The following is a 55,186-nucleotide window of genomic DNA, read 5'->3' as shown; positions in this document are numbered from 1 at the left end:
CCCAAATTCAACCATGCCCCCACCCATCAAATTTTTATTAGACTGACTTTTACGAAAGGGCAACGCTGATCACCTTTTTCCCCTGGCGATGTAATTGTTGTAACCGCTTTGACAACTGCTCAAAAGGGACAACAATTTCAGTAATGCTTTGTCGAACTGTGGGAGCGTTGGCAGAAGCCGCCTGCGTTAGACGAATGCGGTAGGTTTTGCCCCCCTGCCGCCCGGTCGAAACCCCAGTTAAGGAACCTGTCGCCGCTGGAGAAATGGGAGACACCAGATTCCTTGCTAAGTTCCAGGTTAGTTGCCCTGCGGGCTTGCTTTGAGCACGATCGCTATTGGCATACCCTCGATATAACTGAAAAAAGCGGGGAAACCCAGACGTTCTTTGCCCAATTGTGGTCTGAAAGCCGCGGTAATAGGGCACGATCGCGTCGCCAAAATTCTGTTGATATTCTAGAGAATCAAGGTAAGAATCAATCTCCGCCTCGTATCCCTGAGATGTATAGAGATCAACGTGGTAAGCGATTTCTGCCTCATCGTTAGGAGCACGACCTAAAAGGTGTTTATAGTTCAGCTCAATGAAGCGAACCTGAGCATTGGTATAGAAAAACTTTTGTCGATAAAGCTCAGATTGAGCGATCGCCCGGACAAAATCCCGCACAGTGATCTGCTCCTGGTGCAAGAGCGATTCAGCGCTGGAAAGGCGATCGATCTCAAACAGATGCTCATTCCCCAACACCTGGCGATACGCCGCCCAGATCACTGCTTTGACATCAGCATCAGTTTTGCTAGAACGCAACTCAACCCTAGCGGTATCTGCAAACGGACGGACCCCCAATCGACTTGCTTCTCTCAGCGCTGCCATCATTCCATCTCCTAACGTGAGAATATAATTGCGAATCTTTCGATCGCCTTTTTTACAAAAAGTAGAAATAGCAGAAACCTACAGTCGTTTTTAGCAGGCACTGCGGATTGACTGACAAAAGTCTTGCAAGGCTGCTCAATCCGTTGCTCCCCCGCCGGTGCTTAAAAGCCGGGCTAACGGTGCGAAACCCGTTAAAACGGGTTGCCAGACGCTTGCAGTCCTCTACCCTTCGGGAAGGCAACGCCTACAGAGGACTTCTTTCTGTTAGCCTGCACTTTTAGTGCAGAGTAGGGTAGACGATCTTGAGGCTTCTTGATCTGAAACTGTCGTAAACCATTAGGAAAGCGTTTGCGTAGCCAGTGAAATGTCGTTTCTACCACAGCATCGGTCACTGAACCAATAAAATTGACAGGCACCTGTGCACGTCGTAGCATGTAACCCTTCAAGTTGACTACGCAAAGGCTTGACGCATTTGCAACGTTTCACGGCTGCAAGCTCAACTCAAGTTTTTGCGAGGCACGATGAACTTCTGACGAAAAATCTGGCAGTGCCATACACTGGCTGACGCAGGACCAAATGATTCCCCAAGCAGCATCGCAAAAACTGAAAAATCTGTGGTAGCAATCCTACCTGATTGATCGGCTTCAGCTTAAAACAGGTGATATTCGTTCTCCATAGCGACCCGAATGGCTGCCTTGATCTGCTTCCACAAGCATTTAGGATTGCTACAAAGTAAAGAGAAATGAGTGGAGTCACGCCACAAACCAACTATTTTTGCTGGCTTGACGGATGATGACTAGCTGAGAGCATTGATAATGTAATCGATGTACGAATTTGCCTCAACGGCTGCATCACCGCTCAAACCATGATTCGCCTTGATATACTTCAGCGCTTCAAGATACCAGCTGGGAGATAGCTCAAACGTGCGGTTAATTTCAGCCAGTCCTCCAATCAGATAATCATCGATCGGGCCTGTTCCCCCTACCACCAAAGCATAGGTCACAATCCGCAGATAATAGCCGATGTCCCGCACGCACTTCGCTTTGCCGGTGGAGCTAGACGCATAGTTAGGCCCGTCTAACTGAGTGGTGTAGGGAAACTTTTGATACACCGCATTAGCGGCAGCTTCTGCCAGACTGAGTGCTTTCTTAGAGAGTGCCTTTGCAGCTTCGAGGCTAACGGCAGCCTGCCGAAAACGACCGAACGCGACCTGAATTTCGGTGCTACCCAGGTAGCGACCTTGAGAATCAGCAGCGACAAGCGCTTCGGTTAATGGAGTCTTACTCATTGACTTTTTGTCTCCTAATTCTTGTACAAAAGACTGGTTAAATAGACTGCTGGCAAGTACAGAATCAAGCTTGAAGCCTGATTGTTTGTTGTTGCAAGCATCCTGGCAACACCCACAGAGAGAAATTAAGCAACCGCTGCGGCTGCGCGATCGAAATAGGATGCGACTTCTGCAACCAGGGCACTGCAATCGCCTTTGGTGATCCCATTGGTATCGTTCGCGATCGCGATCGAGGCTTCTTTCAGTTTTTGAATACCAACCGCAACCGAAGCTCCCGGCGTTCCTAAGGCCAGATAGGTTTCCCGTAAACCATTCAAAGCACGGTCTTCTAGAATGCTGGCATCGCCCGCAAAAATGGCATAGGTCACATAGCGGAGGATGATATCCAAATCTCGCACGCAGGCAGCAGCACGACGGCTTGTATAAGCATTGCCGCCCGGCGCGATTAGTTGCGGTTGCTCAGCAAACAAAGAGCGCGCGGCGTTAGCAACAATGGCAGAGGCATTGCCAGAGATACGGTTGACAACATCAACCCGCTTGTTGCCGTCTTTGACTAAACCGAGTAGAGCATCTAACTGGGAGTCAGTCAGATATTCTCCTCTTGCATCAAACTGGGCAACAACTTTAGAAAAAGCATCTTGCACCATGTGTTTCAATCTCCTACATGTTGATTAATTGAACTTGCTCAAGAGTCCATACGAGAAGGTGAAGAAGACTGCCTTGCCTTTTTCTGGTCACACAATCATGCATCCAAACGCTTTTTTAGACCAAAAATATCTAAATTAAAGCTTTGCGAAAGCACAAATTGTACAGGAAGAAAAAACGTTCCCTCACCAACTTGAGTCGTAACATGATGTTGAGGAAAAAGGTTATCAAAGCGACCTCTAATCGAACTTAAAGCTCGTCTTTATCTCTTGGAACCCTTACAAGAATTTTTATACAATAGCTAACCAGGCTTTTTTATTACGAAATATTTAGGAGGCGCTAAATCTTATGGGATCGTCTATTGAGCTGTTTTTTGGCACTGTTTACTAATCATTGAAGGCTGAAATAAAGCTAAAGTTTTTCCACTTATGATGTGTTAATCGCTTTCGTATAAAGGCTTCAGCGCTTTTATCTTGTTTGCAAAACTCTACCCTGCGATCGATTGCTTTAACCGCTTTCCCTTGATAGAGCTGGCCGAGTTTTAATAATTGAATGTAAGGAAAGTTATCTCAATGAGAGAATTGTGATGATCGATACAAGAGCTTTGTCGTCAGAATTACTTCTTTGCTGATGATGTTTGCAAAACTTAATAATATGCTCCGACTAGAAAAAGCGTTATGTGAATGATCACTTTCAATCAACCATCATTATTAAGCAAGTTTTGTATAAACTGTACTTGACAACAGTTCGCTGCATTGATTGTGCGATTCTAGTCAACATTGGCATAAGGCTAGCAACCATTGTTGGGGCTGTGTAAGTCCAAAGTGACCGAATGGCTACTGTTCATGCTGCGTACTCCATTGCGACTCGACCGCTAAAACGACCGTGACGATGTACAACCTGATCTCCGGCCTCCCTCGCGCAGGCATTACATTTGCTGAGGGCTTAAAAAGAATTGTTTACTTGGTGGTGGAATCTGAGAAAATAGGACAGAAGCGTTTAGCAAAATGAACATAACAAAGGCACTTATATGGCAGACACTCAAGAACTGACCGCGATCGACCAGGCAACCTCTGAGGAGCTGACCGAAGTGATTGCAGAGTTGGAACAATATCGGGAACGTTTGGTGAACGACACTCTGTCAATGGCACAGAGAGCCAAGATCATGAAGGCGCAAGCGATGTCTAGCCTGGAGCCACAACTTGCTCAAATTGACGCCCAACTTCAGGCACTCCGCCAGCGGCAAGCCACGCTAACCACTGGTAGCTAAATGACTAAATAGCAGTAAACAGAGAATGAGTATTTAGTTACTCTCGTAACTCCGAACCTTTAGCAGTGGATGATTTAAGGTTGCAAGTGAAGGCAAAGCAAGTTCAAGCTGAGAATGATGTCCTCATCCAGAGGGTAAGTGAACAGATTACGCTGGGTACCTTTGAGGCGACCGATCCAATTCTGAAACAACTAGTAGAGGGTTTAGGCGATCCTCGCGGACTGGTACGGTTGCAGTTTGCGGAAACGCTGGGAGAAATTGGTGAGCCTGCGACTCCGTTTCTAATCGATGCACTGGCAAGCCATGCTGATGTGACTGTGCGGCGGGCAGCGGCGAAGACCCTGACGCTTATCGCTGACCCGGAAGCTGTTCCACCCTTACTCCATGCGTTTCTCAATGATGAGGACACGGTTGTAAGAAGTTCCTCGGCAGGCGCACTCGCAAGAACTGGGGAAGCCGCTGTACCCGATTTGTTGGCTATCCTGGCATCGACCGAGCAACCGGAGGATATCAAAGGTCATGCAGCGTGGGCGCTGGCCTTTGTTGGGTCTGAAGCCGCAGATTATTTATACAAGGCATTGAATAGTGCCTCTCTGGATGTCCGGTGTGCGGTGATCGGGGCGCTGGGGCATGTAGCCCAAGAGCAGGCCGATGAAAAGCCTTGCAGCCTTTTAGTAGCCGCTTTAACCGATCCAGAAGCCCTCATCCGTACAGAAGCGGCGGCGGCGTTAGGGCAGGTGAACTACCCTGTTGCAGTGCCGCATTTAATCTTGGCGGTTCAAGATGCAGATTTAGATGTGCGCAAAGCCGCCATTAATGCTCTGGGCAAGATTGGGGATCGCTCGGCTTTAGAGCCATTACGGTCATTGCTTACGGATGAACAAGAGGTTGTGCGAGTGCTAGCGAAACTGGCGATCGCCCAAATTGAACGTCAGTCTGAAGACGATTGGTAGAGCGATTGCGATGGCGTTAACAGGATGATTTGTTGCTGTTGCAACGATCGCACCTCTGCCAAACTGGCTTCTACCGATCGCACAATCTCCGCAACCGTTTTCTGCTCAGCCGGATTACCGTCACAGCCCAGCAAGAATTGCCACTCAGACTCTTTGAGATGAACAATCTGATAGTCATAATTAAAAAATTGTTGACTATCTCGCCATCCTTGAATGCAAGGACTTGGCTCAGGTACAGCCGCTAAAAGATCGGTATCCGATGCCCAGTCTTGCTTGGGGAGAGGGCTACGTCCTAGAAAGAACTCGTAGTGGGTAATGGCTTGCGGATCGAGTAATTCAACCAACCGATACCGCTGACGATCGCTCAACTGCTTTGCACGCTCCATTAACTCTGGTGCCTGACCCATCAATCGATCCAACCCCCAAACCTGCGGATTGGAAAAACCGATAAATTCCAACCCTGACGCATCAATGAGTTCAAAGACGGTATGAATGTTGTAATCAATCTCTTGTGGATGCACATACATATCCGCAAAGTAGCCATCGCGTTGATTTTCCCACGACCAACGCTCCTCTTCCCGTTTGCGCAGGCGGTTGTCCTCTGGCAGGGCAGCAAACAATTGTCGTCCAACGGAGACTCCATCCACATAATCGCCCCGATTCTCTGCTTGTAAGAGGGCGATCGCTTCCTGCATTAACTTAATTTCCCAGCGGCCCAGCTCACCGTACACAAAAATATGGAATATTCCCCCTGGTGCCAGCTTTTTCGCCAATGCTTGAATGCCGCGCACCGGGTCGGGCGTGTGATGCAACACTCCCACACAGTTAATGAGATCAAACTCTCCGGGCAGTTGTTCAACATCAAATAAGCTGAGGTGATGAAATTCCACTCGCGTTGCTCCCGACTTCTGACAGCGCTCTTTTGCCACTGACAGCGCCCCAGCACTCAGATCAATACCCACAACCGTCGCCTCTGGATTGAGATGCACCAGGTATTCCGTACCCACACCTGTGCCACAGCCAGAATCCAAAATTCGCACAGGCTGCTGAGCAGGCTTTTGTCCTGTGCAGAAGTTGTAGGCGGTCAGCCAATTCCAGCGCCAGTTGTAGCCCGGAGGTGGTTCATCCAGTAACGGTTCGGGCGGAAAGGGGTAGGTGTTATAGAGCTTGGCAACGGCAGCACTAATGGCTTGAGAATCGGACATGATGGGTTTTTGTTAATGGCTGAATGAATTGGTCAATCCAGTTACCATTGTCCCAAACTCTGTGCTGATGGTGGTAGTGATGTCAGAGAAATGATGAGAGTGCCGAGCGGCGATCTCGCTAATGATGAGAGCAACGATCGCGAACGATCGCGCTACTGCTTAGAACAAACACCGCCAAAGCTGAGCTTAAATATCTAAAAACGGTGCTCAGCATTCGCCGCGAGCAGCCTTACAAGCTCAATGAAGAAACTCAACACAGCTGGATACAAGCGGATCGTTAACCTGCGATTATCCAACCAGGACTTATAAGTCACCCTTGCTTATTAGGAGCTTCAGCATGGTTTAGCTCATGGACATGCTTCTCCGCCCAGACGTAAAGCATCGCCAAAGGATCGACCAGGGTTTCTCCTAAAGAGGTAAGTGAGTAATCGACTTGAGGAGGTACAACTGGATGAACGACTCGTTGCACTAATCCACAGATTTCTAATTTTCGCAGGTTTTGAATCAACATTTTGGGCGATATCCCTTCAATTAGTTGCTGAAGTTGGCTATATCGCTTTGTTCCCTGAGAAAGGGCATAGATGATCAAAATTGCCCACTTGCTGCCAATCTGATCGAGAACTTGCGGCACTGAACAGGTTGAACTAAATTCCGACTTCTGAGTAAGGCAAGCTCTTGCCTGTTGTATCACTGCCGCATCCATCCTGAGAAACCTCTACTGTCGGCTATTTTTACCATCAGGTAAGTATAGCACTTTTCGGTAAATACCTCCTAATTGGAAGTGTGTTGTGCTTTGATTTAGAGACACTCAATCAAGCCAAGGATTAGGAGAAAGTTTAATGAAACTCGGTGGAAAAGTTGCGCTGGTGACAGGCGGGAACAGTGGAATTGGATTAGCAACGGCTAAATTGTTTAGTCAAGAAGGCGCAAAGGTGGTTATTGCTGGACGCGATCAAACTGCCCTGCGTGAAGCAGTTTCAGCCATTGATGGTGATGTTTTGGCACTGCAAGCAGACGTTGCACGGTTAGAGCAAATTGATCAGTTTTACCAAGCGATCTCAGAAAAATTTGGTAGGATTGATATTCTGTTCGCAAATGCTGGGATAGGCAGGTTCACATCACTTGAAGATACGACTGAAGCAATTTATGATGAGGTATTTTCAATCAATTTGAAAGGGCTATATTTTACAGTTCAAAAGGCTCTCAATTATCTGAATGATGATGCTGTGATCGTTCTCAACACATCATTTATTGGAATGCTCGGTCGTCCAAATACCAGCGTCTTATCAGCCAGCAAAGCTGCGGTACGATCGCTGACTAGGACATTTGCAGCAGAATTGATTGAACGAGGAATCCGTGTAAATGCTGTAAGTCCGGGAGCGATCGCAACTCCATTTCATCGTAGAACAGGACTCTCTCAAGAAGCAGTCGAAGCAAATGCACAGAAGTTTATCGCTCAAATTCCGATGAAGCGCTTTGGAACTCCTGAAGAGATTGCAGAGACCGTCTTGTTCCTTAGCACCTCAGATTCTGCTTACATTTTGGGTGCCGAAATCGCTGTTGATGGCGGAATCAGTCAACTCTAAATCTACCGATAACCTCAATTCTCTGTTGCATAGCAAACCTTTGAACAGCTTAACCTTGGCAGCTAGCAGATCATTTTACATCTACCGCCACAAACTGAAATGAGAACAGTCCAACAAGTGTTGTATAGAATTCTTCCGTGTATCCCAATCTAAGTGATTAGGTTGAATGCTTCTGCTTATGATTCTCGCCGCTGAAACTTTGTTGTCATCTCCAGGCGAGAGAGGGCGCTAGTGGCAGACTCTCGTACATAGGAGTCGGTTGATTCATCCTGAATCAGTGCCGTGAGTACGTCTACCCCTCGTTCATCACCAATGGAAACCAGAGCATTGACGATCGAAATCGCCAGGGCTGGATTATCTGTCGTTTGCAATGCCTCAATCAACGCATCGACAACAGGAGCGCCAATTTCACCCATTGCCATCACGGCGGCAATATGCACGACTGGATTTGCATCGTGGAGTGCTGTCGTTAACCCCTGCACCCCTTCGGCGGGAAACGGATCATCGGGATAGTTAATGGCAACCTGTGCCAGTGCTTTGGCAGCACTCCCCCGCACTGTGGCATTATCGCTCTTGAGCAATGCCTCGACCAGCGGCGGCACCGCATCAGCTCCGATTGCCCCTAACGCTTTAACCGCTGCCCGCCGATAGGTCGTATCTTCCTCATCCAAAATACTCATCAGTCGCGGGATGGTGGTTTCATCTGGATTTTCTGCCAGTTCCCACATGGCCTCATCGCGTAAATGGGGATTGGGATGCTTGAGTTGTTGAAACAGTTCTTCGGTGGTTGACATGATCAAAGAAGGAAAGGGAGACAGCAAGGGGAGGGAGCGATATTTCGTCCACCCGTCATTACCTTAACGAGCGATCGCAAGTTTTGAGTCGGCTTTTGCTCGAATGAGCCAGTCATCATCATCAGTAACTGCTGTATAGCCAGTAGTGTCACCCAATTGCTCTAAAGCGATTAAGGTTGCGTACTTCAAGTCCCAAATTTTAGTCTCCAGACAGGTTCTTAAGGCTGGGATGGCCCGTGAATCGCCGAGTTCCGCCAGGGCGATCGCCGCTGCCGCCCGTGATTTTTGAAATTGGGGCTGTTTGTTCTGTAACGCTTCCATGAGTAAGTCGTAGGCGGGGGCGTGCTTTAGCCAACCAAACAATTTCACCACATGAAAGTGGGCACCGTAGTCGTTAGTTGCCTCTTGAGCGTAAGTGTCAAATAGCGCCGCTGGTGCCGCCTCGGAGTAATGTTCCAGAATGGTTTGGGTGGCTAAATAGCAACGCCCAAAGTCAGTTTCATATAATTCCTGGATCAGAAATGGGAGCGCTGGAGGTTGATCATAGGCATGAACCAAGTCCAGATCGCTAGGATGGTCGCGGAGAGATTGCTCTAAGTAGGGTCGAATAGTGTCAAAGGTAAGCGCCCCTGTCGAAAGTCCCTCTTCTGCCAACATCCGAATCCCGCGTAGTCGAAACACTAGCGATACGGGACATCTGGCAATGTTGGGGATCGCGTCGTAATACCGAGCATCGATCAAGTCTTGAATAGATAACCGCCGTGCTAGCACATTCGTGTGTTGCAGCATTTCTACCACTTGTCCCATCTGAGCATAATCCCCAGTAAACCGACAAATGGCTGTAATGGCAGCACTTGCGGTTGGCAGATCAGCGTCATGGGTAAAGCGGCGAATCCGTTCTACTGCGGGTTCATAGTTCAACTTGGTCAACGTATGAATAATGACCCGATAGGTTTGTCCTGGTTTGTCTAGTAACTGAGCCACGGTTTCTAGAATTGCAGCATTCTGGGTGCCAATTTCGCCGATCGCCCAAACCGCGTTTTCCACCATGTAGCAGTCATCATCACTCAGGCAGGTATGGATGACTGGCAGTGCCTGCACCGCTTCCAAACGACCCAACGTTTCCACAGACTTGCGCCGCACAATGCGGTTTTCCATGACCGGATCGGTTTGCTGAATTGCTCGGATAAGCGCAGCAATTGATCGTTCAGTGGGAAAGTTTACCAAATGGGATGCTGCAATGTAGCGTGAATCATCTTCACTGATCTGGTCTTGAGGGGTATCTAACAGGGCGATCGCCTGATCCTCGGTGAGATTAAAAAAATTAAAAAACCGCTTATCCATAGAGAGTCAATCACTAGCTCATAGTCATTGTGATTAGCTTAGAACAAAACAAGCCCAGAGATTCTGTGCCATTACTTGACCTTAACAGGCAAAGCAAAGAGCCAAGAACCTCCAGGCTTGTAGAGAGGAATTTACCCTGTTACGCAATTACACGTCTGGTAATTGACTAGGATAGCGAGTTGATTGCATAGTCAAGCAGTGCGTTGTACTCAGTCAACGCTTGGGAAGACATATCGCGAGGAGCGCAACCACGGGTGCGTGCAAAGCTCAATGCTTCAACGTAAGGAGCGGTAGGCAGACCCAAAGCGCGATACACTTCACGCTGACCGGCAATACCCCACTCATCCAAGGGACCTGTACCACCCACAACGAGGGAGTATTGCACCAAGCGCAGGTAGTGCTTGATGTCACGCGCGCACTTAGACTTGAACGTATCGGTAGAATTTGCTTCACCCTGGTTGTTCAAGTAGGGGTACTTCTTGATGCAAGCATTGTAAGCTTCGGTAGCTACTGCATCCAGGTTGCCAGCTAGCTTTTCAGCCGCTTCCAAACGAGCAGCAGCCCGTTGGATGGAACCTTGAATGGACTCTAGATCAGACGTGCTGGGGAAACGACCGGCTGCATCAGCCGAGGCGATTACGGTGGTAACGACGGATTTCATTGCTTAAATCTCCAAAGTTGCTTTTGTACTGTGAGCTTAGTTTCAATTTTCCTGAGCGAATTGCGCTTAGCAATTGACTAGCTCAGAGCCGAAATCACACGATCGAAGTAGCTGGATGCTTCAGCAACCAGGCTAGCGCAACGATCTTCGGTAACGGGGGAACCCATTTTACGCAGCTTAGCGCCAGCAAACTTCTCGCTGGGTTCGTCTTTGATGTGAGCAGCCGCTTGAGCCTTCATGATTTGAACGGCACGCACGGTGGAGGTGGTGGGTACGCCCAGTGCAGCATAGGTTTCTTTCAAACCGTTGAGGCAGCGATCATCCAGCACAGACGCATCACCAGCCAGTAGAGCGTAGGTCACATAGCGCAAGATGATTTCAGCATCGCGCAAACAAGCAGCCATGCGACGGTTAGGGTAGCAGTTACCACCAGCTTGGATCAAACCTTGGTTTTCACAAATCATGCCTGCAACAGCATCAGATACCATACAGCTTGCGTTGCTGGCGATCGCATTTACCGCATCCAACCGACGATTCCCGCTAGCAACAAACGACTTGAGGGCACCAATGTCGGAGACTGTAGCGGTGCTGGCATCGGCTGAAACTACAGCTCTAGAAAAAGCGTCAAGCATTTCGCTCTCCTTAAAATTAATAAATCTGTAAAATCTTTTTGCTTGTCAGTGACGACAAAACAATCAAGACACTCAAAAACATAAAAGATGAGGGTGACTATCGTCTCAGTTATGAGAAACAAAGTAACAATCCGTAATATGACGCACAAAACCCCCCGTTAGGCTGTGCTAACTGGGGGATTAAGGCAGTGATGCTTAATAACGAGTGGATGGCAGCAAGAAGCAAATGCGGAGGTCTAAGCGCGTTTCTGACTCAACCGTCTAAGTTTCAACTAATTCCGTTTGAGAAAGTGCTTGATCATGTTGTCCTTTACCATGAGCTGGCGCAGCACCTCTAAAAGAAATTCTTGAGATTCTTCTGGGCTTAAACCCTTAATCTGCTCTCGATATAGCTTGAGGTTAAATTCTTGCTCCAGGCTCAACTCCAGTGGGATATTCATACGTTCTACTCTCCGATATGACACGACATCGATTTTGCTGACCACCATCACTCTAAGATTAACAAACATTACACTCACTTGACAAGTGTGACGTTTTAGACGTTTTCGAATAAAGCCGCGCCACACTACTCTTTATTTGGGGAATTCAGCTTGACCCTGCTCACTCGTGGGGAATATCGCTAGCAGGTTTAACATAGAGTCTATAAGGTTACCCAGCTTGGCGAATCTTCCTCTTAGAGGGTATTGGCGTAACGTGCTGAAGTTGTTGTTCGGAGTTAGATAGCAATCTATGGATGTCATGGAATTTTTTCAGCTGAGTACGGGGGTTTGGCGATCGCAACGAACGACGCACCACCTTGCATTCAAGCGAGTCGAAGCAGGCGAATCTGAGATTCAGGTCGAGGCACTTGGGGCCGATCATCCTAAAGTTGTTGAGATCTGCCAACTCCATCAAGTTGACCCTCAAGGGGCGATCGGGGGCGCATTTGTCTCCTGGAAAGGTGAAATGCAATGGGATAGAGACGATGACAACCATAAAGGGTCTACGGTCTTTGCTCTCATTCCAGATGCCGACCATCCTCGCCAGGGAACCCTGTTGCGAGAACGGGGGTATGCAGAAATTGTCCCAGTGGCGGGGCAGTATCACATGGATGATGAAGATGGGTTAGTTTTGACAACCGAGTATGAAACCATGAGTTCGATCGAACGCTTTTGGTTCGCTGGTCCTAGCCTGAGAATGCGCACCAGCACCGTAAAACGCTTTGGTGGTTTCAGCACCGCCACCTTCTGTACAGAATTTCGCACCCCTGATGCGTCAGAGAATGCCCCTGGCTTGAATGGGGCTGACCGCTCAAAGCTCACCCCTGACCCGATTGAAAACGCAGTTGAACCCACAAAACACTTCTCTTTCTTTGGTTGGTAGATCTTGACCGATAACTTGATCATGACAACTTCTACCGATCCATTTACTCGTGGGTTGGACTATCTGTATGGAGTTCGCAGTCTGGCTTTAGCGCCTGAAATGGTTTGTCTGGTCTATGACCTGACTCACCGCGTCTCTATCTGTACCTGGATTGGCAACCATATTGAAGCTGTAAACATGCAACTCAATGCCTATCTCCAGGCTTGCCACGACTGTTTTCACCCTTGGGAACAACCTGAGATCCAAATCTTTGCGGCTCCTCTAGCTCAATCGTTTGGGCTTGATGCGCTCTGTAATTTTCAGACCCAGCCACTGACCATCTTGATCGATGTGGGTCGAGTAGAACCGGAAGATTGGCTGCTACTAGTTGCTCATGAATACGCCCATGCCCATGCAGGTTCTCCTGGGCACCATCACCAGTTTGGGCAATCCCTGGATCACGTATGTCTGGGTTTAGAGATTGCGCCACCCACGTATGAACCTGGAATGGAAAGCTGTCTGCGGTTTTATCCTGGTTGTCTACCAACCCCAGATCCGCTGATGTTTTGGCGAGGGGAAAGGGCGATCGGCGATCGAGGGTAACCAACGTCTGCTTTTCACCTCAACCAATAAGCTAAGCGACTCATTCGGCAACCATCTGAATGAGTCGCTCAACCATCGCAACGCATTGCTGACCTGAAGAAACGGTTCCGTTTTAACGAGGCTACCAATTGTAAGTTATGTAATTTTTATCAAACTCAAGCGAATAATGCTGACCTCATGCTTATATGATTAAGAGTGTCTTTGATAGGATTTCGTGAGAAAAGGGAGATTTATAGGCGTGACAATTCCTCTTTTAGAATATTCCCCCGCTAGCCAAAATCAGCGGGTGTCAGGGTATGAGGTTCCTGGAGACGAGCAGCCCAGGATCTACTCTACAGAGAACTTGCTTTCCCCCGCAGATACAGATGCTCTGATTGAAGCGGCTTATCGTCAGATTTTCTTCCATGCCTTTGCCGCCGATCGAGAACGATTCCTGGAATCCCAACTTCGCAGTGGACAGATCACCGTCCGCGATTTCGTTCGCGGCTTACTGCTCTCTAACACTTACAAGCGCAGTTTCTATGACCTCAACAGCAACTACCGTTTTGTTGAGCAGACTGTGCAGCGAGTATTGGGGCGTGATGTTTACAGCGAGCGAGAAAAAATTGCCTGGTCAATTGTGGTAGCTACGAAAGGCACCGTAGGTTTTGTGGATGAGCTCCTCAATAGTGAAGAATATCTTGAAGCCTTTGGGTATGATACGCTCCCCTATCAGCGTCGTCGGGTACTACCCAGTCAAGCAGAGGGCGAACGTCCTTTCAATATCAAGTCTCCCCGCTACGATGCATACTATCGAGCTAAGCTTGGTTTCCCACAATTTGTATGGCAAACGTCTGTTCGTGGCTATAAGCCCCAAGAGAAAAAGCTTACAGCAGGCAACCCGGCCCTCTTCCTCGATATGGCACGGAGTATTGATGCTCGGGGTAACGCGCCTCAGCGGATTTCAGCCGTCAATATTGATATCGAAAAATCAGTTCCCTACCGCCGCAAGTAAGCGAGTTCTCAAATAAGGAGAGCGATCGCCACAGCATTGTCAACCTAATAGCGAAAATTCAAAGTTAGGCACAGCTAAGCCTCTCTCGCCAAGCATTGATTGTTTAGCGAGAGAGGCTTTGTGGTAATGATGAGCGGTGAGTTGATGTTGTTTCGGATGGAAATGGTCTCGCATCGATTCAAACGCAGCGAGAAAACGTTGGGCTTACCCCAGTGACTTAACCTTTCCGCTTATGGCGCTCTCGCGTTCGTATGGGTTGATGCGAGTCCTCCGTTCGATTGTTTAAAGCTTTGTGCTGTCGATGCTCGACACTCTTGAGCATCTCGTTTTTAGCAGCTTCGTAGCTTTTCAGCTTGTCCGTCACGATTACGCGAGGTGCAAAGCCCTGTGGCTTGAGGCGTTTGTGGAAAAACTGCTTGGTTGCCTCGGTACCCCATGCTGTTGCGGTTAACTGTCCAGTATGTTGCCCTCAGCCCCCAACGTTTGCCACAAATAAGAGTGCTGCCCCAGGCTGGTGCTCTCAACTTTGGCAAGAGGCCAATGATCTGTTAAATAGGGGCGCGGATGGGGCACTGAATTCGCGTATGGCTGTAAACTGATGACACCATGCTCGAATGGATGCGTCGGTCACTTCACTCCACGCTAGAGCAGCATTTTCTCAATAGCCCGATCGCTGCTCGGAAAGGTGTCATCGAGCTAGATGCCGTAGCCAATAGTTTTGGTGGAGAAGCGATGATGAGAATCGATGGGCATAACTAGACAATCAAGGCATGATGCTGTATTCTACCGCCTCCCTCAAGTTAAGTTGACGATACCTTACAATCGGAGTAATAGTTTATGATTTATCCAGCTTCGAGAGTCCTCACCTCAAGCTAGTAATTAGTTTCTCGATCGCAAACCAATGCCAGCAAGGTTGCAAATAAAAGCTGAAGACTGTTCTCCTCTAGGACAATTCATCCTGCAATACCTGGAAGAACAGGGAATAAGCATGAATCGTCTGGCTGAATTGGCTGGAGTTCCTCAGCCAAGGCTAAGAGGAGCTTGCTTTAAGGGCACTTGTCCGACACCTGAAACCTTTAGAAAACTGTCCAGAGTGATGGGGAAGCATCACCTGGAGCTGTATACACTAGCTTACGAAGGAAGAATGGAATACTTCCCAGAAGATACCGATGCTATCTCCCTGGATCTGTTAATGCGGGAGCTGTTTGAAAATGCCAGAGAACTGGGCTTAACCTGCCCGAAGGTTCGTCCCTCGAAAGCCAAGATTCACAAAGCTCTCTTAGAACTAGGCTTTCGTGCAGAGAATGAGGAACGCGTCAGAAATCAGTTTGAGGTGAGTTAGATCAAATCATAAAGAGAGCGAGTGCCGAATTTCCCACCCGCAAGACGCACTCGCCCAAGCGGCTAGGCGTGCTGATACGTTAAGTCAACTGTACAAAGCACCATAACCTGCTCAATGTGGGCAGGATTGGGCGGCCTGCTGCTGCAGGCGGTGACAGTGCTATCACTACCGCGCCACCTCGTGCAATCATGCCGCAAAGCGGTGGGTTTTCCTTTGTGAGCGCACCGCGACCCCGTAGCTTACTTCCCGAAGGGTACCCCCTTGAGGCGGTTGCGTCCTTCTTTGCGTCCCTTTTTCTGACCGCTTCAGGCTATCCTTTGTGTCCATCAATAACATAGACCTCATCGCATCCCACCTCGCCCGCTAAGCCCATCACTCATTTTCTCACCGCAATGCCCTGACGCAGTTGAGTAGTCATCGCGTGCACCAACGTCTTGATCAAGGTCTAGCTCTTGGGCCATGCTGCGGTTGCAGTCATATAGCCCGTTCAGCAGGTGCAAGTTTCCGGGTTCACAACTTCCCGTACACACGGTTAAATGACCGCTCAATTGCGCTTCGCCTCCCGCAGCAAAAGCGGCAACTTCCTCGTGGCGGACGTGCACTCACTCGATCGCGCGATGACGAGGGACTTCATCAGCGATAGTTCTCGTTGCTCAACTGTAGAAAGAGGCTATTTTGCAGGAGTTTCTGGCTCCAATTTGGGTCGATGGTAGTGGTGGAAGGTTTCTTCCTTCAGCCATTCGGTGGTTGCCTTAAAGTCATGTATTGGAGTGGGCAGCATTTCCAAATACGTTGCATTGCGAATTAAATCGCCGGGTTTGCCAGTTACCTGCACTTTGTCAAACAGGTTTGCTACTCCGTTGTTCAAACCCAACTTCATTAGCGTGCCGCGAAGATTTACATGCGCTGGGTTAGGAGTTGCCCCTTTGGCAAGTGCAATTAAATTATGGGCAATGGTTGCGCCTTGTTGATAGGCCACCTGTGCTAAAGCTGGTAGTGGCTGTGCCTGCATGCCTGCACAATCGCCTGCGGCAAACACCTCTGGAAAATCCAGCAGTTGCAGAGTTGGAGTCACGAGCGGTAATCCATGCTTATCCAGATGGTCTGCGAGAATTTGAGACTTGAGGCTTTGGATAAGGGGATTCAAGGCAGTACCCGCTGTCCAAATCGTGGTTTGCGTCAGTAGTTTTTGGGTCTCTGTGCTGTCAACAGGTTGATACTCCAGGTAGTTTGCACTAACAGACTTTACGCCTGCACCTAATATCAACTCAACGGGAACTGTACGAGTTCTGAACGCGTGGAGAGCATCCTCCTGCAAACCTGCATTGACATCTCCTGCAAGAATCGTCTTACCATGATTGATCAAAATAATGCGAATCTCACGCATATCGCCACCAAGTTGAGCGTACCAATAAGGCAACAAATCCGCTAACGTTGCCGCCATTTCTACCCCAGTTGGACCTGCCCCAACCACAGCAAAGGCCAACAGCGATCGCCGTTCTGCTTCATTAGCCATTTGACTGGCACGCTGCAAACAATCCCGTAATTGATGTTCCAGTGCAATCGCATTCTCTCGTGACCGAAAGGCAAAAGCATTTTCTTGTGCGCCTTCTGTTCCCAAATAGCCTTGAACGCTACCAACCGCTAGAACCAAATGAGCATAGGTATAGTCTGCATCAGAAGCTAACATGAGGCGCTTTTCTTGCAGATCGATCGTCACTACTTTGTCCTGCACAAAGCTGATATTGCTGCCTTTCAGCAACTCCTTATAAGTCGGACAAACAGTGTCTTCTGGCAATTCACCTGTCAGCAATTCATATAGCATCGGCTTGAAAACAAAGCGCTCTTGTGGGTCAATCAAAATAATCGAACGCAGATCATGTTGATGACGCAAATGCAGAGCTGTAAAAAGCCCCGTGAAGCCTGCTCCAACAATTACTGTAGGGTGAGAAGAATTCATGTCAGGAAAGGGAAGATAAACAGTGGTAATCTAAATTAATTCACTTGCCAAAACGCCTGATGGCAAAGAATTGTGGAATCAGGAATTGTTGCCTCATACATCACATTTGCCTCTTGCTAAACCATTAATATTTGCGATCGCCAACTAGCTTCCACCAAAATGTATGGACAAGAAATTATCGTGACCAAGATTACTCTTCTGTGTAGAAATCTATCTTCAGGTCATTAGACCCGAATTGCATCAGATGCCAAACATAATTAGTAATTGAATCAACTTACGCTCGAATTTCAGTGTCGCTTATGATCTCAGACTCAGCCAGCAAAGTTTGATAAGTTAGGCAGGAAGTTAACAAGCACTAACCCAGCGTAGTTTAGTGGCTTCCCGAACAGGCGACTGGTTGATACAACGAATTCTGCACGGTTGAGTGAGATGCGTTGGCAACTAGAAAGATCTCGCCAGTAGGAGTCACCTGCATTGCGTTTGCTTCAACAATTGGGGTGTAGGGTAATTTTGAATTTTGAATTTTGAATTCTCCCGACTCTCGACTCCCGACTCCCGCTCTAGCTCCTGCCTGGGCCACTGTGAGGATTTTGCGATCGCTCCACTCCGCATCATCGTCTAACTGCTGCTCTGGGTTAGGCGGCAAGCCGCCGCGACCTGTGATGACGAAGGAGTTGCCTTTGTCAGCAGGACAACCCTGGGCAATCAACCCAGGTTCTACTGGGTCAGTGGGTAATTGGACTAAGCCAGAGGTCGGGTCAATGCCTGCGGTGATGACATCGATGGTGCCGCTCAAGGCCGAGGTCGCACCTGTGGCGGTGATGTCGCTCAAGGGAGTGGAGACTGGACTGGGTTGAATGCCGAAGAGAGAAAAGGCATGGATGCGAACGTTGCCACCGCGAAAGTCCTCAGAGTTGGCGCTGATATTGCTGTCTTCACTCAGCACGGCGATTAAGAAGCGCGTATCAATGCCAATGTTGCCACCCGGAATGTTGGCTCCAGTTGCGTTGGTCGTGATGTTGCTGCCGTTGCGGAGGAGGATGAAAGGCGATCGCACATTGATATCACCTCCACCTCCCGTCGTGTCTGCCCGAATGCTGCCCTGGTTGTTGAGATAGAGGCGATCGGCATCAACAAACAAAATACCTGCCCGACCACTACTCAAACTGCTCACTGTCACGTTGGCGCGGTCTTGAATGCCAATGGTGTCAGCCTCGATTGTGATGTTGCCCGCATTTCCTTGTCCAGCCGTGCTGACAGACAATTGAGCACCATTCGTTGCTAAGAACGATCGCGCCGTGATGGCGATATTGCCTCCGTTGCCCACTGCCCCCGACTCCAGTGTGCTGATGGCATCTCCCCGGTCAAATGAAACCGCATCGTTCGCCTGAATTTGGATATTCCCTGCCCTGCCCCGTCCCTGTGCATTGGTGTTGATTCTCCCCTGATCGGCAACCGAGAGTGTCCCGCTGTTGATGCTGACATCTCCTGCATTTCCCGTTGATCTGGGTGCCGCCGAGGTATACACCCCACTGCGGTAGTAGATACGAGCGCCAGGTATTACCGAGGTAAGCACTTCACTGTTGTAGTCGGTAAACGTAGGGGCTGTGCCACGGATCTGTACGTCACGCGCATTGATAAGGACGCGGCCGGCATCTCCCTGCCCCGCAGTAGAGGTATTCACAACACCCCCATTGGTCAAAAACAGTGAGCCAGTTGAGATTGACACCTCTCCTCCCTGACCCTTAGAACTTGGAGCTACTTGTGTGAAGATACCGCTGGTTTTATATCTAACGATGCGTCCACCATTCGTGTATTCTATAAAATCACCCTCTATGGAGACGCGATCGCGGGCATTAATATTGACGCTGCCTGCATTGCCCTGCCCAATCAGGGTGGAAAACAGTTGAGCGCCATGAGCGAGAGAAAATGCTCCGGTTGTGATGTTGATACCACCAACGCTACCAGTGCCACCAAAGATGAAATTGATGATATTACTGTTATCTAAAGAAACCGTATTGTAAGCACTCACACTGATACTGCCTGCCCTGCCCGACCCACTTACGTAGGAAGCTAATCCAGAGTTCTGTGTGAAAGAAACGGTATCACGAGCAGTGATATTAATGCTGCCTGCATTGGTCCCCGGTTTGATCTGAAAGGAAGTCAGTTGAGCGTTATTGGTGAGAGAAAGCGATCCAGTTGCAATGTTAATATCGCCCGCGTTACCTAAGCCTGTTCGGCTGACATTGTACACAGAGCCGTTATCAAAAGAGGTGATGTTGCGGACATTAAGATTAATACTGCCTGCATTGCCCTGTCCCTGTGTGTAGGCCTGCACACTAGCACGATTGTTGAAAGCAAGCGATCCAGTTGAGATGTTGATGTTACCTGCGTTACCAACACCCGTTGGTTCCACACCACTATAGATAGCCGCGCGATCTAAAAAGACTCGATCGCTCGCCGTGAGATTGATGCTACCGAGCGTTCCCTGTCCAAACAAACTGTTTTCCAGAGCGCTCATACTCAGTGCGATCGAGCCAGTTGCATTGAGATCTAGATCTCCGGTTTGGCTATTGGGTAATCTTGAATCTTTGAGAATCCCAGTCTGAAGTACGCTTTTGGAGATGTCAATGTTTTGGGCAAGCATTCTAATACTGCCACTGGCTCCTGTGACATAAATGCCACTCCCGTTGCTTAAGGAGATATTGGCTCTTGGTACTGCATTCGAGATCGTGAGTTGCCAATCAGCGTTGACCGTCGATAAACCAACAGTTCCTATCCCACCCACAGCCCCTAGCTCGACGTAGCTTCCTGGACTCATTAACCATCCACCATCGGGTTGCACGTCTTGTATGCTAGAGGTGAAAAACACCAGCAAAGGTCGTCCAGGAGGATTGGTGGCAATAAACGGTTCTCCACTCTCTAGTTGAATCGATCCGCCGACGAGCAATAGGTTTTTCCCAGGGGGAACGTGCAAACCCGTGGCGTTAAAACTAGAGATCGTGAAAACCCTTTCGTCAAACCGAGATTGAACGATGATGGGTTGGGGTGTCAGTTGGTTAAAGAAAAAGGCATTGGGATTCACCGTGAGCAATTGACTCGGTAATGGTTGCGCCGCATCGCTGCTGAATACTTCACCATTTTGGAAGCCGATCGCATTAGCAGTCGTCGCTACAAAGGAACCGCCAATATTGAGGGATGCATTCGGACCAAACAAAATCCCATTGGAGTTGAGAAAAAACAAATTTGCGGTGCCATTTGCCCGAAGCAAACCATCAATATTTGAGATTGAGCCACCTGTGACACGACTAAAAATGTTTTGCACAGCAACCGCATTATTGAAATAAGCAGAACCGCCCGTTGGCACTGCAAATTGACTGAAGCTGTGGAAGAGATTGCCCCCACGTCTGGCTCCGCCATCAATTTGCACATTGGGACTGCCTGAGATTTGCGATCGCTCCCCCACTGACAACGTAGTATCGGGCACAACTTGAGCAGCGATCGGTTGGGCACAAAGCAGCACACTGATGAGACTGCCTGTTAAAATCTGTGCCCTTAAGTGCGATCGGTTCATGTTGTGACCTCTGTTCTGATTATGATGCCTGGGGCATAAACGTTCAACAGATCTAAAACGTTACTCTACTGAGCATAGGTTGGCAGAGTCTGGCTCATTCGGTTCAGATTACTGGCGATCGCTTTCATCGTTATAAAGGTGGAACTGAACGCGATTAATTGTTCAAGGGGATAGCTGCGACTTTCAACTCGCTGGCTCAAAAGCTGCTGTGCAATCGACTCAATTTCCTGAGCTAAGGAGGAGACCTGAGAAGATTGTAGGAGCATTGGAGCGGTAATCATTGCCGATAGTTGATTAAATGCATCGACCGTTTGCTGAGCGATCGCCTGGAGTTCTGATAAATACTGTTGTCGAATCGCATCGGGCATCGGTTGTTGCAATTCATCTACTAATGTTTCAAGTTGGGCAAAAAGCATTTGTTCGTAACCCAGCAAGAAATTCCAAAGATTTTTATGCTTGGTTGCCAGTCCACTCGAACCTTCCTCAAGACCCGCAATCTTTAAACCCATTGGATGTTGAGCAATCGTCTTTGCCAGGGTTGCTTTCAGTTGAGTGCTTTCTAGGGATGGAGTTGCACCCTGAAGATATGTTGTTAACAGGGATTGATAGAGTTGTCCAAATTGCTTAAAGGTTTGAGCAAAACTCTTTTCTAATTCATTTGCAGCAGAGCCACCCATGAATACGGTTGTAATCAATAAAGCAATCAACACGCCACAGGGAATAGCAATTGCCACCGCTGCCAGTCCCTGATAAAAGAACGGGAAAAGGTCTTTTGCGAGCCAATTGGCTGCAATAATGGCACCCACACGAGCAATCGGGGTAAATCCCAGTAAGGTACAGCAGACATAAATGAAAAAATAAACTACACAGCAGGTGATGGGATTATAGCCAAAGGAAATAGAGAAGAGATAGATCAAGAAGAGACTGAGCCAGAGACAAATGACGGCTGCCAGACTGAGCGCGATCGCCTTTCCCCGTGTCGGTTGAACGAGCATTGTAATGAGGGCAACAATAATCACTTCAGCCGCTTGCTCATAGGCAGAAGGATAGGGAAAATCGATATGGTGAACAATGGCGATGACCATTCCGATCGCCATACCCATACCCACAATTTCGATCGCCCGCTTCATCGATATAGACCTGTGCTTCGGAAAGGTCAAAAGCCTCCTGCGTTGATGGGTTGCAGCAACATTCGCTTTATAGAGCAGTCGATTTTGCAGCGATCGCAACTCTTGGGTAAATTGGTTCAGAAGCTGGAGCAATTGAAAGAATCGCAATGTTTCTGAAATGTTGTATTCGCCAATTTTTCCAGTGGAGCGCAGGTAATTCAGTTTATCATTGATAATGACTAAGTCTTGCTCTAGTTCAGAATCAGGATTAAAAGGATAGGATGGATGGGCGATCTGCGCTTCTCTGCGAGACGCTGCGCGAACGTAGCAGCGCTTCGCTATCGTGCTTAACTGATCACAGCTTTTTTCTAAATGTTGAGTAAACTGATTGAGTTCAACTCTAAACTGACGAGCTAACGTTTGCTCATTTTGATCAGCCAGAACTAACATATCCGCCAATTGTCGAGACAACTGGTTTTGACTGGTTAAAATTGCACTCCAATTCTCCTCTGTGAGTGTCTGACTCTGAAATTCAGTTGCAGCTTTTGTCAAAGTTGTCAGGCTGGCTTGTGTGGTTTTTGTCAGCCGATCGAGTAGCGAAGCTGGCGGCACGAAGGTGGAAAGAAGGGGAGTATGATTATTTTCGGCCTCCAACTGGGAAGACGTGGCATACTGATTAACGATTCCTTGAAACAAATGAGGTACACCCTGCAAAAACTGTTTCAAGTTTTTGGTTAACTCGGTGCGAGTATCCTGTCGCCAAAACAGCAGGGTTACGACAATTCCCACCGCAATGCCAATCCAGTTATCAATCAGACGCGATCTAAGATACAGCCATATATCTTGCTGACTTGATGTCCCAACTGCTCGCATTGCAATCAGCGTTCCCAGCAATGTTGCTTGTGAATAGGCTGCCTGCCAGCGATAGGTTTCACAAATGAAGGCAGATAGAATGTAAGTAATCGGCGGGATGATAAATAAGCCTGAGCCATAGAGGCCAAATGAACTCACCAAAAGAGCCGCAATAAATCCACCTAGAGCACTGCCGCCAACCCGCCCCAACCCCGCGACGATTGCGCCCCCTACGGCGGGTTCAATCAGGACAGAAACATAGCCAAAAATCGGGTAAACAGAGTTATCTAATACGTCTGCCCGATGCCAGAAGAAGTTACCCAACAGGGCGGCACCCAGGGAAAATTTCAATCCCTGTTTGATGATTGTTAAGTATTGAGTGTTCAAAGAAGTTGCACCTCAATTTAACCGTTAATGGCGCGTTCAACGGAATAGAGAAGCAGCGCAAAAAATGAGACCAACCAGAACCAAAGCTGGGGTGGCTCACTAAAGACCATTAAGATAAATACGATCGCAGCTGCAATGTCCCACCACTTCAGCCACCAACCCCACCACTTTGTTCGTCTTTTAGAATGTTGCATGGTATCCAACTCCAGTAAGGTTTCACTTAAAATTAGCGTCCATATACTCCCGTAATCCAACGAAAAGCGGGAGTCAAGTAGCTGAACAGCGATCGCTCTTCGATCACAGCTTTGACATCAGCCGTTGTCCCGTCGGTAATTGCTCTGGGCGCTCCTTTGCCTTCAGTCCACTTAAAGCCGCTGGGCGTATGAGGATCAGTTTGGAGTTCCAGGATGACCTTCGTCACGCTGGCGTTTAACGGTTGAGGCTTATCGCGATCGTCCTTATCGCGTCCTAATAGCAGCTTCTCTGCCAGATCCTGGCTGCCGACCAAACTGGATAATTCAGACGCGGTGACTGGCTGTTGAGCGATCTCAATGACTTTTGCAACGATGCCACCATAGCGTTCGCGATCGTACAGATCAGGAATGACTTCGACTGCCATTCCTGGTGCTAACTGTTTCGCATCACCCACTTTGAACAGTGCCACTACGTTGACTTTGGTACTGGAGTTATCAACTGCCAACCTGCCGATGCGACCACTCGGAGGCACGACTTCACCTGAATTAACCGAGATTTCCTCAACTTTACCGTCGTAAAGACTCACGACCTGGCTGTTGGCACGAATTTCGGCTTGTAAGGTATTAATGTCTCGTTGTTGATCAGAGATCGCATTGTATCGAGTGACATCACTGACGGTATCTTGCAAGTCGATGCTGCGCTTCTCGGTCGTCAGTGCCTCGTTCGCTGCTGTCAGGCTTTGCATCTGTGCTCTTAGACTCTCATCTTCTCCCTTGAGGCGATCGAGGGCGACTTGCGTCTGATTCACAGAATTGGCAACTTCTTGTTGACTGAACTGAAAGAAATAGGGTTGGAAGCCAATCCGAGGAACAGCCCCCTCTTTTGCCAGATTATCGTAAGCAGAGAGTCTCTCATCCGTAGATGCTTTAAAGTTATGCAGGTACTTGAGATGGTCGAGGTACGCTTCTCGCTGACTCTGGTTGCTTGCTAATTGCACCCGCAGCGATTCAACTTGACCCAAATTTGCCCGACGCTTCTGTTCCACTGTACCTGCATTGAGCTGACTACGACTCGTTTGAACAGAGCCAATTTGATGATCCTGTACCTTGAGGTCTGCAAGGCGATCGCGCTTATCTTGTAATTCTGTCTCCAGTTCAGGAAACTCCAGTGTGGCTAATACCCGCCCTTTCTTGACAGAATCACCCGGTCGAATATTCAGCGCCAATACCCGCCCTCCTTCGCGCGGTTGAATCGCAATGCTGGAACGAGGAATCAAAATCCCTGCACGTCCCTCAGCCCGATTGGGAATCTTCCCAAACACTCCCCACAGGGCAAACGCGATCAACAGCACCTCAACGGGAAGTAACCGCCGCCGAACCTCCCCGCTCTTTTCAACCGCGCTTGGCTCTTGAAGTCCCAACTCAGGCTGATTAGGTTTAATCTCAGGTTTGTTCTTTTCCAGAACTCCCATTGATGATTCTGGGTCTTGTCCACCCTGTTGAACAGGCCTCTGTACGTTGCTTAATGTGTCAGGTGATTCCATTGTTAGCTCCCTTCGCGGGAAACGGCTATGTTGCAAAAGCTTTGAAGAGAGTAAGAGAGACTTCTAGCTTGTTCGGGCAAGATGCTCAAATTACAAATCAATCAAAACTGCTATGTATTAGATTGTGTAACCACCCCACATTTCTGACCATGCAAATTTGCGTAGTTAAGCAAGAATTCCATTACGTCCTTAACATTGAGCGGTTCCAAGAACCGTAGAAATTTTTATAGACAAACCAGGCATCGTTAACCAACTCTAGAACAGCAATCAATACCCAAGCTGCCAGAGTAATAGGAACGACTTGAGCGGCGATCGGTTGGTACAAAGCAACGCACTCAAAAGACTGCCTGTTAAAACTTCTGCTTTTAAGTGCGATCGATTCATTTTGTGACCTTTGCTCTAGTGGAAAACCGCTAGCTTTGGCAGAGTTGCCAGTTCGGTTGCATCATGCCGCTAAAATTATCACTTATGTAAGTCGTTGTCATCAGAAAAGCCAGAGTGAGAAGCTATACCTGCTTGCTTCGCAATGATGGCTTCAAGCCGATCGAGTTGTTCTTGCTGCATCGCTTTGATAGTATCGGATTCTTGCGTAAAAAACCGCTCCAGGCGATCGAACTTATCATGCAGTAGTTCAATCTCCAACTCTGCTTTCATATTAATTTCGTAGTCATGTCTAGCATTCTGGCGATCGACCTCTGCCTGCCGATTCTGGCTCATCATAATAATGGGCGCAGTATAAGCCGCTTGAAACGACAGTGCCAGGTTCAGCAAAATGAACGGATAAGGATCCCAGTGTTGAATGAACGCTGTGACATTCAGCACAATCCAGATGACTAAAATTCCGCTTTGAATCGTAATGAATCGCCAAGAACCCACGATCGCAGCAACTTTATCAGAGAGACGCTGGCCTAAAGTTAACCGGACTTGTGGGGATGATTGAGAAGGCTCCCGCTCTCGCAGTTGTCGTAAGAGATGATAATCGTCTTGATCAATGAGGGGAAGTTGATTAGGAGCAAGAACCATAGTGTTTCATCCTGACTAGTGGGCAAGACCAGCCCGGAGTGATCGGATGGCTGGGTACGATCTTCAACGTAGCGCTTCCTCAAAACAGTGCAAACATGAGTCTTCACCGTCCCCTAGATGATACCAATTTGAATTGAAGATGCGACACATCCTGTAGGGGCAAGGCATTGCTTTGCCCCTACCCACCGATTGATCTGTAGCCGTCATTCTTTTAATCGTTATGATATAGAGTTTGGCAGCAATCGTGGAATTTTTTAGCAACGCGATCGCTTCATCTCAAGCGCTTCAGCCCCAAAACTGAAAGCTATGTTGATGACATTAAACTGTTCTTACGGCAGCGTGAACGCTACTGTTTCACTGGTGATGACTTTATGCGTAGGGTCAGCCAGTTCGATCAGCACCTTGTGTGGACCTGGTTCCAGTCCGACCAGGATGATTGTTTCGCCGCTGGCATCGACAAAGTGCCACGGTAAATCATCAACAGTAATGTGGAGATGTCCGATGCGCGGCGATACGTCGAGGGCACCTTTACCGAACACGGGCAACACGCGCAAGTTCTCTGTCCGGTACTGGATGAAGACGCGCCCCTGAGCCAGTGGTTCGGGCAGGGGTGGGTCGACAATTAGCTTGGCAGGTGCTTCGTTGTCGATCGCAACTAACGGGGATGAACCGATAATGTCTCTGGCGCTTTGGATTGAGGCAGTGGTGGCGATCGGGGTGTAGTCAGTCATGATGGTCGATTCCAGTGAGTAGATGTCTAAAGAAATGCTTGATGGATGAGCGGTGCAACAACATCAATGTTTTTCACCAACTCATCGGGAAGAGAGTACCGCTGCTTCAAATAATTGGGATCGTTGTAACCCAGCCAGACTTTGCCATCAGCCGCTTCCCATGCCACCACTTTTAAGGGTAAATCGAGGGCGATCGTCGGTTCTGCTACCATCAGCGGCGTTCCGGCTTTTGGGCTCCCAAACAATAATAATCGTGTGGGACGTAGACTGAGTCCCACTTTTTCGGCTTCTACTTGTTGATCAATACGGGCAAAAATGGTGATATTTTTCGCTTGAAGAACGGCGACTAAGCGATCGATGGTTTCATCGACTGAATAGGGGCTGGATTGGCTGATAATGCCATTCGTTGCAGTCATAGCAATGGACTCCTCAAACCCTTATCTATAGGTTGGTAGACTCAGCTAAAGCTCGCCATTTTGCGGTCTCTTGCTCAACGTAAGCGTTCTTCTCGGCAATTGCTTGAAGCGTATCCGTGCCCAGAGGCAGGCGCAAGGGTGGATCATCTGCGTTGACAAGCTCAAGAATGGCTGGGCGAGCTTGGTGGGATCTCCTGGCTGTTGATGGTTCCGTTCAGCCGCAATATTGCGGGTCTTACCGACCGTCTCAGCATAATCAGAGATTTGCGCTGCACTCTGACGTAGCGAACTGCTGTCTAGAAAATTGGTGCGGAAGTATCCTGGCTCAACCACTGTCGCGTGAATCCCTAACGGGGCTAACTCGCCATACAAGGCTTCGGTAATACCTTCGACGGCAAACTTGGTCGAGGAATAGATGCCCCACCCCGGAGAGGATCGATAGCCACCGATCGACGAGAAATTGATGATGTGTCCAGAGCGGTGCTGACGCATACTGGGTAGTACTGCACGAGTAACATTCAGCAACCCAAAGACATTGGTGCGATAAACGCGCTCAACCTCTTCGGCACTGCACTCTTCGATCGCTCCGAGCAAGCCGAATCCAGCATTATTGACTAACACGTCGATCTGTCCAAACTTTTCCAGCCCGGTTGCGATCGCGACTTTCACCTGAGCCTCATCGGTGACATCCATGCTCAGTGCCATCACGTCTTGATTGGTGCCATGTTGCAGATCAGCCTGATTGCGAGCAGTGGCAATTAATCGGTCACCCGCTGCCAAAACTGCTTTTGCGATCGCGGCTCCGAATCCCCGTGAAGCACCAGTAATGAGCCATGTTTTTTGAGTCATGTTTCCCTTTCAGATAAGCAGGACTTACGCACTTGCCCCTTAAATCCCCCAAAATTGGGGGACTTGGATCGCTTACTCCCCCTTTCTTGTATGCCCGCTAGGGCTATAAATTGGAGGACGGGGGGCGGATTTCAATTCAATCTGCGTCAGTCCTGATAAGGTTGCTAGAGTTTCTTCATCATTATCCAATCCAGAATATTTGCGATCGCTTTAGAATGCTTCAAATCTGTGCCATCCCGCCATCCACAAATAGCTCAATGCCATTCACAAAGCTGCTATCATCTGACGCGAGAAAGACAACGGCTTTGGCAATTTCATCGGGCGTGCCAACTCGTCCCAAGGGGATGGTAACGGCTTGGCTATCCACAAATTCCTTCAATTGCTCGTCGCTCAGCCCCAGGTGATCGTAGCCAGCAGTCGGCACCACGCCAGGACTGATAGCGTTCACCCGAATATGGCGCTCTTTGAGGTCGAGTATCCAATTACGGGCAAACGATCGCACAGCCGCTTTGGTCGCGCTGTAAACGCTGAAGGCTGGAGTACCTTTGATGGAAGTAATCGAGGCGTTCAAGATGATGGAAGCACCGTCCGGTAATAAAGGCAGCGCCTTCTGCACGGTGAACAGCAGACCTTTGACATTCGTATTGAATAGTTTGTCAAAGTGTTCTTCGGTGATGGCTCCAAGCGGGGCGACTTCACCAACACCCGCATTGGCAAAGATTACATCGAGATGCCCTTGCTCTTGTTTGATTGTGGCGAACAGGCGATCGAGATCTGCCAGCTTAGAGGCATCACTCTGCACACCCGTGACGTTTTTGCCAATCTCTTTCACAGCGGCATCCAATTCAGTTTGGCGACGTCCCGTGATGAAGACATAGGCACCTTCAGCAACAAAACGCTTGGCAGTGGCAAGACCGATACCGCTAGTGCCACCCGTAACCAGCGCAACTTTTTCGTCTAATTTGTTCATGATGTTAATACCCCTCTATTTCGCGGTCGCAGCGTGTTCAATGATCTTGGCAACGGCATCGGGATGGGAAATCATCACCACATGCGACGCACCCTTCACGGCGATCGTCTCCTTTGAGTTGGCGCGCTTCGCCATGAACGCATGCGCCACTGCTGGAATGTTCAAGTCACGGCTGCCATAGATGAACCAGGACGGGGTGGACTTCCATGCAGGCGCGCCGGATGCCTCGTTAAACGCAACGTCCGTCGCTGGTCGCTGGGTGCTAGCCATCAGCTTCGCATCGGCGACGGGCACATCCGCCGCAAACTGAGCGTGAAACTTGGACTGCTGGATGTAGAAATCCTTTCCGCCATCAGGCAGCGCGACTGGTGGCGCAAGCGTGGGACCAAGCGTGCTACCTGGGTAACGACCGGAGAGTCCGAGGGCAGTCTCACCCGTCTCAGGAGCAAAACCAGCCACGTAGACCAGTGCCTTCACGTTCTGGTTGCCCTTGACCGCATTGGTGATGACCGATCCTCCGTAGGAGTGCCCGACCAGCACGATCGGACCCTCGATACTTTTGAGGATGCTGGCGACATAATCCGCATCGCTCTTGACTCCGCGCAAAGGATTGGCGGCGGCGATCGTTGGGTATCCTTTTGCGATCAGCCTGGTCAAGACGCCGTTCCAACTGGCAGACTCGGCGAACGCGCCGTGAACAAGGACTACGGTGGGCTTACCGTCTTGTGCGCTTGCAGGGTTCAAGATGGTTCCCAAGGACGTGATCAAGATGATGCCCAGTGAAAGGGCGGCGATCAAAAACAGACGAATACTATTCCTGCGGATGAGCGTGTTCATGGCGTGATCTCCTTTATGTTATTGGGTTTGAATCTGAAACGAGTGCCTGAATTGCTGCCTCACAGCTTTGAAAACAGTAAATTCAATCCCTCAGTCATCGTGGGATGGGTTAACACACCATCACGCAAAACGGTGTAGGGCAGTTGAGCTTGTATCACCATCTGCACCGTCGAAATCATTTCACCTGCGGCATGACAGAACAGTGAACAGCCTAGAAGGCGATCGGTCTTTGCATCGACGATCGCCTTCAGCAATCCATCCGTTTGACCGAGGGTTCTGGCACGTGGAACGGCGGACGCATCTAGCTTTGCTACCCGAATGTCATACCCCTGCTGCTGAGCGGCGGTTTCAGTTAACCCCACCTGCGCCAGTTCTGGATCAATGAATAGACACGATGGAATGGGACGATCGCTGGTACTGCGGTTGTCCCCATCAATCAAATTTGCTTTGATAATCCGATAATCGTCGAGCGCCACATGGGTATATTGTGGTCCGCCATTAATGTCGCCCAACGCCCAAATGCCCGGTACGCTTGTCTCCAGACGATCGTTGACTTGGATAAAGCCACTTTCACCCATTGCGACACCCGCTGCGGCTAAATTTAAGGTGTCAGTGGTGGGCGCACGACCGACCGCAACAAGCAAATGAGACCCCTGAAGCGTGATCGTGCGATCGAGAACCTGAATTTGCAGCAGAGTGTCATGACCCGCACGATCGACCCACAGCACCTTTGCGTTTAGCAAGAAATCAATACCCTCTCGTTCGAGCAATGCTTGAGCGGCAAGGGCAATATCAGGATCTTGTGGAGATAAAATTTGTCCCCGTTGCCCAATCACGGTCACGCGAGAGCCAAAGCGCCGAAACATTTGAGCAAACTCTAACCCAATGTAACCACTGCCAAGCACGATCAGGTGCTCTGGCAATTGTTCCAACTCCATGATTGATTCACTCGTGAGAAACCCGGTTTCTTTGAGTCCAGGCACCGATGGAATCAACGGTCGCGTACCCGTATTGATAAACAACCGTTCGGCGGTGAGGTGTCGCGTGCTGCCCTCTACCATTGCTACTTCAATGGTTTTAGGAGCGACAAACCGCGCGGTGCCAATGATGAGATCGTGATCGAGAGCGGTTTCTAACGTGTGCAAGTTCATGGCACGCGCCGCTTTCACCACCGATCGCTTGCGTTGAATGACGGCACCTAAATCAACGGTGGGTATGCTGGTGTTCACGCCATAAGTCGCACTGTGCCGCACAGTATGAGCAACCTCTGCACTCACCACCATCGTCTTTGTGGGAATGCAAGCAATGTTGATGCAACCGCCACCAATCATGTTTAAACTGCGCTCCACCAGAGCGGTTTTACGCCCAGCCGCAACGAGCGCGGGTGCCAGGGTTTTACCCGCTTTGCCGCCACCAATAATAAGGTCATCGTAGTATTCAGTGTTCACCTAAACCTCCTTTTAAGCTGACATTACGTCATGCAGTGGGCAAATCTCCGGGTACACCCAGAATTTCGTCGCCAATTTCGGTAGAGATGCGATTGAGCAATTCCAGGTCAGGTGCCTCATTCTCGTTTAGCGTCCCTGTTGCTTCAACGAAGTGAGCAAAAGCACTGGGCGAGGCAACGACTAACCCGCGAGCGGGTCGATCACTAAGTGCAGCAACAACATGGGTGATGCCCATCGGAATCAAAGCACTTTCACCTACCTTTAGCACAACCTTGTTCTTACCAATCCAGACCGTGAATTCTCCTTCTAACACATAGAGTTGTTCGGAATAGCGTGTATGGCGATGGGGTGGAGTCTGCGAACCAGGAGGGAAATAGCCCTCAACCAGGTCATATTTACCATCAGTCGCAGTGTGGTCGGCGACGATGGTCAAGCGAGAACCCATAAGCCAGAATGATTGTGTCATGGAAGTGCTCCTTCTAATGAATGAATTGTGTTGTGAATGCCCAAGCTTGCGGCTCAGATGAAGTAGGTGTTCATGCCATCAGTGCCAGTAGTCATCGAGACCTAATGCTAAAGCGACGTGTTCGATAAACTTTTGGAAAAGAATTCTGCTTTCTAGATCGATGCGTGCATCTTGAGAAGGCTGTGCGAGGGACGCTCCACTTTAATTAAATCTGCCGCCTTCTCACCAATCATGATGGTCGGTGCATTCGTATTTCCTGTAGTAATGGTTGGCATGATGGAAGCATCCACAACGCGCACTCCCTCAATCCCATGTACTCTCAGCTCCGGGTCTACTACCGCCATTGTGTCAGTGCCCATTTTGCAAGTACCGACTGGATGATACACTGTACTGCCAGCAGCCCGGATGTAAGCTTCGAGGTCAGCATCACTTTGAACCTGGGCACCCGGAGCAAGTTCCATGCCGCGAAACTCATCAAAGCCATCACTATGCAGTAATTGGCGCATTAACTTAAGCGCCTCCACTAGCTTTTGCACATCGGCTTCACTTTGCAGATAATTCATCCGAAACATCGATGCATCATTGGGATCAAGGGAACGTAAACTGACACTGCCCGTGTTGTGGAGACGCGTTAAAGAGACAGCACCCGTGAAGCCATACTCTGCTGGGGCATAACCTGGTGGTAAGAACTGAATGGGACCAAAGAAGAATTGCAAGTCGGGTGCGGGTTTCAGATTGCCCTCACTATGCAGAAACAAGCCAGCTTCGATTCCATTGCTGGTGATATCAGGATGTACCGCTTGCGTTGCCTCATACACCACTGAGACAAGAATATGATCTTGTAGGTTCTGACCTACACCGGGCAGATCAGCCACAACTGAAATTCCCATCGCTTGCAGATAATCTGCATTCCCAATGCCAGATAGCAGCAGTAGTTTCGGTGAATCAAAGGCACCTGCACTTAAAATTACTTCCTGATCGGCTCGCACTTGGTGCAGCGTGCCCTCATGCAGGTATTCCACTCCAACAGCGCGAATACCCTCAAACAGCAACCGAGTCACCAACGCACCTGTTGTCACAGTCAAATTGGGACGCTGGAGAATGGGTAGGAGAAAAGCCGTCGCTGCACTGTGTCGTTTCCCATCCTTGACTGTCAACTGATAGGTACTCACCCCTTTCTGCTGTGCCCCGTTGAAATCGGGGTTATAGTCATAACCCATTGCGACACAGGCATCGACAAAACGTTGGGAAACTACAGCAGAAGGCTTAATATCAGTGACGCTCAGCTCCCCATCAATCCCATGATATTTGGAGGCTCCGCGTTGCTGGTGCTCCGATTTCTTGAAGTAGGGCAAGACATCCTGGTAACTCCAATCGGGGTTTCCCAGAGACTGCCAGTGGTTATAATCGTGCTGATGACCTCGGACATACATCATGAAATTAATGGAACTGCTGCCACCCAAAACTTTGCCACGGGGACAAAACATTTTGCGATCATTCAGGTATGGCTCTGGCTCAGAAAAGTACGCCCAGTCCACCTCGGAACCCAGTAGACTTATGAATGCCGACGGGATGTAAATCTCCGGTTTTGTATCCGGCTTGCCTGCTTCGAGGAGCAATACGGTTGTGTCACTGTCTTCAGTCAAACGATTGGCGACGACACAACCTGCTGAGCCTGCACCAATTACAATGTAGTCATAGTGAGTCATGGCATTGGTATTCTTAAGGTTACTAAGTGGCAGGATGGATTGGAGCATTGTTTCAATCCATCCAACCTCCAATGCATCGCTAGAAACGCAACATCAACGTTCGCTCAATTTGAGTTCCCGTAGAAATTGATGCGTCCATAGCCTAAGAACTGACCCAGCCCATTCTCTCCGTCTGGATAAGCGGTTACACCAAACTCATACACCCCACCCCAACTGGGATTTTGCTGGGCTGCAAGCGCCACTGTGACTGTACTGCCGGGTTGCACTGGTTGATCAAATACAATGGTCACGTCACCTGGGTTGGTAGGTGTCTCACCACCAACGCTGGCTAACCGGATTTGAGCACTGGCTGTCAAGCGATCGCCCACAAAAGCTTTGCTGTTGCTGACGTTAAATTTGACGGTTTCCACATTGGTAGCCTGGGCAATTTTGACTGCTTTCAAGGGTTGCCCAGCATCTTTAGGTACGGTCAGCGTGAATTCATAAGTGGAAGGGGTGTCTTCTCCAATTTGAGATGCAGCGACGCGCATTAATTGTGGAGGATGACTAAAGAAGGTTTGCCCTTCTTGATTAACGGCGCTATTGGCAGCTTGCGGTTCTAATTGAGTTGCCTGTGACTGCACTGCTTGAGATTGAGCGGGTTGAGGCTGAGCTGTTTGTAACCCAATTTGCTTGGCAAGGACATCGTATTTAGTGGAAGCATGCGTTGCCGATTGGATGCCAATGGTAGCAGCGATCGACAAGATTACATTGATGGTAAGGGTGTGGAATTTCATGGTCAATCTCCTTAATGTGTTGATGGTTAATTGGATCGTGTAGCTAGCTTCGTCAAAAACAAGCAGTTAGAAATCATTGCAAAGAAATGCTTTCATTCATCTCGTGTAGACGGAGTAAATGAGAAAGATGACTTAAATCCTGTTTCAACCGTTGATAGAGTCTCATCAATTCCTGATGTGACAAAGTTGTCTCAGCACTATGAATCGTCGAATTGAGATAGTGCGAAAGACTGTCAATGGTCTGATCAGCGGGAGCACCGACAGCAGCGAGATAATCATCGCCATGAAGCTGTAAGCCAAGCGCTGCAAAGAAGGTTTTCAGTGAACGCTTGTCTACTCTCACTTCACAACTAAGAATGCGACTGATGGTGCGATCGTTGAGGAGCGATCGTTCACTTAACTTCTCATAGGTGTGACGATTCCCCCACTGATCATGAAGGACACCTGCTTGAGTCAATTTCTGCCATCCCTGCTTCGACAGTATGACACCGCGACTACGATTGCGCTGACGAGACTCAGATGGCGATCGATCACGATTAGAAGATGAAATTGCATACATAATTTTGCTCTCCGTCTTTGAGAAAGATCCAAATTTAGAACGTGGAGAATAAGCTGAACTTGGTCGATAGCAATGACGCCACCAGAGTTAGGCACCACTTCGACTAGGGAGCACAAGGCTTGAAACTAGCTGTATATCAACGGTGTTTTCGACAGTCGAGCTAATGAACCAGGCCGGAGCGAAGAGCACGAATTGCAGCTTGAGTACGATCGTTCACGTAGAGCTTCTTCAAAATATTACGAACATGGGTTTTCACGGTTCCCATCGTGATGTGGAGCTTTCTAGCGATTGTGGGATTATTGTGTCCATCCACAATTAGTTGCAATACTTCTAGCTCACGCACCGTTAAAGGCTCGATCGCAATGGCTTGCTTGTACTCTGGCTCGATCGCCCGAATCATAATGGTTTCTGGCTGACTGTAGGTTTTCTCAAGACGATTGATGCTGTCAGGTTGAAAAGGGTGAGTCTGCTTTAGCAATGCCACAACCTCTTGTGCAACAGCCGTAAACGCTTGATTCACGGGAAAAACACCAAAAGAATCAATCTGAGTTGAAGCACTTAAACGCTCAATGTCATCTTTGATCAACAAGGGAATGGCTGCCATAAAATAGTCCTCCGTAGGAAACTCACGAGGGTTAAAAAGTAAAAAGCTCAGTGGCTTGCGGTAATGATGGCTGTCAGCAACGTCCGCACTCTGGGAATTTTAATCGTTCCCATACAACACCAGCACTACAGTGGCATTTAACACACCTTGTTTATGCTCCTGTGTTGCAGATGGAACGAATAAGGAACTGCGACTCAATTCTGGCTCACTGCTACTTCTGAGAGAAACAAGACGTACCGCAAGCGATCGCTCGACAACTCTCTTTGCGTAATGGATGTAAAGCAAACTCAAAAGCTGCAACTCAGTTGCTCTCTGTGTTTGTATGAGTTCAATATACGGAGTTGGCTTCGGCTTGTCGTCCATGCAGAGTTGGCACTTTTGCCCAATCGCACGATTGATGTATCAACCCACCTAAAAGAGAGGGTTCACTCTAACTAAAGTTGGTAGCTGGCTGCAAACTTTAGTACAGCTCGTTGACAAACGCACAAACCACGTTTCACAACAACTCCGAAAACCGCTGCCTCTTACCTTCCCTGGCAGGAAATTACCTGATGCAGTCGATTCTGGACTGGGGGGTCAGAGGCGTGGCATAGCTTCAACAACTGGGGTGTAGGGTGGGAGGCCACCTGCAAATCGATTTTCATACCGCATATCGACCTCCTGTGTTGCTTCATACCCGTTCACCGGGATGTTCCGTTACCGTGTTCGATCGTTTACATCCAGCCCTGTCCAGTGAGCGGCAAAAGCCCACATATCCGCTGTTTCCTCAATGGTCTTGTCGATGGGCTTGCCCGCTCCATGTCCCGCTCGCGTCTCAATGCGGGCAAGGTGAGGTTTGTCACCAATCTCCGCCGCTTGGAGCGCAGCGACATATTTGAAGGTGTGACTGGGTACGACGCGATCGTCGGTGTCGGCAGTCGTGGCGAGAATTGCGGGGTATGCCTTGCCAGACTTGATGTTGTGATAAGGCGAATAGCTCAAGAGGTTACGGAAATCCGCTTCCTGTGACGGAGACCCATATTCGTCTAACCATAATTTCCCACCTGTGAACTGGTCGAAGCGGAGCATATCCATCACACCAACCTGGGGCAGTGCAGCGGCGAACAGATCCGGTCGCTGATTGACCACTGCACCAATCAAGAGTCCGCCATTCGATCCGCCCTGAATCGCCAAGCCATTTTGGGGCGTGATGCCCTCTGCCTTGAGATACTCGCCCGCCGCGATGAAATCATCGAAGACGTTCTGCTTGTTCTGACGACGACCCGCTTCGTGCCATGCCTTGCCATATTCGGAGCCGCCGCGAATATTGGCGATCGCGTACACTCCACCCTGTTCGACCCACCCCAGAGCCTCCGGCGAGAAAGCGGGAAGCATCGGGATTCCATAGCCGCCATAGGCATAGAGCAGGGTCGGTGCGGCTGCGGTCACATCCTTGCGCCGGACGATAAACATGGGGATGCGGGTGCCATCCTTTGACTTGTAGAACCGCTGCTCGACTGCGATTCGGTTGAGATCGATCGCTACCTTGGGTTGTGCCCACACCCGTGCCGTGTTGCTGGCGACATCGTATCGATAGATCATGCCTGGAGTGTTGAAGCTGGTGAAGATGAAGAAGGTTTCTGGATCATCCTCGTCACTCTTAAAACCGCCAGCCGTGCCGATACCCGGCAGTTTCACCACACCATCCGCCTTGCCATCCAATGTGTAGCGTCGAATCTCCGTCTTCACGTCAACGAAAGAGGAAACCAGCAACCGTCCACTGATCAGTGACGTATTGCCCATAACCGCATCCTGCTCTGGCAGCACAGCCGTAATCACTGGGTCGGCAGCGGCGATATCCATCGTCACCACCTTGCGGCGCGGCGCATCCTGAGTGGTTCTGAGGAAAAACTTCGTCCCCACATTGCCGACGACGCTCCATTCATCATCGAGCTTATCGACCAGCTTACGGGGTTTCCAGTCGGCGCTCTGGAGATCCACCACAGTCAGTTTGTTGCCGACTGAAACGGGCGTGGAAACGATCGTGAGATAACGCCCGTCTGCGGTGATGTCAACGGTATGCACTAGGGTCGGCTGATCTGGAGTGGCATAGACCAGTCGATCCTGCGTCTGGGGCGTGCCGAGCCGATGGAAATAAACGGTCTGATTTTCTGCAACTGCCTGGAACGCTTCGCCTTGCTTCGGTTCAGGAAAGCGGGCGTAGAAAAAGCCAGACCCGTCCTTGATCCAGGCGATGTTGGTAAGCCTTGCCCATTTGATCTCATCGTCCAGTACCTTGCCCGTGTTTACGTCCAGCACTCGAATCGTGCGCCAGTCCGTGCCGCCATCCTGCACCGCATAAGCCACACGCTTGCCATCGTCGGATGCTGACCATTCAGCCAGTGCAGTCGCTCCGTCTTTTGACCAGCGATTCGGATCGATCAGCACACGCCCTGCGCCATCCACACTGTTTCGGACATGGAGAACGGGTTGGTTCTGAAGTCCAGAATTATGGAGATAGAAATACCGTCCCCCCTTTTTGACCGGAATCGAAAATTGCTCAAAGTTGTACAACTGCTTGAGTCGATCCTTAAAGATATCTCGACCCGGCAGCGTATTGAGATAGGCGTTGGTGACTTTGTTCTGTGCTTCGACCCAGGCGGCGACTTTCTTGTCGTTGCGGACATCGTTTTCTAGCCAGCGGTAGGGGTCGGCGATCGTCTGTCCGAAAGGCTTCTCGACGACATCGACTCGCTTGGTTTCAGGATAGGTGATTGGAGGCATCGCTGCTGTGGACATTGTTGTAGAGTCCGTGCAGGCGGAAGCGAAATGGGTAGTAAAAAGTAGCGCGATCGCGAACAGGGCTGCACGGCGCAGCCGTATTTTTTGAATCATTTTTGTTGTTCTCCAGTTTTTATTAAAAAAGCTATTCTCTGTACCAGACCCGCACACATTGAAAGCAATTGACGGTTACGCCTTGACTGATCATCACTGGGTAGACACCATTGCTGACCCTCACTCCGTAAACACCATCACTTGTACCTTCGATGCGATCGGGTAAAACAACGGTTTCAACATTGATCACCTGTATCGTGCTACTTTCGATCCACTGATTGACAGCACTCACAACCTCAGCGAAAATTTCATACTCGGAGGCGCCGCCGAAGGGCCCCCGTTCCGTAATGCGAGGCGCAAAATCTTTGTACTGAATCATTTTTTCACCGCCTTAAAATTGTAGAGTTGACCATCACTTCAACGAGCCATCGCGGTTTGATTTGTTGATGGATCGATTCACTGTGAGTCCGCTATCAACCATCAACTCACTGTATAGCCGCCATCGATCGCTAAGGGTTGTCCCGTAATGTAGCTAGCAGCATCAGAGCAGAGAAACACAACCGCTTGAGCAATTTCCGTTGCCTGACCGATCCGTCCCATTGGAACCATAGATCCGAGATCATCGAACGTAATGCCCATCTGGTCAGCGCTACGAGCCATGAGGTCAGTCGCAATGGGACCCGGATTGACAGCATTGATCCGAATCCCCTGTTTGGCATAGTCGAGAGCAGCTGATCGCGTCAGCCCCATCACTGCATGTTTGCTGGCGACGTAGGGAGAGATCCCTGGAAGCGCAACGAGACCATTTGTGGATGAATTGTTCACGATCGCGCCTGCGCCTTGGGTGAGCATCTGTTGAATTTCATATTTCATGCACAGAAATACCCCTCGCGCATTGATTGACATGATCTGGTCAAAATCCGCGATCGATTGTTCGTGCAGCGGTTTAACAGCAAGATCAATGCCAGCATTGTTAAAGGCACAATCGAGTTTGCCGTAGGTGGCGATTACTTTTTGCATCAATTCCCGAACATCCGCTTCACTCGATACATCGGATTTCACGAACAAGCATTCCGCCCCAGTCTCGCGAATCAGAGCAGCAGTTTCTTCACCTTTTACACTGCGGATGTCTGAGAAGACAACTTTTGCACCTGCCGCACCGAAGGCGATCGCGGTTGCTTGACCAATTCCTGATGCGCCTCCAGTGACTAACGCCACTTTATCTTGAAGTATCATTGTGCTTCTCCTAAAATCAAGTCCGGTTGTTCTCTCTTGAAATAATCGTGAAATCGCTTTGGAAAAAAGCTTAGACAAATCTTGCCAACAAAAGGCTAAGAGCAAAGGAAAGGGCATGAAAGCTGACATGGGATAACATCGCAGCCTCAAGCGAGTATTGCCAAAAGAGCCAACCAAACGCAATACCAGCAATCCCATTGAGTAATATTGCTCGGATTATCACCAGCGGAGTGAGTGGAACGATCGCAGCAGTTGCGGGCAGGTGTAAAAGTCCAAATACCAGCGCTACTAGCACAATCGCACCTTGGTAAATCCCTTGACTTGGCAACGTAACGCCTTGTTTTAGTCCTTTCCACGCGATCCAAACAAGCAGCGACATTAAGCCCCAGCGCATCAGAATTTCCTCAGTGATGCCGCCATAAAGCATTGCTGTAAGTGAACTCAGCCCATTTGGTTCTGTGTGATTGGCTGCCTGTAGCGCTTCAGGTAGAGCAGGTTTCATGAACCGATCAAGCAACAGGACAATGATTGTCGTCGCTGCACCCAAACCCAAGCTCCATTTCATCTCAATGGCAGAATATGGAATCTTAGGGGTATGAAGTACCCAGTAGTCAATCAAATGTGAGCGTAATCCAACGCGATTGGCACAGCCAATTCCAATCAGAATGCTGATTGCTAGTAGAACTGTAGGCTGTAGTCCTTGCAGCAGCATTAAAACCCACAGTGGCGGAACTTTTGCCAGCATTTCTGGAGACAGTTTCGCCAATTGTTGCTCAATTAATGAAACCGAGGTAATCGCAAGCATCGCAATTCCCGCAATGCCCAACACAAATAGAATCCCAAATTGTTTCAAAACTGCCATTGATTTAATCTCCTTCGTTCATCCGCCATTGATTGCGCCCAGAGTCGTGGCTGCTTGAATGGTGAAAATCGCCTTTGAAACTGCTTTACCGACCAACTCCCCTTCTGCGATCGCTCTAATTCGCGATCGCACGGTCAGACGTTCTTCCGGTCTGAACACCGCATCGGTCAGGCGAGAGGCTTGCATCAAACTAATCAATGCTGCCATACGAGAATCCAGTCCAATGCCTTCTAACACGGCTGTGCGAACTTGCTGGACAATCTCGCGTTGAATAGATTCATCCCTTAGGAAATATCGCTGCGTTGGGAATAGACCAAGAATGCGTTGCTCTTGTCGTTCTAAAACCCCTAAATCGACTAAGTTCTGCAACACAATCGTTTGAATTCCTTTGTATCTTCGTCTCCAACGAGTCACCCAGAACCCTGCAGTTCGAGGACGAGACGATGCTAGAACCTCGTTGAGACGTTGATCTAAGAATTCATTGCCTGTGCTACCTGCCGTGGCTTGCCCGTGTGAAGCACGTATCGCACCAATCACACGATTGTCGTTGTCGATCTCAAGTTTGCCTTGCAGGACTAAGTCTAGTAACACAGAACCGACTAAGCCATAGTCGAGCGCAGAGTAGAAAGAGAAGCGAGTTTTCCCAGTTTCGGGATTGAGTGCAAGAAGGATTAAATCCTGTGAAAGATATTGCATGATGAATTGCTTAATGTTGATTTTGTCAAGAAGAGTCTATTCAGTAGTAGCGAGACACTTCATTTGGCGCAGTTCAATTTCACCACCATCGTGCCCGCATTCTGCCCTGAGAACAGATATTGACTCACTTCAGCCTTTCCTATTAGGTTCAAACTTGAGTTGCAGATTGACTGACTCGATTATTTCTCGGCTTCTTTTCCTTCAAGGGTCTTGTCGACTACAAATGTCCATTGCGTGTCGTTGGCGCAGAACGACAAGAATCCTTCATTGTTGCCTGAGCGCGCGTTCTATCACCTCATGCCAGCAGCTACCATCACCGGAATCGCGGGCAAGTTGAAAACGACATGAACGATGACAGCAGTCCAGACCGATCCGCTGCGGCGGAAGATCTCGGCAGTGGCAAGACCCGCGACTACGGCTGTGGGAAAGACGATGTTGATGCCATGAACGAGGGCAAAGAGCAGGGTGCTACCCACGACCCCGATGAACGAACCGTAGCGCAGCAGTGCGTTAGTGATGACACCCCGGAAGAGCAACTCCTCACCAATAGGCGTGACGATCCCGATGAAAAATGTCGCTAAAACCAGAGATAGTACCCCGCCGCTACCGCCCTCTGCGTAAACACCCTGGACATTGTTGGTGTTCCCAGTGATCTGAATCCAGCCCAGAACTGCCAGTCCCTTGAGCACGAAGGCAACCAGTCCGACTCCGACCCCGATGAGCAGCCAACGTTTGGAGACCGGGCGCACGCCGAAAGTTCTCAGGGAACGAATCCGCAGCAACACTGCCGCTGCGAATCCGGCAATGCCAGCGATGCCGGAGAGCGAGGTGAAGACCAGTCCGAGAACCACGGGGTCAAGACCGAGCCACTTGAGTTGCGAGCCAACCCCGAATCCGACGATCGCGAAGACGACAAGACCCACAATGATTTCAAGCCAGCCAGGACGGGAGACCTTGTTCGGTGTGGACGCGGCGAGGGGCTTCTGTGGGTGATTAGAAGATACTTTTTTCATCCTTGACCTCGGTTTTGATGACGAAAGCCCTTAATTCGACAATCTTGCTGCCGCGAAAGCGCCAGACATCGCAGTACGAGTAATGAGCCGTCTTCCCGTCTTCGTCCTTCATTGTGATGTCGCCGAGTGCCGCGACGAAATCACCCTCAGCAATTAAGTTAGCGACCATAAACTTTGGCGGTTCTACATATGTCGTTGCCATCCATTGGCGAACAGCTTCTTTTCCTTTAAGGGTCTTGTCGCCTACAAATGTCCATTGCGTATCGTCGGCGCAGAACAACAAGAATCCTTCATTGTTGCCTTCAGCGATCGCCGCGTTTGCCTCTAATAAAATTGCTTTATTTTTCTCTGACATCTGAATCTCTCCATCGGTTTTAGCTCGTGATTGCAGTAACACGGATCTCAATCCGCATCGTTGGAAGTCCAAGCGCTGCGACTCCTACCTCTGTCCAAATTGGGGCATGGTTGGGCATGTAATGACGAAATAGCTTGACCATCACATCGTTAATACCGATTTAAAGAATGACGGCTACAGATCAATCGGTGGGTAGGGGCAAGGCATTGCCTTGCCCCTACAGAATGTGTCGCATTTTCAATTCAAATTGGTATAACCTCTGGGGGAAACCCGCCAACATGGTAAGAATTGACGTGGACAACGTGCTCCCAACCCGCACCGGCAGTCGCCAAGGTTCGCTCTACGTTCCGAAACGCCTGAGCAATCTCATCCGCAAGCGATTCGGGGATTTGCAGATTGTCGTCCCAACCGCCTTGCCCTGATATCTCAACTCGATCGCCAATTTTTACGGCTTGCGAGTAATGCAATTGATTCAGCAGGCGTTCTCCATAACCAGGGGTGACAAAAAACTCGGGCTTATTCATTGTGTTCCTTTGTTCAGTACGCATGATGATCAACTCCTTTGATCCATTTGCTGATCGTTTTATGAACTGACGAGATCACCGACGACCATCCCGATCGCTCTGGGAAACGGGTTCGGATGCCTTATCGCGTTTGAACACCTTGTAGGCGATCGCCAAAAACACAGGGATTGCAACCAGCACTGATAGCGCCCCGTAGGTCGCGTGGTACTCGCTGATTGTGAACAGAGCGGGTGAGGGCAAGGCACTTCCAGTGATGTTGAACAGGAGTACCCCGCCGATATTGTTCGCGAAGTGTACGCCGATGGCGAGTTCAGTGGTTCCGTCAATCAATGAGACCACACTCCACAGCAGACCTGGAACAAGGAAGTAGGTGAAAAAGATTGTGAGCCAGCCGCCTGCAATCGCCTCCGGGTTGAGGAGGTGCGGCAGGGTGAAGATCACGGCTGCCACGATCGCCAGAAAGATGCGGTTAGACCAGATCAGGCTTGCACCCTGCACGATGTACCCGCGAAAGAAAAGCTCCTCGGTGGTCGTCTGGATCGCGGTGACAACCAGTGCCAGCGGGACGAAGATCACGAACGGCGTAAGGTTAGAGTTGAAGGAGAAGGTGTCGGGGTAAAAGAGGTACTCTCCCAGCACACCGATCAGGCAGAATGGCACGAACCACGCCACAAATCCGTGACCAATACGCCGCCAGCTGATCTTCTCCCGTGCGGTGATCAGCGTCCGGAGGGGGCGGCGGTGGACGAGGGAGACGGCGAGGATGATTCCCGCCAAGAAGAACGGAAAACCCACCATGATATAGAGGAATTGCCCGACGGGGCTGAGCGCGGTATGATTCGTCTGACCGCTGAGCGCGAACGCGACGAGGAGGCTGGCACCAGTCCCGACGATCAGCCACGCAAAGAGGATGATCATCAGCCCCAGAACATACCGCCATCCCCGATGTTTACCCCACCTCGCAGCTTCCACGTAAGTCGCGCCTTTCACGTCCGTTCCGATTCCCTGATGTCCTTTGATTGCTTTAAGCTTCATCTTTGTCTCCTTGACTCGTGCATGGATGTAGTGCTTGGATCTGACCGCTAGGGCGTGTCATCAATTAAAGGGGAAATGCTTGAGGCATGAGCCTTGTCACGCCCGCCCAAGCAAACAAACTAGAGGCTACAACTCTTTCACCATCGGTAGTGCAGTTAGAATTGATGACAGCCCCTAGTTATCTGGGAGAACGCTTACACTGAAGTGCTTTCACATTTCGTAGATAATTCAACTCAGGCTCAAAATTCGTAGGACAGTTAACATATACGATGTCCTGCGATCGACTAATGACCAAACGGTAGGCAGGTGGAATTCCTTGAGAACTTTCAATTACTTCAATTCTGGGAATCACTTGTGAATTGACTTGAGCCAAAGATGGAACACTGAATAGCACCAATAGACTGAGCAGGATCGTTGCTGAGACAATTCGCGGAGAGCGTTGGAATATGGAGAGAATCTTGTTCATTGGAAGTTTCCTCATAAGTTTTTTCTGAGTGATTAATACGGTTTCCAGGGAAGCGGCGATCGATAGGGATTCTCCTGCCTATCCAGCACTTCCCAAGTCACCGGGTTGACCCATCCTGTAACGGGGATGTTGTAGCGTCGTTGTAAATCTCTCACCGCAGACTCTGTAATCGCGCCAAATGCACCATCAACAGCGGCACCACTCGGATTTTCCAACCTGACTCCAGCAGCGGGTAAGAACCCATTATCTAAGAGAATTTGCTGCAACATTCGCACTCCTGTGCCGCGATCGCCCCGACTCAAAGTCGGTAATGTGAGATTCGTGTAGGCGGTTGCAACGAGAATAGGAGATTGTTGATGTGGAGGGGTAGCGATCGCCGGATGCATTCGCAAAACCCCAACCACTCCTGCTGTGACGACGATTGATAGAGTAGTTTTAGCAAGCATCGCAGTGATTCCGGAAATTGAGCGTTGTGTTGTGGTCGATTTCATCATCTTTCTCCTAGTTGTCGCTATCAATTCATCAGGCTCTGAATTGGCTCTATGTAAAGCCACGCCCATGCGATCGTGTTTTCTCTGAGTCTTATTTACGTGAACTATCTCCACTACTTCAGTGCTGCTGTTGCTTCAATTTCAACTAATGTTTCTGGAGAAGCGAGTGAGGCAACACCGATGCCAGTGAGCGCTGGGCGCGACTCTCCCAGATATTGCGTTAGAATCGGTGCAATATCCTCAAGGAACTCTCCAAGTTCACCCCGAATGTAGATGCGAACGCTAAGCAGATTCTCGATCGAGCTTCCTGCTGCATCTAGGACGATGGTTAGATTCGTCAGCGCCTTTGAAAGTTGCCCCTCGACGGTATGGGATGAAATCTGGTGGTTCGTGTCCCAATCTACTTGACCCGAAATGTAAACGGTGCCCGTTGTGGTATCGACAACAGCATGGGACAATCCGTGCGGTCTGCCATCGTAGCGTTCTGGGGGATTAACAAGTTGCTTTCTCATTGTGTCTTAAGTCCTTTGAGGTGAATATGAATATAGTCAAGTACTTGCAGGCAAAGGCTAGCCATTAGAACTAGATAGCTCATTAGCACTCGCAAACAAATCAGATGTGAATTGGAAGTAGGAATCGGGCAGATCAATGTCTTGCAGCGATCATAGCTGCCATCAACTCTGTCATTTTCCAGTGTCCGGTATATCGAATGTTGTTGGTAAATAGGGCTGGAGCAGTTATTACTCCACTTTGTATTCCACTTGTGATATTTTCATTGATGCGCTCGCCATGCACTTGTTTAGACAACTCTTTGAGAAACTGAGGAATATCAAGCCCTAAATCATTGGCATACTCGATAAGATAACCGTTCTCCAACCTTTGTTGATGGGCAAATAAAGTGTCGTGCATTAACCAAAATTGTCCTTGGGCAGCAGCAGCTTCGGCAGCTTCGGCTGCCCGTTGAGCATGAGGATGAATCTGTGTTCGTGGAAAATGACGGAAGATAAAACATAAATAATTCTCTCCAAAAGACTCACTAAGCTGTCGTTTGATCCCTTGAATTAGCTTGTAAACGTTCGCACTTCTGGAGTCTTGATAGTCTCCATACATCACCAGCACAACCTCGGCACTCAGCACACCTTGCATCCAGTCTTGGGTTGACGGTGGGACACGTAAGGAACTGGGGCTGCGATCGTCATCCATTTTTCTACATCCGTAGCAGACAGGAAACCTTGCAATTGACTTGCTCGATCCCTTGGCTGCATCTCTATTTGCATAAATTCAATATAGGAAATCGCCTTCAAGTCGTCGTCTACAGTGAGTTAAAAATTTCACAGTACAAATTGATAGAGTAACTATGCGATCGCAGTGTAGAAAGCTGGCTATAACTTAAGTTAGAATTCGAAGTTGATCGAAAGTGCATCCTATAAACTGACAATGCCGCGCTTAACGGCAACAATCACAGCTTGGGTGCGATCGCTAACATCTAACTTATTCAAAATTCGATTGACATGAGATTTAACCGTGCCTTCCCCGATACTCAAAGCAGTCGCAATGTCAGCATTGCTCATCCCTTGTGCCAGTGAGCGCAAGACTGCCAGTTCTCTTTCACTCAGTTCTGGATTGCTGAGGCGCTGCACTAACTTTGCTCCCACATCAGGTGGAATATACTGCTGACCTCGATGAACGGTACGAATCGCATTCAGAAGCTCGTCAGGTTCAGTTTCTTTCAACAGATATCCTTTTGCGCCTGCCTGCAATCCCCGATAGATATCTTCGTCACTATCATAGGTGGTCAGTACAATAATCCGAGCGGATTTAGCAGTCGCACAAATTGCACTGATAGCAGCAACTCCTTCCACTTCCGGCATTCGCAGATCCATTAGCGTGACATCCGGTTGGTGTTCCTCAAATAGCGCGATCGCCTGTTCACCATTTTCGGCTTGTGCAATCACCTGCATATCTGGATCACGGTTAATAATCGTGGCTAGTCCTTGCCGAAAAATAGCATGATCGTCCGCGATCAGAACTCGGATTGGGGGTGTGGAGTGTGGGGTGTGGGGTGTGAGATGTGGAGTAGTCATTTCACCTTATACCCCAACTACCACCATAATCTCTGTCCCTTGTCCAGGTTGACTCCGAATCGTGAGTTGTGCGCCAATGCGCTCTGCCCGTTCGCTCATGCCGAGTAAGCCAAACCCCTCAGAGGATGGAATACTCCCAACGCCAAAGCCCTGTCCATTGTCTGCCACACGCAAACAAACCTGATTGCGATCGTAGACTAACTCCACTCGAATTTCGTCAGCATTGGCGTGTCTAATCGCATTGGTTAATGCTTCCTGCCCCATCCGCAGTAGGTTACTCTCAACCTCAGTGGGTAGAGTATATACCACACCCTTGATCTCATCATACAAAGTGGTATTAGTTGCGGTAGCCCTGGTTTGAGCGACGAGACGATGGAGAGCGCTCTGTAAACTGCCTTCCTCCAAAAGCTGAGGACGGAGCGCGACGACCGATCGCCGCGCTTCAGTCAGTCCAGTTCGCGCCAATTCTTTGATCAGGTCTAGATGTGCCTCAGTTGCTTCTAAATCATCCGTTAGCACCTGCTTTGCGGCTCCTACCTGAGCCAGAATGCCTGTAAACGCCTGAGCGAGTGTGTCGTGAATTTCACGCGCCATGCGGTTCCGCTCTTCTAAAATCGAGGCGGCTTCTGCTTGTTTTTGCGGTGTGATATCTCGCACCAACCAAATCACCTGCTCGTGCTGAATTGGAGCAATGCGAGCCGAAAACCAGATTTCTCGTCCGGCGATCCATTGGCTGTATTCAACGGTGAAAACTTCTTGGGTTCTCAGCACCTGCTGAATGTAATGCAGAAACTCATCCGCTTGTTCCTGAGCATAAAGTTGATGCAGTGTTGTGCCAATATACTCCTCCCGATGCAACTCTCCATAGGACGGATTTCCTTGAATGGCACAGATCAATTGCCCCTCAGCATTGAAGATACAGATTGGATCGGGAATGGCTGAAAAGAGCGCTCGCAGTTCTGCTTCAGAGGCTTGCAGTGCTATTTCTGCCTGTTTGCGATCGCTAATATCTGCAATCACGCCTTCGATGTAGTCATCGACTGCATTCAGATAAGAAGAGAAAAGTCCCCAAAACAATGTCCCATCTCGTTTTCGCATCTGGACTTCAAAGCTTCGCACTTCCCCATCCCGCTTCATCAACTCAATGCCTTGTTGGCGATCGCTGGGATTGACCCAATAGCCGATGGTGTGTTCCAGTCCAATGATTTCCTCTGGTGAATCAAAGCCCAACAGATCGGCAAAGCGTTGATTGGCATTGAGAATTAAGCCATCACAGGTGCGGGTGCGGTAGATGCCAACCTGCGAGTTTTCAAAGATCGTTCGGAACTTGGCTTCACTGCGTTGTAATGCCTCTTCTGCTTGTTTGTGCTGGGTGATGTCATTGCCAACGGATAAAAATTCTACGATCTGTCCCTGTTTATCCAAGATGGCTTGATTTGACCAGGCAACCCAAACCCGTCTGCCATCTCGACACAAGTTCTCACCTTCTGCGTGTTGGTAGGATGCGGGATTGCGAAGTAGATCTTGAATAAATTGTTTGCGATCGCGTCCAGAGATTTCAGTTTCTGGAACAATCGTTTCGAGTAAGGTGTGCCCTAAAATCTCATTTTCCTCATAACCCAAAAATCTTAGCCCATAATCATTTATGTACTGAATTCGTCCTTGCGGATCATAGCGAATGATGATTGAATTCGCAGTTTGGATCAGATTGCGGTAGTTCGCTTCACTTTTCTGTAACGCTGCGGTTCGTTCAGCGACCTGTTGCGCTAAAGTCGCGATAGCGGAGTGATCAGCAGCATTTTCAACAATCGTATGAGTTGATGCAGAAGCTGCCCTCTGAGCAAAGAACTGTGGATAGCAAGTTTCTAAATCTTTGACCTTTGCCGTTGCACCCCAACGTTCATAGCAGGAGTGAGCTTCTTTCATGTAAGTTTGAGCAAACTTTTCTCGACCTCGCGCCAGATAGTGTTTCGCCGCTAATTCATAGGCTAATGCTTCTTCTTGAATAAACTCATGTTCAGCAGCACCTGCGATCGCTTGTTCGTAAAGTTCTTCTGCCTCAAGAAATTGCCCCAAGACCCGTGCTTTCTCTGCCTCGACTAAATGAAACTTGTGAAGATAGTTCATTAGCGCTATGAATGCTCCTCAAAATTCTTGCGATGTCGATGCACTCTCACACCCTGATAGACCAGAGAGGCTGAACTTCCACAGATTTGGCTCTGAATTGCAACTCCAGGTAGGGTAATCATTGCACTTTTTCCCTGTCAGTATCATCAGCCATGCCGTAAATTATATCAATGACACAAGCTTTAGCTACTCCTATTTTTCTCTGTCTAGAAGCGCATTGACATCGCGCTTCTCATCACACCCAGGTTGTATTTCCTGCCGCTTTACGGGTGATGGAGTTCAGGAAGCGATCGTCCAATGTAAAGCCTACGAAAGCACCAGTTTTGAAATCTATGCATACAAAAACAATCAACTCAATCGGGTCTTTCAAGGCGCAGGCTATGGTTGCTGATCGCCTCTGTACGCAGTTGGAGTTACGCCTGTGGATTGTCGAAACTGTTTGCTCAAATGACTATGGTTATTGAATCCACACATCAAAGCAATTTCTATGATGGAGTGATCGCCTACCGAGATATTGGACGCAATCCCATCCCCCATGTCGATAAACCCTGGATTGCCGCCGCTTTTACATCACCAGAGCAACACCCCCCGAACTGCGTGACGCAATTCACCTCAGCGAACAGATGGCAATGCTCCCCCAATGGCTTTTTACATTGACGCTGTTGACGGCTTTGGGCTGTGGGTTGGCAGCAGGAGTTTTCTTCGCCTTCTCCACCTTCGTCATGCCTGCTCTAGCTCGACTTCAACCATCTCAAGGGATTGCCGCGATGCAATCGATCAATATTACGGCGATAATCCGTTGTTCATGAGCGCTTTGTTTGGAACGGCTTTCGCTTGTCTCGTTCTAGCGGTTTCCGTTCTGCTCAAATGGCAGCAATCCGTTACTGTCTCCTTACTCGTTGATGCCCTGTTCTACCTTGTTGTCACGATCGATGTGACGATCGCCTGCAATGTGCCGCTCAATGATGCACTGGCAGCAGCAGCATTGTTTACAGGCCTCCTTCTGAAATAGAACTTCAACACAAAAGTTTATCAAAACAATGGAGATTGCTCTTGACAGCTTTGAATAGTACATTTAACCTAATACTTAGTTAACTGAGCGGTTAAATACTCCTCATCTAAATGTCCACTGTCCACGAAGTGTCTCTAAAAAAGATCAATTGAGTGTTACTCTCCGCTTTGGCTGACCCCACCCGTCGGGCAATTCTGGCATAGCTTGTTCAAGGAGAAGCGATTGTTACAGAACTCGTTGAACCGTTTGAGATGGGCCTACCTGCCATCTCCAAACATCTCAAAGTTCTGGACCGTGCCCACCTGATTACCCGCAGTCGAGATGCTCAATGGCGACCCTGCCAACTCAATCCGGAACCGCTGAAGGATGTCACAAACTGGCTGGAACACTATCGCCAATTCTGGGAACAACGTTTCGATCGCCTGGATGAGTATCTCCAGGAATTGCAGACAGAGGAGAAAAGCAGCGATCGCTAGTTGAACAAAGGAGAAACGATGGCACTCAGATTTTTGTGAATTTACCCGTGAGAGCCTTGACCGATCGGTGCAGTTCTTCACACAACTCGACTTTAAATTCAATCCTGAATTTACCGATGAGATAACAACTTGCATGATTGTGGCTGACAATGTTTTTGTGATGCTGTTGGTGCACGACAGGTTAAGACCTTTACGCCGAATGCAATTTGTGATGCGACGAAAAGCACTGAAGTACTCGTTTGCTTGTCTAGCGAGAGTCGAGCCGCTGTGGATGAAATGGTGAAAAAAGCAGTTGCAGCGGGCGGCAACACTTACAGAGAACCTGAAGATCATGGATTTATGGATGGTCATGGTTTTCAGGACTTAGACGGGCACATTTGGGAGCTGGTATACCTAGAACCCAGCCCAGAACAAGGAAATTAATGGAGAAAACTTTATGCAAAAAATCGTTCCCTGTTTATGGTTTAACGGCAACGCTGAGGCGGCGGCTGAGTTCTATGTCTCCCTGCTGCCAGATTCGCGCATTGATCGTATTTGCAAGTCTCCCGCTGATACGCCGAGTGGCCCCGCCGGAATGGTCTTGACGGTCGAATTCACTCTGGCTGGTATCCAATACGTGGGGCTAAACGGCGGTCCGCAGTTTCCGTTTACTGAAGCCGTGTCATTTCAAATCCATTGTGATGACCAGCCCGAAGTCGATCGCCTATGGGCTGCTCTCGCAGAGGGTGGCTCGGAAATCGCCTGTGGATGGGTCAAAGATCGTTGGGGACTTTCCTGGCAAATCGTACCCAGGCGAATGATCGAATTACTCAACGACCCCAACGTAGACCGTGCCCGACGTGCTCAAGAGGCGATGATGCAAATGGTCAAGCTCGACATTGCCACAATTGAGCGTGCAGCAGACGGTATCCGTTAGACAAGGTGTCACGCTACGACAAAGTTTAGAGGCGAGTTTGCATCTAGATGATGCGGGGATGCGGGGACGCGGAGAGTTTGAATGGCATCAAAATCCCCGCGTCCCCGCATCCCCGCATCCCCGCGTCAATCTCCCCCCCTAACTACCGGATGCGCCCATTTGTAATCACTTGGAGTCTGCCAATGATCCCCACCATTACTGCATTTGAACAGTCGCCCGATCGTGGACAGGGAATGGCACGTGATATGCCCGTGCGCTGGGCGCTTGAAGAAGTGGGTCAACCTTATGACGTTCGTCTTGTTTCGTTCAGTGCGATGAAGGAAGCCGCGCATCGTGCGCTTCATCCCTTCGGGCAGATTCCGACCTATGAAGTAGGCGATCTCGCCTTGTTCGAGTCGGGGGCGATCGTGTTCCATATCGCCGAGTGCCATGCAGGACTCCTACCACAGGATGCAAAGGCCCGGTCGCGCGCAATCATGTGGATGTTCGCTGCGCTCAGCACGGTAGAGCCACCGATCATTCAGCACGAAATCGTCACGTACTTGGAGCACGACAAGACCTGGTATGAGCAGCGTCTACCGATTGTCGAGGATCGCATCCGCAGCCGATTGAACGAGTTGTCTAATCGGCTTGGGGACACCGACTGGCTCGACAATGCGTTCAGCGCTGGTGACCTCATGATGGTGCAGGTACTACGCAGGCTGAGCGGATCGAGTTTGCTCGAAGAATATCCGAACCTCTCCGCCTATGTTGCTCGCGGCGAAGCGAGACCAGCCTTCAAACGTGCTTTCGACGCTCAGTTGGCGGTTTTCACTGGCAAGCCCCCCGACCGATTGAAAGGAGCCTCCTAACAAGCTGACGCGTTGCTTCGCGGCTTAATTCAGGTGAAGGAACTATTGTCTGTGTTTACCGTTGTGCCGGAAAACTTGAGACTGGCTCGTGTGCCCTTGATTGATGGGAGGGAGAAGCAACATGGGAGCAAACAATGGGGAAGACGTTGCAACTGTAAAACGCGAGCTAACCATGACTCGTGTCTTCAATGCACCCCGCACACTCGTCTTTCAAGTTTGGACACAACCGGAACATTTCGCTCAATGGTTAGGTCCGAAAGACTTTGTCACCACATTCTGTCAAATGGATGTGCGATCGGGCGGCACATATCGAGCCTGTATTCAATCTCCCCAGGGCAGTGACCATTGGATGCAGGGCGTGTATCGCGAAATCATTGAACCTGAACGATTAGTCTTCACGTTCGCGTGGCTGGATGAAGATGGTCAACCCAAACACGAAGCACTGGTGACAGTCACGTTTACCGCTCAAAACGAGCAAACATTGATGACTTTCCATCAAGCCATCTTTGAATCAATAGAATCGCGTAATGCTCATCAATCCGGCTGGTCTGAATGTTTCGATCGCCTCAAAGTACATCTAGCAAAGCTCTAATCAAAGGAGGAACTCTATGTCTCGCTCCACTTCACTGATCTATCTAAAGCAGAACGTATCTACCACGCTCTATCAGAAAACGGAACCATCCGCATGGAACTTCAGAAAACCTTCTGGGCGAGTCGTTTTGCTATTTGATACGCCCTGGATGGTCAACTGCGATCCAGCTGCCTAACCTTTACTACGCGGTGACGAGCAAAGTTTTCATGTGGAAGGAAAAATTGAAATGATCAAAAACCAGATAGCCTATCCAAAAATCGTTGAACAAGATGAGTGGCTTGCTGCTCGCAAAACCCTTCTAGAACACGAGAAAGAGTATACTCAGCATCGCGATCGTATTAACGCTGAACGACGTAGACTACCAATGGTCAAGCTTGAGAAAGAATACACGTTTGAAGGAACAAACGGCTCTGTCAAACTCTGGGATTTGTTCGAGGAACGCACTCAACTTATCATCTACCACTTCATGTTTGACCCACAGTGGGACAAAGGCTGTACGGGCTGCACAGGCTATGTCAATGCACTGAGCGATTTGACAATGTTGGGTGATCGTGACACCACCTTTGTACTCGTTTCTCGTGCCCCCTTACCCAAACTCGAAGCCTATCAAAAGCTGAACGGCTGGAACATCCCGTGGTACTCCTCCTTTGGCAGCGATTTCAACTATGATTTTCACGTCACGCTGGATGAAAACATTGCGCCCCTTGAATATAACTATCGAGACAAAGCGGATCTGGAACAAAGCAACAGACCAAATGTGATGCAGGGTGAGAGTCACGGTCTCAGTGTTTTCTTCCGCATGGGCAACGATGTTTTTCACACCTACTCGACCTATGCCCGTGGTGTTGAATCGCTCACTGATGCCTACAGTCTCCTGGATACCACACCCTACGGACGACAGGAGGATTTTGAAGACTCACCCTCGGGCTGGCCCCAGAAGCCGACCTATGGATAAACTCACTTTAAACACTGAATTTAGGAGAACGCTATGACCCGTGAAAGCGATCGCTTCAACCTCAGTTCTACCTATGTTGTGCTTGAGGAAAATGGTGATGCAATACCCATTGCCGTGAGCGATCGCTTTTATCAAGACCTGGAACAGAAATTTGGTGACTTCAAAGGAAAGCACCTGGTTTCATACTATACCTTTGAGAAAGACTGGGATAGTTGGGAAATGCACCCGTCTGGAGATGAGATTGTCTGTCTGCTGTCTGGTCAGGTAGATTTTGTGCTGGAGCAAAATGGCAGCGAAAAAATAGTTTTTCTCAATGCGCCTGGTGCTTACCTGGTAGTGCCTCGTGGAACCTGGCATACCGCTAAAATTCACTGTTCTAGCTCGGTGTTATTCATTACGCCCGGTGAAGGCACTCAGTGTCGTCCCGCTTAAGCACTTGATCTAGAATTTGTGGAGATTTCAATACCATGAGTTGCATCTCGATCAGGCTGGAAAGCACTTGCCGAACGCTTGAAGTAACTTGAGAGGGCCTTTGATGCGAATGTCGCATCGCAGCACTGCCCAAATTAAATTTTCTCTTTTGCCACACATCCTAACCAACCCACAATCACAACTTTTTTGACCATACTCCCTCCAACGCAAAACTTCACGCTTCGCTGATGGAATTATCACGGATTGGATTACCACTCGCCATACTAGCGAGAATAGAGCATTAGAGCTGTCTTGTCTGAGAAATCCATCCCCATTCTGCCAGCAGAAACTAGGCCTTGGCAAAGCCTCTCGAAGAGACTCGTTTCATCCGTCTGGCTAAAACTAATCGAAGTTATACCGATTTAAAGAATGATGGCTACAGATCAATTGGTGGGTAGGGGCAAGGCATTGCCTTGCCCCTACAGGATGTGTCGCATTTTCAATTCAAATTGGTATTACTCGTCCAGGAGCAACTTGAACTTGAACCGCAGTGGTAGCTGCTCTGTTGCGATCGACGACCTGGTCGGCTGACTTTTAATACAAGCATTACCACGGCTTGAACAGCGCTTCGTCAAGCTGAGAATTGCTGGCTAGATGCCAGCAATTCATCTCAGACTGTATAAAACTTAGGATTATGGATTCAATAAAACCGGAAATCATAGTGATTGCGGCTTAGCAG

Annotated in this window: 64 protein-coding genes and 1 pseudogene; 18 read left to right on the top strand and 47 right to left on the bottom strand. The window is 49.2% G+C overall.

Annotated elements, in window-relative coordinates; translation table 11 throughout:
• Positions 1-49 precede the first annotated feature (49 nt).
• The 4 genes from AC5JLP_RS01555 to cpcB form a co-directional block, all read right to left on the bottom strand.
• The gene (locus tag AC5JLP_RS01555) at positions 50-868 is read right to left on the bottom strand and encodes a phycobilisome rod-core linker polypeptide (RefSeq protein ID WP_496066132.1); all 819 of its coding nucleotides are present in this window, start codon (positions 866-868) and stop codon (positions 50-52) included.
• A gap of 188 nt (positions 869-1,056) precedes the next feature.
• Positions 1,057-1,299 carry a hypothetical protein gene (locus tag AC5JLP_RS01550; RefSeq protein WP_496066131.1) on the bottom strand — a complete coding sequence of 81 codons (243 nt, stop codon included), beginning with the start codon at positions 1,297-1,299 and terminating at the stop codon, positions 1,057-1,059.
• Positions 1,300-1,661: 362 nt separating this feature from the next.
• Positions 1,662-2,153 (bottom strand): C-phycocyanin subunit alpha, encoded by a 492-nt coding sequence (gene cpcA, locus AC5JLP_RS01545; protein WP_496066130.1) that lies wholly within the window; start codon positions 2,151-2,153, stop codon positions 1,662-1,664.
• A 125-nt stretch (positions 2,154-2,278) separates the two neighbouring features.
• The gene (cpcB, locus tag AC5JLP_RS01540; protein WP_496066202.1) at positions 2,279-2,797 is read right to left on the bottom strand and encodes a C-phycocyanin subunit beta; all 519 of its coding nucleotides are present in this window, start codon (positions 2,795-2,797) and stop codon (positions 2,279-2,281) included.
• Between the two features lie 1,031 nt (positions 2,798-3,828).
• Here cpcB and AC5JLP_RS01535 point away from each other — a divergent pair.
• Complete coding sequence (locus tag AC5JLP_RS01535; protein ID WP_496066129.1) at positions 3,829-4,068, top strand: DUF8630 family protein; 240 nt, start codon at positions 3,829-3,831, stop codon at positions 4,066-4,068.
• A gap of 65 nt (positions 4,069-4,133) precedes the next feature.
• Positions 4,134-5,021, top strand: coding sequence for a HEAT repeat domain-containing protein (locus AC5JLP_RS01530; RefSeq protein ID WP_496066128.1), 888 nt, complete (start codon positions 4,134-4,136; stop codon positions 5,019-5,021).
• On the opposite strand, the gene AC5JLP_RS01525 is transcribed toward AC5JLP_RS01530, so the two are convergent.
• Both AC5JLP_RS01525 and AC5JLP_RS01520 read right to left on the bottom strand, forming a co-directional pair.
• Positions 5,000-6,226: a class I SAM-dependent methyltransferase gene (locus AC5JLP_RS01525; protein ID WP_496066127.1), complete on the bottom strand. Its 1,227-nt coding sequence runs from the start codon at positions 6,224-6,226 to the stop codon at positions 5,000-5,002. The genes AC5JLP_RS01530 and AC5JLP_RS01525 overlap by 22 nt on opposite strands.
• A gap of 310 nt (positions 6,227-6,536) precedes the next feature.
• Positions 6,537-6,929, bottom strand: coding sequence for a winged helix-turn-helix transcriptional regulator (locus AC5JLP_RS01520; RefSeq protein WP_496066126.1), 393 nt, complete (start codon positions 6,927-6,929; stop codon positions 6,537-6,539).
• 136 nt (positions 6,930-7,065) lie between these two features.
• Between AC5JLP_RS01520 and AC5JLP_RS01515 the strand changes: the two genes are divergently transcribed.
• Positions 7,066-7,812, top strand: coding sequence for a glucose 1-dehydrogenase (locus AC5JLP_RS01515; RefSeq protein ID WP_496066125.1), 747 nt, complete (start codon positions 7,066-7,068; stop codon positions 7,810-7,812).
• A 176-nt stretch (positions 7,813-7,988) separates the two neighbouring features.
• On the opposite strand, the gene AC5JLP_RS01510 is transcribed toward AC5JLP_RS01515, so the two are convergent.
• The 5 genes from AC5JLP_RS01510 to AC5JLP_RS01490 form a co-directional block, all read right to left on the bottom strand.
• The gene (locus tag AC5JLP_RS01510) at positions 7,989-8,606 is read right to left on the bottom strand and encodes a HEAT repeat domain-containing protein (protein WP_496066124.1); all 618 of its coding nucleotides are present in this window, start codon (positions 8,604-8,606) and stop codon (positions 7,989-7,991) included.
• 63 nt (positions 8,607-8,669) lie between these two features.
• Positions 8,670-9,950: a C-phycoerythrin alpha-cysteine-82 phycoerythrobilin lyase CpeY gene (gene cpeY / locus AC5JLP_RS01505; protein WP_496066123.1), complete on the bottom strand. Its 1,281-nt coding sequence runs from the start codon at positions 9,948-9,950 to the stop codon at positions 8,670-8,672.
• A 166-nt stretch (positions 9,951-10,116) separates the two neighbouring features.
• Entirely contained in the window at positions 10,117-10,611 is a 495-nt protein-coding gene (gene cpeA / locus AC5JLP_RS01500; RefSeq protein WP_496066122.1) for a C-phycoerythrin subunit alpha, read from the bottom strand.
• 77 nt (positions 10,612-10,688) lie between these two features.
• Positions 10,689-11,243: a phycoerythrin subunit beta gene (gene cpeB / locus AC5JLP_RS01495; RefSeq protein WP_496066121.1), complete on the bottom strand. Its 555-nt coding sequence runs from the start codon at positions 11,241-11,243 to the stop codon at positions 10,689-10,691.
• Between the two features lie 272 nt (positions 11,244-11,515).
• Positions 11,516-11,683, bottom strand: coding sequence for an NblA/ycf18 family protein (locus tag AC5JLP_RS01490; protein ID WP_496066120.1), 168 nt, complete (start codon positions 11,681-11,683; stop codon positions 11,516-11,518).
• A gap of 298 nt (positions 11,684-11,981) precedes the next feature.
• On the opposite strand from AC5JLP_RS01490, the gene AC5JLP_RS01485 reads away from it, so the two are divergent.
• The 3 genes from AC5JLP_RS01485 to AC5JLP_RS01475 all read left to right on the top strand — a co-directional run bounded on the left by AC5JLP_RS01485 (position 11,982) and on the right by AC5JLP_RS01475 (position 14,181).
• Positions 11,982-12,605, top strand: coding sequence for a phycobiliprotein lyase (locus AC5JLP_RS01485; RefSeq protein WP_496066119.1), 624 nt, complete (start codon positions 11,982-11,984; stop codon positions 12,603-12,605).
• Between the two features lie 21 nt (positions 12,606-12,626).
• A complete protein-coding gene (locus AC5JLP_RS01480; protein ID WP_496066118.1) occupies positions 12,627-13,187 on the top strand; it encodes a hypothetical protein in 561 nt (186 codons plus the stop codon).
• A gap of 238 nt (positions 13,188-13,425) precedes the next feature.
• Entirely contained in the window at positions 13,426-14,181 is a 756-nt protein-coding gene (locus AC5JLP_RS01475; protein WP_496066117.1) for a phycobilisome rod-core linker polypeptide, read from the top strand.
• Positions 14,182-14,398: 217 nt separating this feature from the next.
• On the opposite strand, the pseudogene AC5JLP_RS01470 reads toward AC5JLP_RS01475, so the two are convergent.
• Positions 14,399-14,599: pseudogene (locus tag AC5JLP_RS01470) on the bottom strand (DDE-type integrase/transposase/recombinase); the annotation flags it as partial.
• 188 nt (positions 14,600-14,787) lie between these two features.
• Here AC5JLP_RS01470 and AC5JLP_RS01465 point away from each other — a divergent pair.
• Positions 14,788-14,940, top strand: a complete 153-nt coding sequence (locus tag AC5JLP_RS01465; RefSeq protein WP_496066116.1) for a hypothetical protein — start codon at positions 14,788-14,790, stop codon at positions 14,938-14,940.
• Between the two features lie 142 nt (positions 14,941-15,082).
• Entirely contained in the window at positions 15,083-15,523 is a 441-nt protein-coding gene (locus tag AC5JLP_RS01460; RefSeq protein WP_496066115.1) for a helix-turn-helix domain-containing protein, read from the top strand.
• A 341-nt stretch (positions 15,524-15,864) separates the two neighbouring features.
• Here the strand turns inward: AC5JLP_RS01460 and AC5JLP_RS01455 are convergent, their stop codons facing one another.
• From AC5JLP_RS01455 to AC5JLP_RS01285, 35 genes are all read right to left on the bottom strand, one after another.
• Positions 15,865-16,125, bottom strand: coding sequence for a thiamine pyrophosphate-binding protein (locus AC5JLP_RS01455; protein ID WP_496066114.1), 261 nt, complete (start codon positions 16,123-16,125; stop codon positions 15,865-15,867).
• A 68-nt stretch (positions 16,126-16,193) separates the two neighbouring features.
• Entirely contained in the window at positions 16,194-17,483 is a 1,290-nt protein-coding gene (locus tag AC5JLP_RS01450) for an NAD(P)/FAD-dependent oxidoreductase (RefSeq protein WP_496066113.1), read from the bottom strand.
• Positions 17,484-17,853: 370 nt separating this feature from the next.
• Entirely contained in the window at positions 17,854-21,057 is a 3,204-nt protein-coding gene (locus tag AC5JLP_RS01445) for a two-partner secretion domain-containing protein (RefSeq protein ID WP_496066112.1), read from the bottom strand.
• Positions 21,058-21,122: 65 nt separating this feature from the next.
• Positions 21,123-23,405 (bottom strand): hypothetical protein, encoded by a 2,283-nt coding sequence (locus tag AC5JLP_RS01440; protein WP_496066111.1) that lies wholly within the window; start codon positions 23,403-23,405, stop codon positions 21,123-21,125.
• A 17-nt stretch (positions 23,406-23,422) separates the two neighbouring features.
• Positions 23,423-23,599 (bottom strand): hypothetical protein, encoded by a 177-nt coding sequence (locus AC5JLP_RS01435; protein WP_496066110.1) that lies wholly within the window; start codon positions 23,597-23,599, stop codon positions 23,423-23,425.
• 32 nt (positions 23,600-23,631) lie between these two features.
• Positions 23,632-25,143: an NHLP bacteriocin system secretion protein gene (locus tag AC5JLP_RS01430; RefSeq protein WP_496066109.1), complete on the bottom strand. Its 1,512-nt coding sequence runs from the start codon at positions 25,141-25,143 to the stop codon at positions 23,632-23,634.
• Positions 25,144-25,605: 462 nt separating this feature from the next.
• A complete protein-coding gene (locus AC5JLP_RS01425) occupies positions 25,606-26,166 on the bottom strand; it encodes a DUF1003 domain-containing protein (RefSeq protein WP_496066108.1) in 561 nt (186 codons plus the stop codon).
• 329 nt (positions 26,167-26,495) lie between these two features.
• Positions 26,496-26,897, bottom strand: a complete 402-nt coding sequence (locus AC5JLP_RS01420) for a DUF6130 family protein (RefSeq protein WP_496066107.1) — start codon at positions 26,895-26,897, stop codon at positions 26,496-26,498.
• Between the two features lie 26 nt (positions 26,898-26,923).
• Positions 26,924-27,313 (bottom strand): DUF302 domain-containing protein, encoded by a 390-nt coding sequence (locus AC5JLP_RS01415; protein WP_496066106.1) that lies wholly within the window; start codon positions 27,311-27,313, stop codon positions 26,924-26,926.
• A 45-nt stretch (positions 27,314-27,358) separates the two neighbouring features.
• The gene (locus AC5JLP_RS01410) at positions 27,359-28,162 is read right to left on the bottom strand and encodes an SDR family NAD(P)-dependent oxidoreductase (protein WP_496066105.1); all 804 of its coding nucleotides are present in this window, start codon (positions 28,160-28,162) and stop codon (positions 27,359-27,361) included.
• Positions 28,163-28,382: 220 nt separating this feature from the next.
• Positions 28,383-29,132, bottom strand: a complete 750-nt coding sequence (locus tag AC5JLP_RS01405; RefSeq protein WP_496066104.1) for an SDR family oxidoreductase — start codon at positions 29,130-29,132, stop codon at positions 28,383-28,385.
• A gap of 15 nt (positions 29,133-29,147) precedes the next feature.
• Complete coding sequence (locus tag AC5JLP_RS01400; RefSeq protein ID WP_496066103.1) at positions 29,148-29,969, bottom strand: alpha/beta fold hydrolase; 822 nt, start codon at positions 29,967-29,969, stop codon at positions 29,148-29,150.
• Between the two features lie 59 nt (positions 29,970-30,028).
• A complete protein-coding gene (locus AC5JLP_RS01395) occupies positions 30,029-31,417 on the bottom strand; it encodes a mercuric reductase (protein ID WP_496066102.1) in 1,389 nt (462 codons plus the stop codon).
• A gap of 28 nt (positions 31,418-31,445) precedes the next feature.
• The gene (locus tag AC5JLP_RS01390) at positions 31,446-31,883 is read right to left on the bottom strand and encodes a cupin domain-containing protein (RefSeq protein WP_496066101.1); all 438 of its coding nucleotides are present in this window, start codon (positions 31,881-31,883) and stop codon (positions 31,446-31,448) included.
• Positions 31,884-32,035: 152 nt separating this feature from the next.
• Positions 32,036-33,640, bottom strand: coding sequence for a GMC family oxidoreductase (locus AC5JLP_RS01385; RefSeq protein ID WP_496066100.1), 1,605 nt, complete (start codon positions 33,638-33,640; stop codon positions 32,036-32,038).
• A 56-nt stretch (positions 33,641-33,696) separates the two neighbouring features.
• Positions 33,697-34,368 carry a DUF2808 domain-containing protein gene (locus AC5JLP_RS01380; protein WP_496066099.1) on the bottom strand — a complete coding sequence of 224 codons (672 nt, stop codon included), beginning with the start codon at positions 34,366-34,368 and terminating at the stop codon, positions 33,697-33,699.
• Between the two features lie 73 nt (positions 34,369-34,441).
• Positions 34,442-34,927, bottom strand: a complete 486-nt coding sequence (locus tag AC5JLP_RS01375; RefSeq protein WP_496066098.1) for a hypothetical protein — start codon at positions 34,925-34,927, stop codon at positions 34,442-34,444.
• Between the two features lie 160 nt (positions 34,928-35,087).
• Positions 35,088-35,531, bottom strand: coding sequence for a response regulator transcription factor (locus AC5JLP_RS01370; RefSeq protein WP_496066097.1), 444 nt, complete (start codon positions 35,529-35,531; stop codon positions 35,088-35,090).
• 99 nt (positions 35,532-35,630) lie between these two features.
• Entirely contained in the window at positions 35,631-35,894 is a 264-nt protein-coding gene (locus AC5JLP_RS01365) for a hypothetical protein (protein ID WP_496066096.1), read from the bottom strand.
• 333 nt (positions 35,895-36,227) lie between these two features.
• On the bottom strand, positions 36,228-38,405 hold the full coding sequence (locus tag AC5JLP_RS01360; protein ID WP_496066095.1) for a prolyl oligopeptidase family serine peptidase: 2,178 nt from the start codon (positions 38,403-38,405) through the stop codon (positions 36,228-36,230).
• A gap of 31 nt (positions 38,406-38,436) precedes the next feature.
• Entirely contained in the window at positions 38,437-38,724 is a 288-nt protein-coding gene (locus tag AC5JLP_RS01355) for a hypothetical protein (protein WP_496066094.1), read from the bottom strand.
• Positions 38,725-38,825: 101 nt separating this feature from the next.
• Entirely contained in the window at positions 38,826-39,581 is a 756-nt protein-coding gene (locus tag AC5JLP_RS01350; protein WP_496066093.1) for an SDR family oxidoreductase, read from the bottom strand.
• 70 nt (positions 39,582-39,651) lie between these two features.
• The gene (locus AC5JLP_RS01345; RefSeq protein ID WP_496066092.1) at positions 39,652-40,443 is read right to left on the bottom strand and encodes a CPBP family intramembrane glutamic endopeptidase; all 792 of its coding nucleotides are present in this window, start codon (positions 40,441-40,443) and stop codon (positions 39,652-39,654) included.
• An 18-nt stretch (positions 40,444-40,461) separates the two neighbouring features.
• Entirely contained in the window at positions 40,462-41,139 is a 678-nt protein-coding gene (locus tag AC5JLP_RS01340; RefSeq protein ID WP_496066091.1) for a GOLPH3/VPS74 family protein, read from the bottom strand.
• A gap of 290 nt (positions 41,140-41,429) precedes the next feature.
• A complete protein-coding gene (locus AC5JLP_RS01335) occupies positions 41,430-42,152 on the bottom strand; it encodes a CPBP family intramembrane glutamic endopeptidase (protein ID WP_496066090.1) in 723 nt (240 codons plus the stop codon).
• Positions 42,133-42,507, bottom strand: coding sequence for a nuclear transport factor 2 family protein (locus tag AC5JLP_RS01330; RefSeq protein WP_496066089.1), 375 nt, complete (start codon positions 42,505-42,507; stop codon positions 42,133-42,135). Before AC5JLP_RS01330 ends, AC5JLP_RS01335 begins: the two co-directional genes overlap by 20 nt.
• Positions 42,508-42,526: 19 nt before the next feature.
• Positions 42,527-42,649, bottom strand: coding sequence for a hypothetical protein (locus tag AC5JLP_RS01325; protein ID WP_496066088.1), 123 nt, complete (start codon positions 42,647-42,649; stop codon positions 42,527-42,529).
• Between the two features lie 100 nt (positions 42,650-42,749).
• Positions 42,750-43,031 (bottom strand): Rid family hydrolase, encoded by a 282-nt coding sequence (locus tag AC5JLP_RS01320; RefSeq protein ID WP_496066087.1) that lies wholly within the window; start codon positions 43,029-43,031, stop codon positions 42,750-42,752.
• 75 nt (positions 43,032-43,106) lie between these two features.
• Positions 43,107-44,066, bottom strand: a complete 960-nt coding sequence (locus AC5JLP_RS01315) for a CPBP family intramembrane glutamic endopeptidase (RefSeq protein WP_496066086.1) — start codon at positions 44,064-44,066, stop codon at positions 43,107-43,109.
• A 498-nt stretch (positions 44,067-44,564) separates the two neighbouring features.
• Entirely contained in the window at positions 44,565-44,978 is a 414-nt protein-coding gene (locus AC5JLP_RS01310) for a peptidoglycan-binding domain-containing protein (protein WP_496066085.1), read from the bottom strand.
• A gap of 158 nt (positions 44,979-45,136) precedes the next feature.
• A complete protein-coding gene (locus AC5JLP_RS01305; protein ID WP_496066084.1) occupies positions 45,137-45,535 on the bottom strand; it encodes a RidA family protein in 399 nt (132 codons plus the stop codon).
• A 133-nt stretch (positions 45,536-45,668) separates the two neighbouring features.
• On the bottom strand, positions 45,669-46,226 hold the full coding sequence (locus AC5JLP_RS01300; protein ID WP_496066083.1) for a DsbA family protein: 558 nt from the start codon (positions 46,224-46,226) through the stop codon (positions 45,669-45,671).
• A gap of 221 nt (positions 46,227-46,447) precedes the next feature.
• Entirely contained in the window at positions 46,448-47,107 is a 660-nt protein-coding gene (locus tag AC5JLP_RS01295) for a response regulator (protein WP_496066082.1), read from the bottom strand.
• Positions 47,108-47,113: 6 nt separating this feature from the next.
• Positions 47,114-49,234, bottom strand: coding sequence for a PAS domain S-box protein (locus tag AC5JLP_RS01290; protein ID WP_496066081.1), 2,121 nt, complete (start codon positions 49,232-49,234; stop codon positions 47,114-47,116).
• A gap of 378 nt (positions 49,235-49,612) precedes the next feature.
• Entirely contained in the window at positions 49,613-49,708 is a 96-nt protein-coding gene (locus AC5JLP_RS01285; protein ID WP_496066201.1) for a helix-turn-helix domain-containing protein, read from the bottom strand.
• Between AC5JLP_RS01285 and AC5JLP_RS01280 the strand changes: the two genes are divergently transcribed.
• The 10 genes from AC5JLP_RS01280 to AC5JLP_RS01235 all read left to right on the top strand — a co-directional run bounded on the left by AC5JLP_RS01280 (position 49,688) and on the right by AC5JLP_RS01235 (position 54,468).
• On the top strand, positions 49,688-49,891 hold the full coding sequence (locus AC5JLP_RS01280; protein WP_496066204.1) for a hypothetical protein: 204 nt from the start codon (positions 49,688-49,690) through the stop codon (positions 49,889-49,891). The genes AC5JLP_RS01285 and AC5JLP_RS01280 overlap by 21 nt on opposite strands.
• Positions 49,875-50,246 (top strand): anthrone oxygenase family protein, encoded by a 372-nt coding sequence (locus AC5JLP_RS01275; protein ID WP_496066080.1) that lies wholly within the window; start codon positions 49,875-49,877, stop codon positions 50,244-50,246. The genes AC5JLP_RS01280 and AC5JLP_RS01275 overlap by 17 nt, the downstream gene beginning before the upstream one ends.
• Before the next feature lie 251 nt (positions 50,247-50,497).
• On the top strand, positions 50,498-50,722 hold the full coding sequence (locus AC5JLP_RS01270; RefSeq protein WP_496066079.1) for an ArsR/SmtB family transcription factor: 225 nt from the start codon (positions 50,498-50,500) through the stop codon (positions 50,720-50,722).
• Positions 50,723-50,989: 267 nt separating this feature from the next.
• Entirely contained in the window at positions 50,990-51,145 is a 156-nt protein-coding gene (locus AC5JLP_RS01265; RefSeq protein ID WP_496066078.1) for a VOC family protein, read from the top strand.
• A 13-nt stretch (positions 51,146-51,158) separates the two neighbouring features.
• Positions 51,159-51,638 carry a VOC family protein gene (locus AC5JLP_RS01260; protein ID WP_496066077.1) on the top strand — a complete coding sequence of 160 codons (480 nt, stop codon included), beginning with the start codon at positions 51,159-51,161 and terminating at the stop codon, positions 51,636-51,638.
• A 182-nt stretch (positions 51,639-51,820) separates the two neighbouring features.
• Complete coding sequence (locus AC5JLP_RS01255; protein ID WP_496066076.1) at positions 51,821-52,489, top strand: glutathione S-transferase family protein; 669 nt, start codon at positions 51,821-51,823, stop codon at positions 52,487-52,489.
• A gap of 121 nt (positions 52,490-52,610) precedes the next feature.
• On the top strand, positions 52,611-53,081 hold the full coding sequence (locus AC5JLP_RS01250; RefSeq protein ID WP_496066075.1) for an SRPBCC domain-containing protein: 471 nt from the start codon (positions 52,611-52,613) through the stop codon (positions 53,079-53,081).
• Between the two features lie 16 nt (positions 53,082-53,097).
• Positions 53,098-53,256 carry a hypothetical protein gene (locus AC5JLP_RS01245; RefSeq protein WP_496066074.1) on the top strand — a complete coding sequence of 53 codons (159 nt, stop codon included), beginning with the start codon at positions 53,098-53,100 and terminating at the stop codon, positions 53,254-53,256.
• 51 nt (positions 53,257-53,307) lie between these two features.
• Complete coding sequence (locus AC5JLP_RS01240) at positions 53,308-54,036, top strand: DUF899 domain-containing protein (protein WP_496066073.1); 729 nt, start codon at positions 53,308-53,310, stop codon at positions 54,034-54,036.
• A gap of 33 nt (positions 54,037-54,069) precedes the next feature.
• On the top strand, positions 54,070-54,468 hold the full coding sequence (locus AC5JLP_RS01235; RefSeq protein WP_496066072.1) for a cupin domain-containing protein: 399 nt from the start codon (positions 54,070-54,072) through the stop codon (positions 54,466-54,468).
• Positions 54,469-55,186: the final 718 nt, after the last annotated feature.

It is taken from the genome of Stenomitos rutilans (genome assembly GCF_059505485.1).
The sequence above is the reverse complement of the archived record's forward strand: the minus strand, read 5'-3'. Positions and strand labels throughout refer to the sequence as shown.

What these genes read in the sequence shown, in the direction of transcription:
- AC5JLP_RS01350 (WP_496066093.1), bottom strand. Translation starts at nt 39,581, where the DNA reads ATGATACTTCAAGATAAAGTGGCGTTAGTCACTGGAGGCGCATCAGGA.
- AC5JLP_RS01325 (WP_496066088.1), bottom strand. Translation starts at nt 42,649, where the DNA reads ATGGTCAAGCTATTTCGTCATTACATGCCCAACCATGCCCCAATTTGG.
- AC5JLP_RS01550 (WP_496066131.1), bottom strand. Translation starts at nt 1,299, where the DNA reads ATGCTACGACGTGCACAGGTGCCTGTCAATTTTATTGGTTCAGTGACC.
- AC5JLP_RS01315 (WP_496066086.1), bottom strand. Translation starts at nt 44,066, where the DNA reads ATGAAGCTTAAAGCAATCAAAGGACATCAGGGAATCGGAACGGACGTG.
- AC5JLP_RS01235 (WP_496066072.1), top strand. Translation starts at nt 54,070, where the DNA reads ATGACCCGTGAAAGCGATCGCTTCAACCTCAGTTCTACCTATGTTGTG.
- AC5JLP_RS01490 (WP_496066120.1), bottom strand. Translation starts at nt 11,683, where the DNA reads ATGAATATCCCACTGGAGTTGAGCCTGGAGCAAGAATTTAACCTCAAG.
- AC5JLP_RS01380 (WP_496066099.1), bottom strand. Translation starts at nt 34,368, where the DNA reads ATGAAATTCCACACCCTTACCATCAATGTAATCTTGTCGATCGCTGCT.
- AC5JLP_RS01340 (WP_496066091.1), bottom strand. Translation starts at nt 41,139, where the DNA reads ATGCAATATCTTTCACAGGATTTAATCCTTCTTGCACTCAATCCCGAA.
- AC5JLP_RS01405 (WP_496066104.1), bottom strand. Translation starts at nt 29,132, where the DNA reads ATGAACAAATTAGACGAAAAAGTTGCGCTGGTTACGGGTGGCACTAGC.
- AC5JLP_RS01535 (WP_496066129.1), top strand. Translation starts at nt 3,829, where the DNA reads ATGGCAGACACTCAAGAACTGACCGCGATCGACCAGGCAACCTCTGAG.
- AC5JLP_RS01345 (WP_496066092.1), bottom strand. Translation starts at nt 40,443, where the DNA reads ATGGCAGTTTTGAAACAATTTGGGATTCTATTTGTGTTGGGCATTGCG.
- AC5JLP_RS01260 (WP_496066077.1), top strand. Translation starts at nt 51,159, where the DNA reads ATGCAAAAAATCGTTCCCTGTTTATGGTTTAACGGCAACGCTGAGGCG.
- AC5JLP_RS01415 (WP_496066106.1), bottom strand. Translation starts at nt 27,313, where the DNA reads ATGACTGCAACGAATGGCATTATCAGCCAATCCAGCCCCTATTCAGTC.
- AC5JLP_RS01330 (WP_496066089.1), bottom strand. Translation starts at nt 42,507, where the DNA reads ATGTCAGAGAAAAATAAAGCAATTTTATTAGAGGCAAACGCGGCGATC.
- AC5JLP_RS01305 (WP_496066084.1), bottom strand. Translation starts at nt 45,535, where the DNA reads ATGAGAAAGCAACTTGTTAATCCCCCAGAACGCTACGATGGCAGACCG.
- AC5JLP_RS01460 (WP_496066115.1), top strand. Translation starts at nt 15,083, where the DNA reads ATGCCAGCAAGGTTGCAAATAAAAGCTGAAGACTGTTCTCCTCTAGGA.
- AC5JLP_RS01375 (WP_496066098.1), bottom strand. Translation starts at nt 34,927, where the DNA reads ATGTATGCAATTTCATCTTCTAATCGTGATCGATCGCCATCTGAGTCT.
- AC5JLP_RS01430 (WP_496066109.1), bottom strand. Translation starts at nt 25,143, where the DNA reads ATGGAATCACCTGACACATTAAGCAACGTACAGAGGCCTGTTCAACAG.
- AC5JLP_RS01450 (WP_496066113.1), bottom strand. Translation starts at nt 17,483, where the DNA reads ATGAATTCTTCTCACCCTACAGTAATTGTTGGAGCAGGCTTCACGGGG.
- AC5JLP_RS01290 (WP_496066081.1), bottom strand. Translation starts at nt 49,234, where the DNA reads ATGAACTATCTTCACAAGTTTCATTTAGTCGAGGCAGAGAAAGCACGG.
- AC5JLP_RS01250 (WP_496066075.1), top strand. Translation starts at nt 52,611, where the DNA reads ATGGGAGCAAACAATGGGGAAGACGTTGCAACTGTAAAACGCGAGCTA.
- AC5JLP_RS01390 (WP_496066101.1), bottom strand. Translation starts at nt 31,883, where the DNA reads ATGACACAATCATTCTGGCTTATGGGTTCTCGCTTGACCATCGTCGCC.
- AC5JLP_RS01365 (WP_496066096.1), bottom strand. Translation starts at nt 35,894, where the DNA reads ATGGACGACAAGCCGAAGCCAACTCCGTATATTGAACTCATACAAACA.
- AC5JLP_RS01515 (WP_496066125.1), top strand. Translation starts at nt 7,066, where the DNA reads ATGAAACTCGGTGGAAAAGTTGCGCTGGTGACAGGCGGGAACAGTGGA.
- AC5JLP_RS01240 (WP_496066073.1), top strand. Translation starts at nt 53,308, where the DNA reads ATGATCAAAAACCAGATAGCCTATCCAAAAATCGTTGAACAAGATGAG.
- AC5JLP_RS01275 (WP_496066080.1), top strand. Translation starts at nt 49,875, where the DNA reads ATGGCTTTTTACATTGACGCTGTTGACGGCTTTGGGCTGTGGGTTGGC.
- AC5JLP_RS01555 (WP_496066132.1), bottom strand. Translation starts at nt 868, where the DNA reads ATGATGGCAGCGCTGAGAGAAGCAAGTCGATTGGGGGTCCGTCCGTTT.
- AC5JLP_RS01255 (WP_496066076.1), top strand. Translation starts at nt 51,821, where the DNA reads ATGATCCCCACCATTACTGCATTTGAACAGTCGCCCGATCGTGGACAG.
- AC5JLP_RS01335 (WP_496066090.1), bottom strand. Translation starts at nt 42,152, where the DNA reads ATGAAAAAAGTATCTTCTAATCACCCACAGAAGCCCCTCGCCGCGTCC.
- AC5JLP_RS01510 (WP_496066124.1), bottom strand. Translation starts at nt 8,606, where the DNA reads ATGTCAACCACCGAAGAACTGTTTCAACAACTCAAGCATCCCAATCCC.
- cpeA (WP_496066122.1), bottom strand. Translation starts at nt 10,611, where the DNA reads ATGAAATCCGTCGTTACCACCGTAATCGCCTCGGCTGATGCAGCCGGT.
- cpeY (WP_496066123.1), bottom strand. Translation starts at nt 9,950, where the DNA reads ATGGATAAGCGGTTTTTTAATTTTTTTAATCTCACCGAGGATCAGGCG.
- AC5JLP_RS01485 (WP_496066119.1), top strand. Translation starts at nt 11,982, where the DNA reads ATGGAATTTTTTCAGCTGAGTACGGGGGTTTGGCGATCGCAACGAACG.
- AC5JLP_RS01400 (WP_496066103.1), bottom strand. Translation starts at nt 29,969, where the DNA reads ATGAACACGCTCATCCGCAGGAATAGTATTCGTCTGTTTTTGATCGCC.
- AC5JLP_RS01480 (WP_496066118.1), top strand. Translation starts at nt 12,627, where the DNA reads ATGACAACTTCTACCGATCCATTTACTCGTGGGTTGGACTATCTGTAT.
- AC5JLP_RS01465 (WP_496066116.1), top strand. Translation starts at nt 14,788, where the DNA reads ATGCTCGAATGGATGCGTCGGTCACTTCACTCCACGCTAGAGCAGCAT.
- AC5JLP_RS01410 (WP_496066105.1), bottom strand. Translation starts at nt 28,162, where the DNA reads ATGACTCAAAAAACATGGCTCATTACTGGTGCTTCACGGGGATTCGGA.
- AC5JLP_RS01355 (WP_496066094.1), bottom strand. Translation starts at nt 38,724, where the DNA reads ATGATTCAGTACAAAGATTTTGCGCCTCGCATTACGGAACGGGGGCCC.
- cpeB (WP_496066121.1), bottom strand. Translation starts at nt 11,243, where the DNA reads ATGCTTGACGCTTTTTCTAGAGCTGTAGTTTCAGCCGATGCCAGCACC.
- AC5JLP_RS01310 (WP_496066085.1), bottom strand. Translation starts at nt 44,978, where the DNA reads ATGCTTGCTAAAACTACTCTATCAATCGTCGTCACAGCAGGAGTGGTT.
- AC5JLP_RS01385 (WP_496066100.1), bottom strand. Translation starts at nt 33,640, where the DNA reads ATGCTCCAATCCATCCTGCCACTTAGTAACCTTAAGAATACCAATGCC.
- AC5JLP_RS01300 (WP_496066083.1), bottom strand. Translation starts at nt 46,226, where the DNA reads ATGGATGACGATCGCAGCCCCAGTTCCTTACGTGTCCCACCGTCAACC.
- AC5JLP_RS01425 (WP_496066108.1), bottom strand. Translation starts at nt 26,166, where the DNA reads ATGGTTCTTGCTCCTAATCAACTTCCCCTCATTGATCAAGACGATTAT.
- AC5JLP_RS01445 (WP_496066112.1), bottom strand. Translation starts at nt 21,057, where the DNA reads ATGAACCGATCGCACTTAAGGGCACAGATTTTAACAGGCAGTCTCATC.
- AC5JLP_RS01360 (WP_496066095.1), bottom strand. Translation starts at nt 38,405, where the DNA reads ATGATTCAAAAAATACGGCTGCGCCGTGCAGCCCTGTTCGCGATCGCG.
- AC5JLP_RS01245 (WP_496066074.1), top strand. Translation starts at nt 53,098, where the DNA reads ATGTCTCGCTCCACTTCACTGATCTATCTAAAGCAGAACGTATCTACC.
- AC5JLP_RS01280 (WP_496066204.1), top strand. Translation starts at nt 49,688, where the DNA reads ATGGTTATTGAATCCACACATCAAAGCAATTTCTATGATGGAGTGATC.
- AC5JLP_RS01420 (WP_496066107.1), bottom strand. Translation starts at nt 26,897, where the DNA reads ATGACTGACTACACCCCGATCGCCACCACTGCCTCAATCCAAAGCGCC.
- AC5JLP_RS01295 (WP_496066082.1), bottom strand. Translation starts at nt 47,107, where the DNA reads ATGACTACTCCACATCTCACACCCCACACCCCACACTCCACACCCCCA.
- AC5JLP_RS01285 (WP_496066201.1), bottom strand. Translation starts at nt 49,708, where the DNA reads ATGTGTGGATTCAATAACCATAGTCATTTGAGCAAACAGTTTCGACAA.
- AC5JLP_RS01370 (WP_496066097.1), bottom strand. Translation starts at nt 35,531, where the DNA reads ATGGCAGCCATTCCCTTGTTGATCAAAGATGACATTGAGCGTTTAAGT.
- AC5JLP_RS01320 (WP_496066087.1), bottom strand. Translation starts at nt 43,031, where the DNA reads ATGAATAAGCCCGAGTTTTTTGTCACCCCTGGTTATGGAGAACGCCTG.
- cpcA (WP_496066130.1), bottom strand. Translation starts at nt 2,153, where the DNA reads ATGAGTAAGACTCCATTAACCGAAGCGCTTGTCGCTGCTGATTCTCAA.
- AC5JLP_RS01525 (WP_496066127.1), bottom strand. Translation starts at nt 6,226, where the DNA reads ATGTCCGATTCTCAAGCCATTAGTGCTGCCGTTGCCAAGCTCTATAAC.
- AC5JLP_RS01435 (WP_496066110.1), bottom strand. Translation starts at nt 23,599, where the DNA reads ATGCAACATTCTAAAAGACGAACAAAGTGGTGGGGTTGGTGGCTGAAG.
- AC5JLP_RS01270 (WP_496066079.1), top strand. Translation starts at nt 50,498, where the DNA reads ATGGGCCTACCTGCCATCTCCAAACATCTCAAAGTTCTGGACCGTGCC.
- AC5JLP_RS01520 (WP_496066126.1), bottom strand. Translation starts at nt 6,929, where the DNA reads ATGGATGCGGCAGTGATACAACAGGCAAGAGCTTGCCTTACTCAGAAG.